Origin of the sequence: Kitasatospora sp. NPDC005856, assembly GCF_040629945.1 — a bacterium.
Classification (GTDB): Bacteria; Actinomycetota; Actinomycetes; order Streptomycetales; family Streptomycetaceae; genus Kitasatospora.
Genome location: NZ_JBEXWT010000073.1, coordinates 1 through 46,604, shown reverse-complemented (window position 1 = coordinate 46,604; position 46,604 = coordinate 1). Strand labels below are relative to the sequence as shown.

Here is a 46,604-nt window from a genome sequence, read left to right as displayed (position 1 = left end):
TCGGGTGTGGGGGGGCGTGTACCACCCCCGGCCCGCCCCCGCAGCACCTCCACACCCGGGGGGGCCGGGCCCGGCCGCTGCCGTTTCCGGGGGCGTCCGGTCGCCGGCCGGCCCGTGCCCGGGCGGGTTCGGCCGGCCCCGGAGTGTCGTTCGAGTGGTCGAACGCGGCGTCAACTCGGCTGCTCCGGCGGGTTCTCGCGCGCCGCACGGGGGCCGTCGGCGCGCCATGCTGTCGGACGGTCAGCGCCCCGGCCGGTCCGGCGGTCGGGCGCGTCCACGAGGCGAGGAGGCCGGATGGCGGTCCGGAGCGGGGGCGTGGCGGGGGAGACGGCCGGGCGGGAGCGGCCCGGGACGGGCGGCGTCGACCGACTGAAGGCGGACTCGGTCGGCCTGGTCGGTGTGGTGTTCATGGCGCTCGCCACCGCCGCCCCGATCACCGCGATGACCGGCAACCTGCCGATCATCGTCGGGCAGGGCAACGGCGCCGGCGCGCCCGCCGCGTACATCGTGGCGACGGTGGTGCTGACGGTGTTCTCGGTCGGGTACGTGGCGATGGCCCGGCACATCACCGCGGCCGGCGCGTTCTACGGCTACGTCTCGCACGGGCTGGGCCGGGTGGTCGGGATGGCCTCGGGGCTGCTCGCCGTGCTCGCGTACGTCGTCACGGAGGCCGCGGTGCTCGGCTTCTTCGCGTACTCGCTGCGCGGGCTGGTCCGTTCGCAGCTGGGCGTGGACCTGGGCTGGGGCTGGTACGCGCTGTTCGGGGCGGCGGTGATCGGCGTGATGGGCTGGTTCGACCTGCACCTGACGGCCAAGGTGCTCGGGGTCGCGCTGGTGCTGGAGATCGGGGTGCTGAGTGCGGTCTCACTGGCGGTGCTGTGCTCCGGCGGCGGGCCGGACGGGCTCCTGGCCGGGGCCCTGAACCCGCTGAACGCGCTGAAGGGGGTGGGGAGTTCGGGTGCTTCGGCGGCCGGGCTCGGACTGTTCTTCGCGTTCTGGTCCTGGGTGGGCTTCGAGTCCACCGCGATGTACGGCGAGGAGTCCCGCGACCCCAAGCGGGTGGTGCCACGGGCGACGATGGTGTCGGTGGTCGGTGTCGGGCTGCTCTACGTCTTCGTGTCCTGGATGATCGTGTCCGGCAACGGAGTCGAGCAGGCGGTCGCGGTGGCGAGCGGCGCGGTGCCGGGCAAGGACGGCAACAGCCTGTTCTTCGACCCGCTCGGTGTGCACCTGGGGGCCTGGGCGGTGACGGTCTTCCAATGGCTGGTCGTCACCGGGTCGTTCGCCTGCGCGATGGCCTTCCACCAGTGCGCGGCCCGGTACCTGTACGCGATCGGCCGGGAGGGGCTGCTGCACCCGGCGCTCGGCCGCACCCATGCGCGGCACGGCTCGCCGCACGTCGCCTCGGTGGTGCAGTCGGTGATCGCGGTGGGGCTGGTGGCGGGTTTCCTGGCGGCCGGGATGGACCCGTACGCGCACCTGTACACGCTGCTGGCGTTGCTCGGGACGATGGCGATCCTGGTCGTGCAGACGCTCTGCTCCTTCGCCGTGGTCGGGTACTTCCACGTGCGGGGGCGGCACCCGGAGACCGCGCACTGGTTCCGGACGCTGGTCGCACCGCTGGTGGGCGGGGTGGCGATGGCAGGGGTGGTGGTGCTGCTGGTGCTCAACAAGGACGCCGTGGCCGGGGCGGCGGCGCACACGCTGCTGTTCCGGCTGATCCCGTTCCTGGTGGCCGGGGTGTTCGCGGGCGGGATCGGGCTGGCACTCGCGGTGCGCCGGTGGCGGCCGGAGCTGTACGCGCGGATCGGGCGCGTGGTGCTGGAGGACGCGGTCGAGCGGTGACCGGGCGGCGCGACGGTCGCGACGGTGCGGTGCGGCGGTGGTGGGGCGTGGCGCGCCGGGTTCAGCGCCGGTGGACCGGCAGGCCGTACTGGGCGGCGGCCAGCAGATCGTGCATCCGGTGGCCGAAGTCGTCGGTGTCCCGGGCCGGTTCGGGGAAGACCAGGCGGACGTCGCGGTGGCCGTGCGGGTGGTCCAGGCGCAGGACCAGACCGTGGCGGTCCAGGGCGAGCGGGCGGACCTCGGGGGCGTGGACGAGCACGGCCGGGTCGAGCAGCCGGGTGAGGACGTCGAGCGCCTCGGCGTGGTCGTCGGCGAAGTGGGTGAGCAGCGCGGCCTCGTGCCGGGCCAGTGGGTCGGGCTCGGCGAGCGCGAGGTCGGCGCCGGTGATCGCGCCGGTGCCGTACGGGGTGGCGAGGACGGCGTGGGCGACGTCCACCCGCAGGTGCACGCTGAGGCCGTCGTCGGCGAGGTGGGCCAGCCGCAGTCGCCCGGCCATGGTGAGGCGGGCGCGGACCCGGTCGCGGACGGCGACGGGGGCGACGTCGGTGACGTCCAGGACGACGGCGAGGCCGTCGGTGGCGCCGGCGACGGCCGTGGTGAGCGGGTCGTCCAGGGCGGTGCGCAGCCGCAGCCGGGAGCCGTGCACGGAGACCGGGGTGTCCAGGTGGTGGTGCTCGCCGAGGGCGCGGACGGTGAGCGAGGAGGTCGCGCTGAGCAGGCTGTGGATCCGTTCGGCGGTGGTGGGCTCGGGGACCTCGGTGTCGCCGGTGGGCAGGCTCATGGACGGACCTCCAGTAAATTAGGTGAGCCTAACCTAATGTGCGGATGGGGGTGTGGCAAGCGGACCTCCGGACGGGCGAGGGGCCCGGACGCGCCCTGCGGCGTCCGGGCCCCTCGGTGCGGCGGTGCGTCAGCCGACGACGGCCTGGGCGTCGATCTCGACCAGCATCGGCTCCTGCGGCAGCTCGACGAAGACGGTGGTGCGGCACGGCTTCACGCCGCCGGGCTTGATGTTCTCGTCGATGAACTCGGCGTAGACCTCGTTCATCAGCGGGAAGTCGGCACGCTTGGTCAGGTAGACGCGGAACATCACCACGTCCTCGATGGTGGCGCCGCCGGCCTCGACGATGGCCTTGACGTTCTCCAGGGTGCGGCGGGTCTGCGCCTTCACGTCGCCGCGGTGCAGGTACTCGCCGGTGGCCGGGTCCTGCGGGCCCTGGCCGGAGACCTGGAGGATCGGGCCCTTGCGGACACCCTGGGAGAACATCCAGGCGGGGGCGGGGGCGCCGTCGGTGCGGATCTCGGCCTTCTCGGAAGGCCGGGGGTGCTCGGAGGTCATCGGGTTCCTTGTCGATTGACGATGCGTCAGTTGTGGTCGGGGCGGCCGCAGTCGGCCGATACGGCGCGGGTGGTGGCGAGCAGCTGTGGGAGCAGGTCCAGCACCTGCTCGTACGGCAGGAGCACGTCCGGGACGGAGATCGAGGCGGCGGCGACCACCCGGCCGCTGGCGTCCCGGACGGGCGCGGCAACGCAGTTGATGAAGGCCTCGTGCTCGGCGTGGTCCTGCGCCCAGCCCTGGGCGGCGACCTTCTCGAGCTCGGCGAGCAGGGCCTCGGGGGTGGTCAGGGTGCGCTCGGTGTGCGGGGTGAAGTCGATCCCGGCCACCACCCGGCGCCGCTCGGGCAGCGGCAGGTCGGCCAGCAGCACCTTGGAGACGGCGGCGCTGTGCAGGGCGGCGCGCAGGCCGATCCGGGAGTACATCCGCACCGGGTGGCGGGAGTCGAACTTGTCGATGTAGACCACCTCGCCGCCCTCGTAGGCGGCCAGGTGCACGGTCTGGCCGGTGGCGGCGTTCAGTTCGGCCAGGTGCGGAGCGGCGATCCGGCGCACGCCGCGCTGCTCCAGGGCCAGACCGGAGAGTGCGAAGAGGCCGGCGCCCAGGTGGTAGCGATAGCTCGCGTCGCGATAGACGAATCGTTCCTCTTCGAGGCTCTGGAGCAGTCGGAGCACGGTCGTCTTGTGGACGCCGAGCACCTCGGCGAGCTGGTCGAGGGAGCGCTCGCCCTCACCGAGCTCGGCGAGGATGCGCAGGGCGCGGGTGACGGTCTGGCTCATCGTGCTCCGCTTCGAGGGCTTGGGGTCCTGCTCATTGTGCCCGGGCCGGTGATGCCCGCCGCGGTGACCCGGGTGGCAGCCCACTGGGCAGGGGTGGCGTCGAGCAGCGCGGCCACGACGGCGGCGTCCGGGAGCTCGGCCTGGTCCCCGTGGGCGGTCAGCGCGCAGGCGGCGCTGAGGTGCCCGAGTCGCAGCCGGCGCCGCTGGTCCAGGCCCCGGAGGGTGCCGGCCAGGTAGCCGGCCGCGAAGGCGTCACCCGCGCCGGTCGCCTCGACCACCTCGACCGCGAGGGCCGGCTCGGTGACCGCCGTACCGTCCCGTTCCAGGGCGGTCACCTGGCGGGCGGCGTCCTTGACCACGAGGGTGGCCGGTGCGGGGAAGCGGCGGCGAAGGGCGGCCGGGTCGCCGGTGCCGAAGGCGGCCTCGGCCTCGTCGGAGCCGAGCAGCAGCAGGTCGGCGGCGTCCAGCAGCGGCGGCAGCACGGCCGGGTCGCGCTCGCGCCAGAGCGAGGGGCGCCAGTTGAGGTCGAAGCTGACCAGGCGGTGGGGGCGGCGGTCGGCGAGCAGGGTGCGCAGCAGGGCCAGGCAGTCGTCGGAGAGTGCGGCGGTGATGCCGGAGAGGTGCAGCAGCCGGGCGCCGGTCAGCAGTGCGCCGGCGGTCGGGTCGGCGAGCAGGTCGGGGGAGAGCGCGGCGGCCGCGGAGCCGCGCCGGTGGTAGTGCAGCCGGCTGCGGCCGGGCCCGAGGTCGTGGCGGTCGCCGGTGCTTCCGCCGACCTCCTTGAGGTAGAGGCCGGTCGGGCGGTGCGGGTCGACCGCGACCGCCGAGACGTCCACGCCGCGGGCGGCGACCTCGGCGAGCAGCCGGCGGCCGAAGCCGTCGTCGCCGACCCGGCTGATCCAGGCGGTCGGCACGCCGTGGGCGGTCAGCGCGCCCGCCACGTTGGACTCGGCGCCGCCGACCGAGAGTCGGAAGCTCTCCACCGACTCCAGCGGGCCCGGGCGGTCCGGCAGCAGGACGGCCATCGACTCGCCCACGCACACGGCCGTCGGGGGAGTGCCGGGGCGGGTCGGGCCCTGGGTGTCCTGTCGCGGCATGTGCGGGGCTCCTCGTCTGCGGCCGTTCCGTCGAGAGCGGGCCCACCGGGTCGGCTCCGCCGCCTGTGAGCGGGTGAGTGCCGCGCCGTCCGAGGGCGCCGCACGTGAGCCGACCCCGTTGACCGGGAGTCAGGTCCGTTGACCGTGATCCGGCGCCGATGCTAGAACCGTGCTGCCAGCATGTGCAACCCTCGTTGCACATGTTGCAACCTGTGCGGATGGAGGAAGACGGTGGAGCAGACTTTCGCAAGCAGCGTCAGCGGACCGGGGATCGCGCGCGGCGCGGTGGCCGCCCTGGCCGACGAACCGCTCGACTGGCGGTTCAAAGCCGCTCCGCCGCAGTCGTGGGGCCGCAGTACGCGGGAGTGGCTCGCCACCGGCCCCATCCTCTCCTCGCTCGGCACCCCGCTGCTCACCCTCGACGGTGCCGCCCTCGACCACAACGTCCGCACCATGGCCGACTGGTGCGCCAAGGCGGGCGTCGCGCTCGCTCCGCACGGCAAGACCACCATGGCGCCCGCCCTCTGGCAGGCGCAGCTCGACGCCGGCAGCCACGGCATCACCCTCGCCAACCTGCCCCAGGTGCGGATCGCCCGGGCCTTCGGGGTGCAGCGCATCCTGCTCGCCAACACCCTGCTCGAACCGGCCGGACTGGCCTGGCTCGCCGACGAACTCGCCGCCGACCCGGACTTCGCCTTCCTGTCCTGGGTCGACTCCACCGAGAGCGTCCGTCTGATGGACGAGGCGCTGCGGGCCGCCGGGGCGGAGCGGCCGGTCGAGGTGCTGGTCGAGCTCGGCGGCCCCGGCGGGCGGACCGGCGCCCGCGGTGTGGACGCCGCCGTCGAGGTCGCCGCCGCCGTGCTGCGCGCCCCCACCCTGCGCCTGGCGGGCGTCGGCGGCTACGAGGGCGCGCTCGCGCACGACGCCTCGGCCGAGGGACTGGCCACCGTCCGCCGCTACCTTCGGGAACTCGGCGACCTGCACGGCCGGTTGGCGAGCGCCTACCCGGACGGCAGCCGGCCGGTGGTCTCGGCCGGCGGCAGCGCCTACTTCGACCTGGTGGTCGAGGAGCTGGCGGACCTGCCGGAGGCGTTCGTGGTGCTGCGCTCGGGCGCGTACATCGCCCACGACGACGGCTTCTACCGGGGCATCTCGCCGCTCGCCCGGGACGGCGGGCGGACGCCGTTCCGCGGCGCGCTGCACGGCTGGGCCCGGGTGGTCTCCCGGCCCGAGCCGCAGCTCGCGCTGCTGGACGCCGGCAAGCGTGACCTGCCCTTCGACGAGGGTCTGCCCGAGCCGCAACGGGTACGCGGCGGAGCCGAGTTGACCGGTACGGCGGCCCGGATCACCGCGCTCAACGACCAGCACGCCTTCCTGCGCGACGCGGGCGACCTCGCGCCGATCGGCGCGGTGCTGCGGCTGGGCGTCTCGCACCCGTGCACGGCCTTCGACAAGTGGACGGCCGTCCCGGTGCTGGACTCCGCGGACGCGGCCGAGCCGAAGGTCACCGGCCTGGTCAGGACGTTCTTCTGATGCCCGGGGAGAGAGCGGCCGTCGAGGACCGGCCTCGCGGTAGGGGCGCGACGGTCTTCCGGGGCGCCACCGTGGTGGACGGCACCGGCGCGGAGCGCTACCGGGCCGACGTCCGGATCGCCGACGGCCTGATCACCGAGATCGGCGAGGGCCTCGACGCACCCGACGCGGTGGACGCCGACGGACTGGTCCTGGCGCCCGGCTTCATCGACATGCACGCCCACTCCGACCTCGCCCTGCTGTGCGAGCCCGAGCACCCGGCCAAGGTCACCCAGGGCGTCACCTGCGAGGTCCTCGGCCAGGACGGGCTGTCCTACGCCCCGGTGGACGACGTCACGCTTCCCGCGCTGCGCCGCCAACTCGTGGGCTGGAACGGCGATCCGGACGGCTTCGACTGGGACTGGCGGGACGTCGCGGGCTACCTGGACCGGATCGACCGCACCGGGGTCGCCGTCAACGCCTGCTACCTCGTCCCGCACGGAACGCTGCGGATGCTCGCCATGGGTTGGGCCAACCGTCCGCCCACCCCGGGCGAACTCGACCGGATGCGCCAGGCGCTGGCGAAGAGCCTGCTGGACGGCGCGGTCGGCATGTCCAGCGGCCTCAGTTACACCCCCGGGATGTATGCGGACACCGCCGAACTGATCGAGCTGTGCACCGTCGTCGCGGCCTACGGCGGCTTCCACGCCCCTCACCAACGCTCGTACGGTGCGGGGGCGTTGGAGGGCTACGCGGAGATGGTGGAGATCGCCCGGCGGAGCGGCTGCGCACTGCACCTGACCCACGCCACGATGAACTTCGGGCCCAACCGGGGACGGGCCGGCGAGCTGCTGGAACTCCTCGATCGGGCGCTCGCCGAGGGAGTCGACCTCACCTTGGACAGCTACCCCTACCTGCCCGGATCCACCACCCTGGCCGCTCTGCTGCCGAGTTGGGCCACCGAGGGCGGCCCGGCCGCGACGCTGGCGCGACTCGTCGACCCCGCGCAGTGCGCGAAGATCCGCTACGAGGTGGAGGAGAAGGGCAGCGACGGCTGCCACGGCGTGGTCACCGACTGGGCGACGATCCAGATATCCGGCGTCCGCTCGGCCTCGCTCGCCGGCACGGTCGGCCGGACCGTCGCCGAACTGGCCGCCGAGGAGGAACGTACCGGCACCGAGGTGTTCCTGGACCTGCTGCGCCGGGACGAGCTGGCCACGACGATCCTCCAGCACGTCGGGCACGAGGAGAACGTCCGGGCGATCATGCGCCACCGCTTCCACACCGTCGGCAGCGACGGGCTGCTGGTCGGGGCCCGGCCGCACCCGCGGGCCTGGGGCACCTTCCCCCGCTACCTCGGCCACTACAGCCGTGAGTTGGGCGTGCTGACGCTGGAGGAGACGATCGCCCGGATGACCGGCCGCCCGGCCGCCCGGCTGGGGCTGGACCGGCGCGGCCGGATCGCCCCCGGCCACCACGCCGACCTGGTGCTCCTCGACCCCGAGAAGGTCAGGGACGCCGCCACCTTCGAGGACCCCCGGCTGCCCGCCGAGGGCATCGAGTACGTGTACGTCAACGGCACCGCCGTCGTCCGGCAGGGACGCACCACCGGCGCCCGTCCCGGGCGCGCCCTGCGCCGCACCGATCGAGGAACCCTGGCCATATGAGCGAGCTCGCCGCCCCCACCGATCCTTCCGGGCCGACCGGCCCCTCCGCCTCGGCCGAGTTCTCGGTGCTGCGCGACGAAGCGGTGATCGCGGTGGTCCGCGCACCGCTGATCCCGGACGCCGCCGCGCTCTGCGCCGCCCTCGCCGAGGGCGGCATCAACCTCACCGAATTCACCTACACCACACCGGATGTGACGGAACATCTACGGAAGGCCTCGAAGGCCGGCTGGCGGGTCGGCGTCGGGACGGTGCTGACCGCCGAGCAGGCCCGGCGCGGGGTCGAGGCGGGGGCGAGCTTCCTGGTCACCCCCGGCTGCCGGCCCGAGGTCGCCGAGGCGGCGGCCGTCGCGCGGGTGCCGGTGGTGCTCGGGGCGCTCACCCCGACCGAGGTCGCGCACGCGGTGGACCTCGGTGCCGTCGCCGTCAAGATCTTCCCGGCCCGGGCGTTCGGTCCGGGCTACTTCAAGGACCTGCGCGGCCCCTACCCCGATGTGCCGCTGGTGGCCTCCGGCGGGGTGAACGCGGGCAACGCCGCCGAGTTCCTGGCGCACGGCGCGCTGGCGGTCTGCGCGGGGACGGACGTGGTGCCGCCGGACGCGGTCGCGGCAGGGGACTGGGCGGAGATCACCCGGCGGGCCCGGGCGTTCACGGCGGCCTGTGCGGGGGCGGGCGGGTAGGGCGGACCCGTGGAACGGGCTCGTACGACGGACTCGTCAGGCGGGCTCGTAGGGGCGGGGGTGGCTTCGTGGCGGTGCCGGTGCGGGTGCAGGCCTCGTGAAGGAGGCGGTGTCGGGGCGAGGCGGGCTGTCGGGACGGCCGGGATTGGACGAGAATCGGGGGCACCCGGCTCGGCCCCGGCCGAGCCCGTCCCGGCTCAGCCCCGCCCGGCCGCGCCCGGGGCTCCGGACCCCGGCAGGAGGAACCGCCCATGACCTCGACCCGCCCCGGCCCCGACTGGCTCGCCGACGCCGTCCTGTACCAGATCTACCCGCAGAGTTTCGCCGACTCCGACGGCGACGGCATCGGCGACTTCGCCGGCATCGCCGGGCACCTGGACCACCTCGCCTGGCTCGGCGTCGACACCGTCTGGCTCAACCCCTGCTTCGCCTCACCGTTCCGCGACGCCGGGTACGACGTGACCGACTACCTCACCCCCGCCCCGCGCTACGGCAGCACCGATGACCTGGCGGCCCTGGTCGAGGCCGCCCGCGGCAAGGGCATCCGGGTCCTGTTGGACCTGGTGGCCGGGCACACCTCCGACCGCCACCCCTGGTTCCTGGCCTCCGTCGAGGACCCGTCCGACCACCGCTACATCTGGTCCGACCGCCCGGTGGACGGCTTCGTCGCCTCGCCCGGAAGCCGGCCCGGCTGGTACCGGCCGAACTTCTTCGACTGTCAGCCCGCCATCAACTTCGGTTACGCCCGCAGCAGTTCGGACGAGCCCTGGCGGCAGGCGGTGGACGCGGACGGCCCGCGCGCCAACCGGGCGGCGCTGCGCGAGATCATGGCGCACTGGCTGGGCGTCGGGGTGTCCGGCTTCCGGGTGGACATGGCGTACTCACTGGTCAAGGACGACCCGGGCAAGGTGGAGACCGCCAAGCTCTGGACCGAACTGCGCGACTGGCTGGACCGAAACCACCCCGATGCCGCCCTGCTCGCCGAGTGGGGCGACCCGGCCGCCGCCGTCGCGGCCGGCTTCCACGCGGACTTCTTCCTGCACTTCGGCGGGGAGGACGACGGCCTGCCCCTGCGGTCGCTCTGGAACAACAACGGCGGAACGGTCGAGGAGTTCTGGCACCAGGAGGTCTGCTACTTCGAGGCCGACGGCCGCGGGACCCCGCAACCCTTCCTGGACGCCTGGCGCTCCGCGGCCGAACTCACCGAGGGCAACGGGCACATCGTGCTGCCCACCGCCAACCACGACTTCTCCCGCCTGGCCGCCGGCCCGCGCACCGTGGAGCAACTCGCGCCCGCCTTCGCCTTCCTGTTCACCTGGCCCACCCTCCCGGCCGTCTACTACGGCGACGAGATCGGCATGCGCTACCTGCCGGGCCTGCCCGACACCGAGGGCAGCGTGCTCGGCCCGCGGTACAACCGGGCCGGCTCGCGCACCCCGATGCAGTGGACGCCCGGCCCCACCGCCGGCTTCTCCAGCGCTCCGCCCGAGCGGCTGTACCTGCCGGTGGACCCGGACCCGCGCCGCCCGGACGCGCTCTCCCAGCGCGCCGACCCGACCTCGCTGCTGCACACCGTGCGGCGGCTGATCACCCTGCGCCGGGCGCACCCGGGGCTGGGCACGGCCGGCGGGCTGGAGGTCCGCCACGCCGGCTACCCGCTGGTGTACACCCGGGCCGGGCGGTACCTGGTGGCGGTCAACCCGGGCCGGGAGCCGGCGTCCGTACCGCTGGCGGGCCTGCCGGAGGGCGGCGCCCGATGGGCGCGGGGCGTCCGGCCGCTGGACGTGCAGGGCGTGCGGCTGGTGGACGGGGAACTGCGGGCGGACGGGTTCTCGTACGGGGTGTTCGAGCTGGGCTGACGGCCGCCGCGGTCGGAGCCGGGATCCCCGCCGGTCGGGGGCCCGGCTTTCGATCCATGTCAGATAGTTGTAAGCTACATCCATAGATGGTTGCATTTACCACCCTCATTGGTTGCATTTGCCACCTTCTTGCCATCGAGAGACACCACCGGAGGACGGTACGAACACCATGAGCACACCCCGGAACCCCGCCGCGGCGCCCACCCTGGGGCACTCGCTCAAGCACCTGGCCACCCACCTGATCACCCCGCTGCTGATGTGCCTGGGCATGGCGCTGGCCTACCAGGGCGCCTTCCACCAGCCCGAGCCGCACCACCTCGAGGTGGCCGTGGTCGGCACCACGCCGCAGGCGCACGGCCTGGCGCAGGCGATCCAGAGCAGGGCCGGGGACGCGCTCGACGTCCGCATCGTGGACGACCGGGCCGCCGCCGAGCAGCAGCTGCGCGACCGGGATCTGGTGGGCGCCTTCGTCCCCGACCCCAGGAGCCCCGAACTGATCGTCGCCAAGGGCAACTCGGACACCTCGGTGGTGGCCGCCACGGCGGTGTTCACCAACGTCACCGACCAGCAGGGCGTGCCGCTGCACGTGACCGACCTGACCACCCCGGCCGAGGGCGACCCGACCGGGCAGGGCCTGTTCTTCCTGCTGGTCGCGCTGAGCATCGGCTCCTACGCCAGCGTCGCGGCGATCGGCGCGGCCGGCGCGGGGCTGAGCCTGAAGGTCCGGGCGCTGGTCGGAGTGGCCGTCTCGCTGGTGGTCAGCGTGATCGGGATCGTCACCGCGGGGCCGGTCTTCCACGTGGTCGACCACGACTACGCGGCGATCTGGGCGCTCGGCTGGCTCTACTCGGCGGGCATCGTGCTGATCGGCATAGGCCTGCACGGCTTCCTGAAGAAGTGGACCACGCTGGCCCTGATGGTGCTGTTCGTGATGCTGAACTTCACCTCCTCCGGCGGTATCTACCGGCCCGAACTGCAGAACGGGTTCTTCGGTGGCCTGCACGGGTTCTGGACGGGCGCGGGCTTCCTGGAGGGCGCGCGCAGCATCCTGTACTTCGACGGCGGCGCGGGCCTCGGCGGACACGTCGTGACCCTGCTGGTCTGGCTGCTGCTCGGCGGGGCCGCCCTGGTGGCCGCGGCGGTGTACGAGGGCCGTGGGCGTCGTCCGGTGGAGACGCCGCAGGAGGCGCAGGAGGAGGTGGAGGAGGCGGTCGCGGTCTGATCGCCCCCGGAAACTCCACCCGGCGCCAAGGGCATCGGCACCGGGTGGGAACGGGGCGGCCCGCGTCCGGCTCCGGACAAGCCGGACGCGGGCCTCGGCATGTCCCGAGGGCGTTCCCGAGGGTGGTCCCGGGGTCGTTCCCGGGTTCCCGGGGCGTGCCTACCAGTAGGCGGCCTGCCCGGTGAGCGCCTGGCCGACCACCAGGGTGTGGATCTCGCTGGTGCCCTCGTAGGTCAGCACCGACTCCAGGTTGCCGGCGTGCCGGATCGGCGAGTACTCCAGCGAGATGCCGTTGGCCCCGAGGACCGTGCGGCACTCGCGGGCGATCGCCAGCGCCTCCCGCACGTTGTTGAGCTTGCCGACGCTGACCCGCTCGGGCCGCAGCCGCCCGCCGTCCTTGAGCCGGCCGAGGTGAACGGCCAGCAGCGCGGAGTTGCCGAGCGCGAGCGCCATGTCGGCGAACTTGCGCTGGGTCAGCTGGAATCCGCTGATCGGCCGGTCGAACTGGACCCGGGAGTCCGCGTACCGCAGCGCCGCCTGGAGCGAGTCCCGGCCCGCGCCGACCGCGCCGAACAGGATGCCGAACCGCGCCTCGTTCAGGCAGGACAGTGGACCGCGCAGCCCCTTCGCGCCCGGCAGCTGCGCCTCGGCGGGCAGCCGGACGCCGTCCAGGTGCAGTTCGGAGGTGACCGAGGCGCGCAGCGACAGCTTCTGCTTGATGTCGCGGGTGGTGAAGCCGGGCGTGCCGCGCGGCACCAGGAAACCGCGTACGCCGTCCTCGGTGTTCGCCCAGACGGTGGCGACGTCCGCGATGCCGCCGTTGGTGATCCACATCTTGGTGCCGTCGAGGATCCAGTCCGAGCCGTCGCGCACCGCGCGGGTGCGCATCCCGGCCGGGTTGCTGCCGAAGTCCGGCTCGGTGAGCCCGAAGCAGCCGATCGCGGTGCCGGCGGCGAGCCCGGGCAGCCACTGCTGCTTCTGCTCCTCCGAACCCCACTGGTGGATCGAGTACATCGAGAGCGAGCCCTGGACCGAGACGAAGCTGCGGAAGCCGGAGTCGGCGGCCTCGAGTTCGAGGCAGGCCAGGCCGTAGGAGACGGCGTTGGCGCCGGCGCAGCCGTAGCCTTCCAGGTGCATCCCGAGCAGGCCCAACGCGCCCAGCTCGGGGGCGAGTTCGCGGGCGAAGTGGGCGTTGTCGAACCACTCCGGCAGGTGCGGGCGGACCCGGTCGGCGAGGAACCGGGCGACGGTGGCCTGGATCTCGCGTTCCTCGTCGGTGAGGAGGGTGGCGAAGTCGATCAGGTCGAGCGGGTCGGACATGGCGGTGCGGGTGCGGGTGCGGGTGCGGGTGCCGTTGCCGGTGCGGGTGCCGGTGCCGGTGCCGGTGTTGGCGTCGGTGCTGGCGTCGGTGTCGTGCGGGGTGCTCATGGGCGGTCCTCGAAGTCCTCGTCGTGCAGGGGCTTTTCGTGCGGCGCTCCGTCGTGCGGGGCTTCGGCGTGCGGAGGCTTGTGGTGCGCGGGCCCGTCGTACGGGGTGTCCAGCCAGGCGGTCAGTTCGGCGGTGTGCTCGCCGAGCCGGGGCGGGGGCAGCTGGTAGCGGGGCGGGGTGCGGGAGAGGCCGATCGGGTTGGCGACCAGGTCCAGTGGGCGGCCGTCCGGTCCGGGCACCGGCGCCCGGGGCCGCAGGCCGAGCGAGTCGGCGAGGTCGAAGGCCCCGGCCAGGTCGTTGACCGGTCCGCAGGGCACGCCGAGCGGGGTGAGCACCGCGAACCACTCGGCGGCGGTGTGGCGTTCGATCCTGGCGGAGAGCTCGCGGGCCAGCGCGGCCACGTGCGCGACCCGGTCGGAGTTGGTGGCGAAGCGCGGGTCGCCGGCCAGCTCCGGGGCGCCCACACCCCGGCAGAGCGCCGCGAACTGCCGGTCGTTGCCGGCCGCGACGACGAGCGGGCGGTCGGCGGCGGTGAACACCTCGTACGGGGCGATGGACGGGTGGCGGTTGCCGAGGATGCCCGGCACCGCGCCGGCCAGGGTGTAGCCGGCGGACTGGTTGACCAGGCCGGAGAGCAGCGTGGAGAGCAGGTTCAGCTCCACCAGCTGGCCCCGGCCGGTGGTCTCGCGTTCGCGCAGCGCGGCCAGCACGCCGACCGCCGCGTGCAGTCCGGTCAGCACGTCCACCAGGGCGACGCCGGTCTTCACCGGCTCGCCGGGGGCCGGGCCGGTCACCGACATCAGTCCGCCGACGGCCTGCACCAGCAGGTCGTAGCCGGGCAGTTCGGCGCCCTTGCCGGGGCCGAAGCCGGTGATGGAGCAGTAGACGAGCCGCGGGTTGAGGGCCTGGGCGCGGTCCGGGCCGAGGCCGTGGCGGGCCATCGTGCCGGGGCGGAAGTTCTCCACCAGCACGTCGGCGCGGCGGACGAGTTCGACGGCGCGGGCGTGGTCGGCGGGGTCGCGCAGGTCGAGGGTGAGGGAGCGCTTGTTGCGGTTGACGGAGAGGAAGTAGGTGGCCTCGCCCTGGGCGTGCGGCGGGCCCCAGGCGCGGGTGTCGTCACCGGTGCCGGGCTGCTCGACCTTGATCACGTCGGCGCCGAGGTCGGCCAGCAGCATGGTCAGGTACGGCGCGGCGAGGACCCGGCCGAAGTCGGCCACCAGGACGCCGTCCAGCGGGAGCCCGGTCATGCCCGCACCCCGGCCGGTTCGGCCGCGGCCGCGGCGTCGCCCGAGGGGGCGTCGCCGCGCAGGTGCGGACGGGCCAGCAGGAGGTAGAGGCCGCCGGCCGCCAGCACGACCACCGCCGAGAGCAGTACCAGGTAGTTGTCGTACCAGGCGGCGTCCGGGGTGCGGCCCCAGCAGATGTTGACGATCGCCGCGACGCCGTAGACCAGTGCGCCGATGTTCACCGCCAGGCCCCAGCGCCCGAGCCGGAAGTCCCCGCCCGGGCGCCAGCCGCGCAGCCGGGCCCGCAGGGCGGCCAGCACCACCATCTGGAAGGCCAGGTAGATGCCGATGCTGGAGAAGGAGATGATCTCCGTGAGGGCGCCCTCGGAGAGCGCCGAGGCGGCCACGATGATCACACCGGGCAGCACCGCGGCGAGCAGCAGCGCGTACGGCGGCACCCGCAGCCGGTCCGAGACGGTGGCCAGCAGCCGGCTGCCCACGATCATCCGGTCCCGGGCGAAGGAGTAGGCGAGCCGGCTCGCCGCCGCCTGGAGGCTCAGCACGCAGGACAGGAAGGAGATCAGCACCACGCCGATCACCACCCGGGCGCCGGCCGAACCGAAGGCGTCGTGCAGCACCTTGGCCACCGGGTCCTTGTCGTCGCCGGAGGCCACCGCGCCGATGTCCTGGATCGACATCACCAGCGCCAGGCTGACCCCGATCGCCGCCGCGCCGCCGACGTAGATGGTGCGCCGCATCGATTTGGGATCTGTCGACCCGGGTCGGGCACCTCCTCGGCGACGTCGCCGCAGGCCTCGAAGCCGAAGAACAGGAAGACCGCGATCAGTCCGGCGGCCAGGAAGGCGTCGGTGTAGTCGCCGTCGCCGCCCGCGCCGAAGCGGTCGAAGACCACACCGAGGCCGTGGTAGCGGTGTGTCAGCAGCAGCCAGGCGCCGACCGCCAGGGCGCCGAGCAGCTCGGCGGCGAAGCCGAACACGGCCGCCGCCGACAGCACCCGGGTGCCGCCGAGGTTGATCACGGTGGCGAGCGCCAGCAGGCCGAGCGCGCACCAGACGGTCGTCGCGGTGCTCGGCTCGACGCCCAGCAGGGCGGCCACGTACGGGCCGGCGCCGTAGGAGACGGCCGCGATGGTGGACATCAGCGCCAGCAGGTAGACCCAGCCGGTCAGCCAGCCCCAGGTGCGGCCCCAGAGCCGGCGCGCCCACGGGTACACCCCGCCGGCCACCGGGAACTGGGCGACCACCTCGCTGAACACCAGAGCCACCAGCAGCTGGCCGAGGCCCGCGATCAGGAAGCTCCAGACCATCGGCGGCCCGGCGGTCTGGAGCGAGGAGGCGAAGAGCGTGTACACGCCGACGACGGGGGAGAGATAGGTGAAGCCGAGCGAGAAGTTCGCCCAGAGGCTCATGTCGCGCTTGAACTCGGAGGTGTAGCCGAGGGCGGCCAGCCGTTCGGCGTCCGGGTCGGGGGAGTGGACGGTGGCACGTGCACTGGCATCGGTCATGACCTGCTCCTGGGAACGTGTCGTGATGCGTGGGGGAGCGCTGCGGGATGCTGCGGGGTGCTGTGGGGCGCTGCTCGGGCCGAGGTTGCGGGAAAACATACGAGATTGAGTTTCTAGCGGCAAGAGTGCGCGCCAGACCGGGGGTACCCTGCGGGAGACATCCGGTCCGGGGTGATCCGGCGACGGCCCGGTGCGGACCCGGCGACGACCCGGCGACGGGCTACCGAGGAGGGGAACGGTGTGACGACCATCGGCAGTGCGACCCCGCTGCTCAGCGCCGTCCTCGCGCCGCTCGCCGACCTCGGGCGCGCCGACGCGGTGGCCCGCCGGATCACCGAGGCGATCGCCCTCGGGCTGGTCGCCGACGGGAACCAACTGCCCAGCGAGAACGACCTGGCCGACCAGCTCGGCGTCGCCAACGGCACCGTCCGCGAGGCCCTCGCCCTGCTCCGCGAGGCCGGGCTGATCGAGACCCGGCGCGGACGCAACGGCGGCAGCTTCGTCCGCACCCCCGCCGAGGGCTCCGAACACCTCCAGCTCGCCCGGCTGCGCGACCTCGCCACCGTCGACCTGCGCGACCTCGGCGACGAGGAACTGGCCGTCTTCGGCACCGCCGCCCGGCTCGCCGCCGAGCGGGCCCCGGCCGACCTCGGCCCCCGGCTCACCCGGCTGGTGCACGACCTGCGCGACGCCGCCGGGCCCGCCGAACAGCGCCGCGCCGACGCCCGCTTCCACATCGAACTCGCCGTCGCCGCCCAGTCGGTGCGGCTCACCCAGCTCGCCGTCCGGCTCCAGGCCGAACTCGGCCCGCTGCTCTGGCTGCCCGCCCCGCACGGGCCGGACCAGGAACGCTTCGCCGAGCAGCACCGGGAGATCCTGGTCGCCGTGCTGGCCGGCGACGCGGCCGGCGCCCGGGCCGCCGCCGAGGCGCACGCGGTGGCCTGCGTGCACCATCTGGTCCGGCGGCACCTGGAGTTGGCGGACGACGGCTGAGCCGGGGGCCCTGCCGTCGTTCCCGGATCCCTCCCTCGCTGCCGGAGCCGTCATGACCAGCGCGTTCAGCACCAGCCTGCCCGTGGGCCGAGCCGTCGGCGGGGCCGTCCCGGGTGAGTCCGTCGCCCCGGGGCCCGTCCTGGGCGGGTCCGCCGCCGTCGAGCGGTGCGCCCGGCAGGTCGCCGTCGCCGTCGACGCGGTGCTCGCCGAACTGGACGGCCTGCGGGCGGCCGCGGCCGACTGCTGGACCCGGGCGGCCACCGAGGGGCGGCGGCCCGCCGCGGCCGAACTCGCCGCGGTGCACGGGGTGGTGAGTGAGCTGCTGGCGCGGCCGGGCTCGCGCTGGTTCGGCTGCGGAGCGGTCGTGGCGCCCGGCGCGCTCGCCGACGCCGACCTGCACGTGGAGTGGTGGTACCGCGGCGCGCGCGGGACGGGGGAGCGACGGCTGCGGCTCGCACTCGACCCGGCGGACGCCGAGTTCTACGACTACCGGGTGCTGCCCTGGTTCGCCCGGCCCCGGGACGAGGGGCGGTCCGCGGTGGCCGGGCCGCAGGTCGACCTGCTCTGTGCCGACCGGTACGTGCTGTGCTGCGCCCGGCCGGTGGTCGTCCCGGGCGCGGGATTCGTCGGGGTGGCGGCCGGGGACGTGCCGCTGGCCGCGCTGGAGCGGCTGCTGGTGCCGCCGCTGCGGGCGCTGCCCGGCGACGCTGCGCTGCTCGACGGGGAGGGGAGGGTACTGGCCGCCACCACCCCGGTCCTGCCGGTGGGTTCGCTGGCACGCGGGCTGCTCGCGGATCCGGCGGCCGAGCGGGCCGGGGTGCCGTCGGCGGCGGTGGACTGGGCCGTGGTGCGCGGCTGACGTCGACGGAAGGGCATATGACCTTCATTTGTGAAGGTATTACTCGTTCCGCTTCCCGCGGCCGGGCGGCGTGCTGAAGCAGCAGTCCCCGCAGAGCCCGGCACCCGGACCGACCCGGTAGTAGAGGCAGCAGCTGTTCCGCCGGAACGCCGTGCCGCGCGGCCCGGTGCACAGGGTGCCCGATCCGGCCAGCGGCGGACGCTCCAGCAGCTCCGCTGCCAAGGTCCGTGCGGCGTCCGGTGCATGGGCGTCCAGAACCCGCAGCGTCCCGGCCAGCGCGGAGGCGGCATTGCCGAGCAGCAGGCGGGGGGAGAGCGGGGCGGCGGCCCGGACGGCCTCCGCGAGCGGCGCCAACTGGCCCAGCAGGACGGCCTCGTGGAGCTGGTCGGCCAGCGTGCCGGCGGCCTTCGGGGCGGGCTCGGGTGGCGTCCACAGGTCGAGCGGGCCCTGGTCCGGGATCCGTACCCAGGCGTGCTCCAGGGTCGGGACCGTCCCCAGCAGGACGGCCGAGCCCAGCCCCACCGACCAGAAGCGGGCGGCCAGCCCCAGATGCAGGATCGAGGCGGCGACCCGGAGCTCGCCGGTGCCGAGTCGCCGCGCCACCACCCGCAGCCGCGCCGCCAGCGGCGCGTCCGGTCCGGTGCCGTACAGCTCGGCCAGCGGCAGGAAGCCCTCGGGCGGCCGCCCGGTCGGCGAGGTGTCCAGCGCGAAGTACGGCCCGACGGCGGCGAGCCGGGCGTAGTCGGGCGGCCGCCGGTCGGGAACGGGGTTCAACGGCCCTCCCCTGTAAGGTCGTTGAACCCCGCGCCCGCCGCCGGCGGGGTGCTCGGATGGTCGAGGGACAACGGGGCCTCCAGGTCTGCGGGTGCTCGGACGGCGTGCGCAGCCCCCGGTCGGACCCGAGCGGCCCAGGTGGGCCCGGTCGGCCGGGTGTCAGCTGCGCACGGAGAAGTCACCACTGGTCGTGCGGATGAACGCTACCGTGCCCTGGCAGTCCGACACCGGCTGGCCGAACGCGCCCCAGACCCAGCCCATCCGGTCCCCGTGCCGCCCGTTGTCCTCCACCGAGAGCGCGACCTTCTGGCCGACCAGCTCCAGGCCCGGGAACCACGGCGCCTCGCCCTTGGTGACCACCCCGGTGGCGATGGCCCCCCGGCCGCCGACGGCCAGGCAGGTGACGTCGCCCTCGAAGTCGGCGACCAGCCGGCCGTCGGTGTGCACGTGACGGACGTGGAAGTGGCCCGCGGTGCTGCGCGGATCGGTGTTGGTGGCGGCGCGGGCGTCCACCGAGATCCGCACCGGGTCGCCCTCGAAGCCCTGGAAGGCGGCGGTGAGGACGGTGTCGCCGGTGCCGCGCACCGCGACCGGCCCGAAGTCGCCTGCCGCGGCGGCCGGTTCCCCGGCGCGGACCGACGCGCTGACCGGTACCGTGGCCGACTCGGCCGGGACCGGTTCCGCGACGGCGGCCGGTGCGGCGGTGGCGGCGGTCACGGCGAGCAGGAGGAGTGAGACTGCTGCGGTGGCGAAGCGGCGGTTCATGGCGGTTCGGGTCTCCTTCGGCGGGGGTGTTCCGCGTGACTGGTCCGACGCGGGTGTCCGGTGCGAGCGTGTGGTGCGGATGTCCGACGTGGGTGTTTCGACGCGGGTGCTTCCGACGTGTGTGTCTCCGACGTGGGTGTTCCGACGCCACCGATCATGCTCGCGCCCGGTCGTGCAGACCTCCCGCTGCGGAGGGGAGTTGGCGCCGGACCGGTCCCTCCTGAGGAGGACTCCGCCTCCCCCGGGGGAGCTGCCCGTAGGCTCGGCCGGGTGCGCACCGACTCTGCCCTCGCTCACCCCGATCCCGCGCGGTCGCGGTCGGCCCGGATCCGTCGGCCGCTCGCCGCCGTCTCCGCGCTCGCCCTGTCGGCGCCCGTCCTGCTGGCGCAACCGGAGGCCCGGGGAGCGGCCGCGCTGCTCGCGTTGACGGCGGTGCTCGCCGCGGTGGCGGCGCTGCTGCCCTGGCCCGCCGGGCGGATCACGCTCGGTTCGGCCGCCGGGGTGGCGGCCGGGGCCTCGCTGCTGGTCGACGTGGTCTACGCGGGTCCGTACCGGCTGCCCGCGTTCTGGCTGCCGTTCGAGTGGCTCGCCCTGCTCGGGCTGCTCTTCCGGGCCGTCCGCCGGCTGCCCGACCGCTGGGCCGGCCCGGTCGGCGGGCTGGTCGGGTCGGCGGCCGTGCTGTTGCCGCTGCGGTTCGCCCTGCGGACGCCGCAGGGCGGTGTGGCCGGGCCGGTGGTCGGGGTTCTGCTCTCGCTGCTGCCGCTGCTCGGTGTCGCGGGGGCGGCCCTCTACCTGCGGGTCCTGGACACCCGCCGGGAGCGGGCGGTGGCCAGGGCCCGGCGTGAACAGCGGTTGGAGGTGGCCCGGGGGCTGCACGACTTCGTCGCCCACGAGATCACCGGCATCGTGCTGGAGGCCCAGGCCGGCCAACTCCCGGACCAGGAGCCGGAGGAGACGGCCGCCTTGCTGCGCCGCCTGGAGGAGGCCGGGCTGCGGGCGCTGGACTCGATGGACGAGATGGTCGGCGCCCTGCGCGAGCCGAGCGGCCACGGCGGCCGGGGCGACCGCTCCTTCCGGTCCGACGGCTCCTCCTGCTCCTCCCGGTCCGGGGGCTCCGACAGCCCCGACAGCCCCGACCCGTCGGACCGGGAGGGGCAGGCGGGCGGAGCGACCACGCGTCGGCTGGGCCTGGCCGACCTTCCCGAGCTGGTCGCCCGGTTCGGCTCCACCGGCGCCCTGCGCGCCACCGCCGAGCTGGCGCCCGGCACCGCCGGCCGGCTCTCCGCCGAGGCCGAGGCGACCGCGTACGCCGTGGTCCTGGAGGCGCTCACCAACATCCGCCGGCACGCCCCGCAGGCCACCGAGCTCACCGTCCGGGTGGCCCCCGGCGAGCACGGCGCCGTCGAGCTGACCGTCACCGACGGCGGTGGCCCCGCCCGCAAGCCACTGCTGCGCCGCCGTCCCGGCGCCGGCGGCACCGGTCTGGCCGGACTCACCGCCCGCGCCGCCGCCCACGGGGGCTCGCTGACCGCCGGTCCGGGCACCCCCACGGGCTGGCGGGTCAGCTGCTCCCTGCCGGGGTGTTGAGACGAGCGCACCCGGGGGCGGCACCGCTCGGTGCCATCCCCGGGTGCGCTCGGAGGCTCAGAGGACCCGGCCGCCGCCGCGGCTGCCGCGCGGGCGGGTCAGGGTGAAGCGGTCGACCGGGACGAGGTCCCCGTACGGGCCGCTGACGGAGTAGTAGGTGACGCCGATGGTGGTCCGCCCGTCGCGGCCGCCCGGGTCGACGTCGAAGGAGGCGAAGCCGTACGGGTTGTCGGCGTCCCGGAAGGCGGACCAGGGGGCGTCCTCGATCACGTACACCGGCGGGCGCTTGCCGGTGGCCGGGTCGACGGCGCCGACGCCGGTGATCACCCGGGCCTTGGCGGGGTTGAAGAACAGCTGGTTGGACGGGACGGACGTGCCGCCGCCGCCGATGACCATGTGGACGGTGCCCTTGGTGGTGTCGATGGTCCCGGTCCGGGTGGAGACCGGGATCGGCGTGCGGGTGTCGGTCGGCTGCTGGCCGCGGATCGGGTGCGAGCGCTCGTAGTGGTGCTCGTGGCCGCAGACCACCAGGTCCACGCCGTACCTGTCGAACAGCGGCACCCAGGCCTCGCGGACGCCGAGGTCGGCGCCGTTGAACTTGTCGGCGGTGGAGATCACCACCTGGTGCATGCAGACCACGATCCAGTCGATCCCCGGGTCCGCGTTGGCCGCGATCAACTCCCGCTCCAGCCAGCGCTGCTGGGCGCCGCCGGAGTAGCCGTGGACGTAGCTGTTGCCGCCGTCCTGGTAGGCCACGTCGTCGTTGTTGAGGCTGATCACGCGTACCGAGCCGGCCGTGAACGAGTACCACAGGCCGTGCGTCTCGGCGTCGGAGCGGGCGTCCGGGAGTTCGAAGTACGCCTGGTAGGCGCCGTAGCCGATCGGCCCGTTGCCCTTCTCGTTCTCGTGGTTGCCGGCCGCGGGCATCCAGGGGCGGTGGCGGGCCGAGCGGCTGTTGTTCTCGAACCAGTCGGACCAGGTGCGGACCCGGTCGGTGGCGATGTTCGCGTAGCAGAGGTCGCCGTTGAGCAGGTGGAACAGCGGGGCGATCCGCTCGACCCCGGCGGTGGTGTCGCCGGCGGCCGGGCTGCCGAGGTTGTCGTTCACGTAGCCGGTGGCGGTCTTCCTGCCGAGGGTGGGGGTTCCCTGGTCGCCGAAGCTGGTGAAGGTGAAGGCGGACCGGCCGCGCGGGGCGGTGCGGACGGTGCCGAGTTCGGGGGTGGTGCCGTCGTGGACGGCGGCGTAGACGTAATCCGTGTCGGCGTGCAGGCCGGTCAGCCGGGCGTGGTGCACCTGGACCTCGGTGCCGGAGGCCGCGTCCCGGTAGGTGCGGGTCGAGGCCTGGACCGTCCGGCCGAAGCCGTTGTTCGAAGTCCCGTACGTCACACGCGGGTTGCCGACGGACCGGGTGGTGTGCCAGGAGACCACCACCTCGCGCGAGGCGTCCGAGCCGAACTGGAGGTGCAGGCCGGCCACGCGGGGCGCGCCGGAGCGGTCCGGCCGCTGCCAGAGCAGCGGGGAGGCGGCGGCGGGGGTGGCCGAGACGCCGGAGAGGGAGACGGCACCACCGAGGCCGACACCGGTCGCACCGGCCAGGAGCCCGCGCCTGCTGACGGAGGGACGTCCACTGGAATCAGTCATGGCGGCCAGCCCATCCGACGAAGGTGAACCGGGCCGGTTCCGCCGCGTGAACTTTCCCGTCCGTCACCCGTGCGCCACACTGCTGGTCGTGACGAGTACGAACGGCGAGGGCCCGCGGGTGATCCGCACCCTGATCGCTGACGACCAGGAGGCCGTCCGGCGCAGTGTCCGGAGGATCCTGACGGCCCAGCCGGACATCGAGGTGGTGGGCGAGGCGGCGGACGGGCTGGCCGCGCTGGAGCTGGCGGCCGAACTGCGGCCGGACGTCGCGCTGGTGGACGTCCGGATGCCGCGGATGGACGGACTGGAACTGACCCGGCGGCTGGCCGGGCCGGGCGTGGCCGAGCCGGTGCGGGTGGTGGTGCTGACCACCTTCGACCTGGACGAGTACGTGTACCCGGCCCTACAGCACGGGGCGTCCGGCTTCCTGCTGAAGCGTTCCGGCCCGTCCCTGCTGGCCGAGGCGGTGCGGGCGGCGGCGGACGGGGAGAGCCTGATCAGCCCGTCGGTCACCGTCCGGCTGTTGCGGCACGTGACGGCGCCGCGCCGTCCGGAGCGCGGCCGGTCGGCGCCGGTGGTGCCGCTGACCGAGCGGGAGGTGGAGATCGCCGGGCACGTCGCCGCGGGCCGCACCAACGCGGACATCGCCGCGGAGCTGTTCATCTCGCCGGGAACGGTGAAGACCCACGTCGCCAGCATCCAGCGCAAGCTCGGGGTGGCGAACCGGGTCGGGATCGCGGTGCACGCCTGGGAGATGGGCTGGGCGGCGGGGGCGCGGTAGCGGGCGGCCGAGGCGGGGGAGTCGTCCATGGGAGCACCACGCAGCGCGTCCACGGGGCCGAGGGGATGCTCCGTGGACGCGCGGAACCCACGAGGTGGGGGTGGCCTCCGGACGTGACGTCCTCCGGCCGGTAGTTCGATCGTCGACCGAGGTAGTTATCCAGCGGCAGACCCTGATCCGTCTCGATCCGTCGCCACTGCCTCCTGCGGTCGAACTTCCTTCAGCTACCTCGCAGGTCCACCTCCCATCATGCGCCTCCTACGGGCCGTGCACCAGGGGTGAACAGCATGAATCCGACAATTTTCGCAACTCGGGCGGCGGGGGGTGAACCCGGGGCGCACTGAGGGGCGGGCGAGGGGCGGCCAGGGCGCGGTGAGGGGACGGCGGCCGGGGCGCGGCGCTCAGGAGCGCGGCCAGCCGTCCACGAAGTTCAGCGTCCGGCGGTACGGCCCCTCCGGCCCGGTGCTGCGGTACTCCTCGGCGCTGCTGCCGGTCCGGACGGTGCGGTCGCCGTCGTGCCGCCGGGCGGTGGGGCGCAGGGTGTGGTCGACGGTCGAGCGCTCGGTGACGTGGCCGCCGGTCGCCGCGGTGGTCTCGCGGTGGTAGCCGAGGTCCATGGCGGTGGTCTGGTCGGTGTTGCCGGCCGCGTCGCGGCTCACCCGGTAGTCGACGTCCAGCGGTTCGCCCTCGTGCACGGTGGTGGTGCGGTGCGGGCCGCCGCCCCAGGTGGCGGTGGTGCGGGTGAGGTCGGTGCCGTTGCGCAGCGAGATGTCATTGCCCGAGTCGCGCAGCCGCTGCGTGGAGCGGAAGGCGAGTTCGTCGCGGACCTCGGTGGTGATCCGGCCGTGCGAGGTCTGTACCCAGCCCCGGGCGAGGTCGTTGCGGGCCGCGGTGACCGTCCAGTCGCCGCTGCCGGCGCCGTGGTCGGCGAGGTCGGTCGCGACGGTGGCCTCCGGGGCGACCCGGTGGTCGGTGAGCTGTCCGGTGGTGCGGGCGGCGCCGTGGTCGGTCTCGGCGAAGAGGTTGACCTGGCCGGTCCAGAGGTCGTTGCTCTGAGCCTCGGCGGTGTTCAGGGTGACGCCCACGGTGTGCGGCCGACCGTCCAGCAGCAGCCCGACGTACGGGGTGAGGTCGAGCCGGTAGGCGGGCAGGTCGAAGGCGAAGACACCGGGTACGGGCCGCCAGAGCAGCGGGTCCCAGCCGCCGGTGTAGATCACCGGGTACGGCCAGACCGCGCCGGCCACCCGGCCGTCGACGGTCAGCCGCAGCTCGCGGAACGGGCCCTTGCCGCAGATGCCGGTGCCCGGGTTGGCGGCGGCGAAGGCGTCCGGCGCGGAGGCGTACGCGAACTCCTCGCAGGCGCCGCCGCCCCGGGCGTACACCTCGGCGGTGAGGCGTTCGAGGTTCTGCGGGAACGTGAGTTCGCGTCCGGCGGTGGGCGCGGCCTGGGTGAGCCCGAACGGTCCGGTGGTGAGCAGTCGGTCGGCGGTGGGGGCGGCGGGCCGGCGGTCGTCGGCGGTGTAGAAGGTCAGGCTCGCGGTGATCGTGAAGACACCGGTGTAGGTGGCGTCGGTGACGTTGGCGAGGTCGAAGGAGAACTCCTGCGGGCCGCCCGTGAAGAGCGGGGCGTAGCGGGTGACGTCGTGCTCGAGGTTCCAGGCGATGCCGTCCTTGGACGGCTCGGGAGTGGAGGAGAGCAGCACCTGGACGCCGCCGACGCGGACGCTGAAGATCCGGTCGAACTGCCGCCCGGCGACCTGTCCGTGGAGGTCCAGGACCACCGCCGACCAGGGGCCGGCGCAGTCGGCGGGCGGGGTGAGGGTGGTGCGGTACGGGGTGTCCGGCGGGTTGCCGTACCCGTTGCGGAACTCGCGCTCGTGCATCGCCTCGACGGTGCAGGAGCGGGTGTCGGGGCGGGTGAGCGGCTTGGTGGCGGTGACCGGGTCGTGGTAGTCGGTGCCGAAGTCGGCGTGGGCCGGGCCGGCGGCGGTGAGGGTGCCGGCCAGGGTGAGGACGGCGGCGCCGATCAGACCGGCGGCGCGGCGGAGCAACGGGCGCAGGGCCAAGGCGGGTTCCCGGGGTCGGGCGGCCCGCGGGCGGGTGCCGCGGGCCGGTCGGATGATCCGGGAATCCTTCCGGTGATGGCATGTCGGCGTCAAGGATTGGCGCCGTCAGTGCTGTTGATGTCGCGGGTGCCCCGGGTGCCCCGGGTGCCCCGGGTGCCCCGGGTGCCCCGGGTGCCCCGGGCGCTCCGGGCGCTCTCGGTGCTCTCGGTGTCGCGGGTGGCCTCCCGGTCGGACGCACTCTGGATTCCGGTGCGAACCGTCCCTACGCTGAACGACGCGTCGCCCACCGCAGTGGAATCCTCACAGAGAGTTCGCCTCATGACCGGACTTCCGCCCACCGCTCCCGCCGTCCAGGTCTCCGAGGAGGTCGCCCGGGCCCTCGCCGAAGGCCGGCCCGTGGTGGCCCTGGAGTCGACCATCTTCACCCACGGCCTGCCCCGGCCGCGCAACCTGGCCGTCGCGCTGGAGGCGGAGCGGCAGCTGCGCGCGGCGGGCGTCGTCCCGGCCACGATCGGGGTCCACGGCGGGGTGCCCACGGTCGGGCTGAGCACCGAGCAGATCACCGAACTGTCCGCCGTCGACGGCCTGGACAAGGTGAGCCTGCGCGACCTCCCGGTGGTCGCCGCACTCGGCCGGCACGGCGGCACCACCGTCGCCGCCACCTCCTTCCTCGCCCACCGCGCGGGCATCCGGGTGTTCTCCACCGGCGGTCTCGGCGGCGTGCACTACGGCGCTTCGGAGAGCTTCGACGAGTCGGCCGACCTCACCACCCTGGCCGCCACCCCGATCACCGTGATCAGCGCCGGAGTGAAGTCCATCCTCGACATCCGGGCCACCCTGGAGCGCTTCGAGACCTACAGCATCCCGGTCATCGGCTACCGCACCCGCAGGTTCCCCGGCTTCTACGTCACCGACTCCGGCCACGAGGTCAACTTCAGCGTGGAATCGCCCGAGCAGGCCGCCAGGATCATCGAGTCCCGCGACCGTCTCGAACTGCCGCAGGCCGTCCTGGTCGCCAATCCGGTCGATCCGGCCAAGCAGCTGCCGCCCGAGGAGCTGGACGGCATCCTCGCCCGTGCCTGGGCGGAGGCCGAGCGCCGGGGCGTCACCGGCAACGCCTCCACACCGTTCCTGCTCGACTTCATCCGGCGGGACACCGGCGGGCGCAGCCTGGAGGTCAACGTCGAGGTGTACCGGGGCAACGTCCGGCTCGGCGGGGAGATCGCGACCGCGCTGGCCGCGGGTGCTGTGGCCGGGGCTGGTTCGGCCGGTGGTGATGCTGTGGCCGGTGGTGATGCCGTGGCCGGTGATGATGCCGTGGCCGGTGGTGGTGCGGCCGGTCGGGCTTCGGCCGGTGGCGCCGCTTCGGCCGTCGTCGCCGAGACCGGGGCCTGAACCGTGCTGGGGGTGCTGGGCGACCTCGTCGAGGACATCGTGGTCTGGGCCGACGGCCCGCTGCGGCACGGCACCGACTCCGGCGCCCGGGTCTTCCGGCGGCGCGGCGGCAGCGCGGCCAACGTCGCCCGCTTCGCCGCCGCGCACCACCCGGCCCGCTTCCTCGGCTGCGTCGGCGAGGACGCGGTCGGTGACGGCGTCGTCGCCGAACTGGCCGGCCACGGCGTCGACGTGCGGGTCTCCCGACGCGGCCGGACCGGCAGCGTCGTGGTGCTGATCGACCAGGACGGCGAACGGACGATGCTGCCCGACCGGGGTGCCGCCACACTGCTGGAGCGGGTCCCGGAGGAGTGGCTGGCCGGACTGACGCACCTGCACGTGCCGGCCTACTCCTTCGACGGCGAGCCGGTCGGCGGCACGGCGGTGGACGCGCTCGTCCGGGTCCGGCGGGCGGGCGGCACCACCTCGGTGGACGCCTCCTCGACCGGCATGCTGGAGAGGTTCGGACGGGAGCGATTCCTCGATCTGCTGGCCGGGTTGGCGCCGACCTTCGTGTTCGCCGACCGCTCCGAGTCGGAGTTCCTCGGGCTGCTGGTCGGCGGCCTGCCCGGGCCGGGCCGCGCCCGGTTGGCGGCCACCACGGTGGTCACCAAGGCGGGGGCCGAGGCGACCGCCGTCGACGTGCCCGGTGAGCCGCTGGTCATGGTGCCGGTGCCGCCGGTGGCCGAGGTGCGCGACCTCACCGGGGCCGGGGATGCCTTCGCGGCGGGGTTCCTGGCCGGGTTCCTGGACACCGGGGGCCTCGCGCACGCGGCCGTGCTCGGGCACCGCTGCGCGGCCCGGGTGCTGGCCTCGCCCGGAGCCTCCTGCGGCGGGGAGTGACGTTCCGGGTGGGCGCCCGTCGACCGCGGCACCCGGTCGGGGCTACCGGGGCACCGCGTCCTTGCGGAGGAAGTGCTTCAGCTTCTGCCAGGTCCAGGTGTTGACCACGTCCTCGGCGGTGAGCCAGCCGCGCTGCGCCGTGCCGATGCCGTAGCGCGGGTAGGCGAGGTGGCCGGTGGCGTGGGCGTCGCTGTCGATCGCGAAGCGCACGCCGTGCCGCTTCGCCCGCAGGACGTCCTCGTCGCGCAGGTCGAGCCGCTGCGGGGAGCTGTTGATCTCGATCGCGGTGCCGGTGCGCGCGGCGGCCTCGAACACCGCGTCCAGGTCGACGTCGATCGGCCCGCGCCGGCCGATCCGGCGGGTGGTGAGGTGCCCGATGACGTGCACGTACGGGTTCTCGCAGGCACGGATCAGCCGGCGGGTCTGGGCGGCCCGGTCCAGGGCGAAGTGCGAGTGCACGGAGGCCACGCAGACGTCGAAGCCGGCCAGGAACTCGGGCGGCCAGTCCACCCCGCCGTCCGGGCCGATGTTCAGCTCGGTGCCGTGCAGCAGGCGCAACTTCTTGTGCCGGTCGGCGAGTCGGCGCAGTTGCTCGCGCTGGGCGAGCATCTTCTCGTCCGTCATCCGCTGCATCACCAGGTCCGGGGCGTGGTCGGTGACGGCGAAGTAGGAGTAGCCGCGGGCGGCGGCGTTGTCGATCATCTCCTCCAGGGTGGCCAGCCCGTCGGTCAGGTCGGTGTGGGTGTGCAGGTCGCCGCGCAGGTCGGACTCCTGGACCAGGTCGGGGAGTCCGCCGTCCAGCGCGGCCTCGATCTCGCCCCGGTCCTCGCGCAGCGGCGGCGGGATCCACGGCAGTCCGAGTGCCGCGTACACCTCGTCCTCGGTCTCCGAGACCACCTTGGCGCCGCCGTCCACCTCGAACAGCCCGTACTCGGAGAGCTTCAGCCCGGCCCGGACGGCCATCGTGCGCAGCTTGATGTTGTGGGCCTTCGATCCGGTGAAGTAGACCAGGGCCGCTCCCCAGTCCTCCTCCGGAACGACCCGCAGATCCACCTGTACGCCCTGGGTGGTACGGACGGAGGTCTTGGTACTCCCGCTGCCGATCACCTCGGCGACGTAGGGGAGTTGGGTGAGCGCGGCCATCAGCGGGGCGGAGTCCTCGGCGGTCGCGAGCACGTCGATGTCGCCCACCGTCTCACGCATCCGGCGCAGCGAGCCGGCGTACGCGCAGCGGGTGCAGCCGGGGACGGCGGAGAGCGCGTCGACCAGCTGCTCGGCCAGCTCGGAGGCGGTGTCCAGCAGGGTGCGGCCGCCGGAGCGCCGCATCAGCTCGATGCCGTGCAGGATCTTCTCGCCGCTGCGCTCACCGAAGCCGGGCAGGTCGGCGAGCTTCTCCGCGCGGGCGACCGCGGCGAGTTCGTCCACCGAGGAGATCCCGAGGTCGCGGTGGAGGGCCAGGGCGCGCTTGGGCCCGACACTGGGGACGGCCATCATCTCCCGTACGCCGGACGGGATCTCGGCACGCAGCGCCTCCAGGGCGGGGAAGGTCCCGGTGGCGAGGTACTCGGCGATCTTCTCGGCGGTGGACTTCCCGACGCCGGGGATCTGCTGCAGGCCCTTGACGTCCAGGCCGGCCAGGTCCTCGGGGTGGCCGCCGACCGCACGGGCGGCCTTCTCGTAGGCGCGGGCCCGGAAGGCGTCCCCGCCGGTGATGTTGATCAGGTCGGCGTACTCCTGGAGCAGTTCCCTGACCTGGTCGTTGAGCCGGGGCATGCGGCAAGTCTAGGTGGGGCGGGGCGGGCCCGCCGGGTGTGCGTCCGGTCGGTCGGAGTCGACCGGGCAGAGTCGATCGGGCGGAGTCGATCGGGCGGTACTCCGTCAGTCGTACGCGACGGTCAGCAGCAGGACGACGGTCAGCCCACCGCCGGGGGTGGGTTCCACGGCGAGCCGGCCGCCCGCGGCCTCCACCAGGCTGTACAGGGCGGGCCCCACCGGGTCGTCGGCCCGTGCACCGGCGATCCGCCGTTCGCGTTCCCCGGGCGGCTCGTAGGAACCCCGGTCGCAGACCCGGATCTCCACCCGGCCGCCGGTCACCGCGGTCCGTCCGGGCGACCGCAGCGGGGGCGCGCCGCCCGCCACGTCGGCCCGGAGCAGCACCTGGCCGCCCGGTGGGCTGCGCCGGATCGCCTGGTCGACCAGTCCTGCGACGGCGGCCTCCAGCCGGCGGGCGTCCCCGGCCACCACGGGGAGCCCGGGCGCCACCAGGACCGTGACGGCCGCCGCCCGGCCGCCGCCGCGCACCACCCGGCGGACCACGTCGGCCACTTGGACGTGCCGGGCCATCGGCTCGCAGCCGGCCCGCCGGCCGGTCCAGCGCAGCCGCTCCAGCTCCGTGCGGGAGAGCGACCTGGGCGCGGCCATCGCGCCCGGCGGGAGCGGGCCGCGGGCCTCCTCGGCCTCGGTGGTCGTCGGCGCGCCCGGGCGCCCCGACCCGCCGCCCAGGCGGCCGGCGCCGCCCGCGCCGCCGAACGCGCCGACGGTACCGCCCAACGCGCCGAGCGCCCGGGCCCCCGACGCGACGTAGCCCCAGAGCCTCCCGCGTGCCATCGCCCTGCCCCTCGTGCTCCCCGGCGGCCGTCATCGAATCCGCGCCCGACCGGGGTGGGCCGACTTCCGGGCCCTTCCTGCCAGCCTGCGCCTCGACCGCCCGGGTGACAATCCCGCTCCGGGCCGCGCTCCGCCCCGGGGCCCCGCCGAGCGGCCGGACGGGCACCCGCCGACCGGCGGGGGCCGGGAGCTGGGGCCTGCTGCGGATCGAGCAGCCGCCGATGCCTCCGTCGTCAAGGCCTTCCAGCGTCAAGGCCTTCCAGCGTCAAGGCCCTCCAGCGTCAAGGCCCTCCAGCGTCAAGGCCCTCCACCGCAAAGGGTTCTTCGCAAAAAACTCTTTGCAAAGAACCCTTTGCGGTCCTAGTCTCTTGCCATGACCGAAGAGCGCGGCTGGAAGCACAGCGACGATCCGCACATCGCCATCACCGCCAAGAACATGCGGGCGATGGCGCACCCCGTGCGCATGCAGCTGGTCGGGCTGCTGCGCAAGCACGGCCCGTCCACCGCCACGAGGCTCGCCGCGCAGCTGGGGCTCAACTCCGGAGCCACCAGCTACCACCTGCGCCAGCTCGCCGCCGCGGGCTTCGTCGAGGAGGACGAGGAGCGCGGCAACGCCCGTGAGCGGTGGTGGCGGTCGGCCCACCGGCTGACGGTCTGGACGGGGGACGACATGGCGGACGAGGAACTCGACACGGCCGTCGGCTTCCTGCGGTCCGTCCTGGCCGCGCACACCCTCACCGCCCAGCGCACGCTGGACGCCTTCGAGACCATGCCGCGCGAGTGGCGCCGGGTGACGGACCTCAGCGATCGCGTCCTGCAGCTCACGCCCGCCGAGGCCGAGCGGCTGAGCGGCGAGCTGTCCGAGGTGATCCGGCGTTACCGGCAGATCGACCACGACGGGCCCGCGCCGGAGGGCACCGAGCAGGTCTCCGTGATCGTCCACGTCCTGCCGGACTCGACCACCACCGCCACCGAGGGGGACACCGCATGACCACCACTGCCGCCGCCGTCGACGCGCCAGGGCGCAGCTTCCGCCCGCTGGCCGGGGTGCTCACCGCCACGGCCGTCTCCGTGACGGGCACGCGGGTCTCGGCCATCGCCCTGCCCTGGTTCGTCCTGGCCACCACCGGCAGCGCCACCATGACGGGCCTGGTCGCCTTCGCCGAGATGGCGCCCTACGTGGCGGTCAAGGCGCTGACCGGGCCGTTGGTGGACCGGCTCGGGCCGCGCGTGGTGTCCTGGACGACGGACGCGGTCAGCGCCGTCGCGGCCGGGCTGGTTCCGCTGCTGCACGCACAGGGGCTGCTCCCGTTATGGGGGCTGCTGGTGATGGTCGCGGTGATCGGGGCGATGCGGGGCCCCGGGGACTTGGCCAAGTCCGTCATGGTCCCGGAGGCGGCCGACCACGCCCGGGTGCCGATGGAGCGCGCCACCGGGCTGTCGGGGGTGACCGAGCGGCTGGCCTCCACCATCGGTCCGGCGGTCGGCGGCGGGTTGGTCGCCCTGATCGGGCCGCTGGCCGGGCTGGCGGTCAACGCGATCACCTTCGCGCTCGGGTCGCTGATCATCGCGGTCGCGCTGCCGCGCGGCATGGGGCGCTCCCCGGTGCCCGCCACGGCCACCGACGATCCGTCCGGGGCCTCGGGCGGGGCCTCGGGCGAGGGCGAGCGGCCCGCCGGCTACTGGCAGATGTTCCGCGAGGGCTTCACCTTCCTGCGATCCGAGCCGCTGCTGCTCACCGTGATCGTGATGATCGGCATCACCAACCTGATCGACGCCGGGTTCACCACCGTCCTCGTCCCGGTCTGGGCGCGGGAGTCGGGCAACGGTCCGGCCGCCATCGGCCTGGCCTCCGCCGTGATGGGCGCCACCGCGGTCGTCGGCAGCCTGATAGCGGCCGCCGTCGCCTCCCGGCTGCCCCGCCGGACGGTCTTCTTCACCGGCTTCCTGCTCTGCGGCGCGCCGCGCTTCCTGGTGCTCGCCCTCGACGCGCCGATGTGGCTGGTGCTCACGGTCTTCGCGATCGGCGGCTTCGGCGCCGGCTTCCTCAACCCGATCCTCGGTGCGGTGCTCTTCGAGCGGGTGCCCCGCCACCTGCTGGGCCGCGTCCACGCCCTCGGGGACTCCCTCTCCTGGGCCGGCATCCCGCTCGGTGGGCTGGTCGCCGGTGCGGCGGTCGCGATGGTCGGGCTGATACCCAGCCTGATCGTGGGCGGAGCCCTGTACTTCGCGACCACGACGCTCGCCGGGCTGCGCCCCGAGTGGCGCGAGATGGACCGCCTCCGGGGGCTCGCGGGCCTCGCGGGCCGAACGGGCAGTGCAGCCGGGGTGGCCGGTGCGGGCAGTTCGGCGGATGCGGCCGGGGTGGCCGGTGCGGCCGGTGCGGCCGTCGAGCCGGAACCGGTGCGCTCTGCGTAAGCCGTGCCCCGGGCGCGGCTAACGGGCCCGACCAGCCTCCGGGACAGGCCCGCCCGCCTGCCTCCGGCCCGCCCAGCGGAGCAGCAGCAGGCTGGTCAGCGCGGCGAGGGCACACCACGTGGAGACGAAGGCGAGGCGCCAGAGCAGGGCGGACGCGATGGCGCCCGCGCCGATGAGGAGACCGAGAAGGCGGAGCAGCCGGTCGCCGCTCGCCAGAAGGGAACCGACGGTGACGAGGACATAACCGGCCAGCAGGAAAGCCGGGTACGGAACGCCAACCGCATAGCCGAGGGTGTGGCCGTGCACGGTTGCCGCCACCGGGTGGGAGCCGACGGCCACGGCGAGCGGGACGGCGACCGCCGCACCGAGCAGGGTGATCGCGGCGAGTGTCCGTCGGCGCGGGCCGCTGGTCGCGCACCACACGGCGGCAGGGACCAGGACGGGCAGCAGCACCAGGGCGACCACCGCCCAGGCGGTTCGGGCCGCTCCGGCGAGCCCGTCCGGCAGCCCGCCGTCCGCGCCGAGCCAGACCACCGCCTCGATCAGCTGGTGCACGCCCAGGACCAGGGGGAGCGCGGCGAGCGGCAAGCGCTCGGGCCGGCCGGCCCGATGGGCGCGGACCAGGCACGCCACCCCCGCGACCGCGACCAGTCCACCGGCCACGGCGTCCGCCTGCGCACTCCAGCACATCGGGGCCTAACCAGTGCTCCCGGGGCGGTCGTGCTCCGCGGACCCGCCCGTCGCCTTGTCGTCCGGGGTGGCTTCCGGCTTCTCGGGCGGCTGGCCGTCCGGTCGGTCCTCCGGCCCGTCCTCGGACTTCTCCTCCGCGCCGTCCCTCGACGGCTCCGCCCCGTCCCCCGGCGATGCCCCGATGCTCTCCAGGGTGTCGCGGACGGTCCCGGGCATGGCCGGATGGCGGCCGATCACGACCACCCCGATCACGATCGCCAGCAGCCCGGCCGTCTGCCAGGCCAGTGCCGCCGGGGTCACCCGCAGCCGGTCGCCGAGGAACCCGACCGCGCAGGCGATCCCGGCCACCGGCTGGGCGGCGGTCAGCGCCGGCAGGGACATCCGCAGCGGCGCCGCCTCGAAGGCGCTCTGCACCAGCAGCAGCCCGACCACACCCGCCACCACCACCGCGTACGGCTGCCAACTGCCCAGCACCGCGGACAGACCCTCGCGGTCGAGGCGTTGGGTGGTGGTCCGGGTCAGCGCGTCCTGGAGGCCGTAGAGCAGCCCGGCGGCCAGCGCCAGCAGGGTCGCCTCCTCGAACAGTGGCAGCCGCCGGGCCAGCGAGATCAGCAGCACGACCAGCCCGACCACGGTGCCGACCACCAGCCAGTGCCGCAGCTCCCCGGCGGGTGGTCCGCCGCCGGTCGGTTGCCCGGCCACGATGAAGGCCGTCACCCCGAGGGCCAGCAGCAGCACCCCGGCCCAGCCGGAACGGCCCAGGGTCTGACGGGTCAACACCCGGGCCAGTGCCATGGCGAAGATCAGATTCGTGGCCAGCAGCGGTTCTACCAGCGACACCTCGCCCTGGTTGAGGGCGAGCGCCGAGAGGATCAGCCCGCTGACCATGAAGCCGGTGCCGAGCAGCCACTGCGGCATCCGCATCAGGTCCAGCAGCAGCCGCCAGCGCAGCAGATCGGAGCGCGGGGCTTGCTGCGCCGCGTGCTGCTGGAGCACGAAGCCGAGCCCCAGACAGCAGGCCGCACTGAGAGCGAGGAGGAAGACCGCCACGGAGGGACCACCAGGTTGTCGCTGCCCGCGCCGCGCCGACGGCTCCGAGAGGTGCGTCGGACGTCGCGGCCGCTCCCGTCAGCCTACCGCCGGGCCGGCGCCCGGGCCGGTCGCACGACACGCGCGCGGCGCGGCGGACACCGGGCCCTGCGGCAGCGCTTGCCGCCACCGGCGAGGCAGGCGCACGCTGGTGTGAGCGGCCGCCACGGGTCACCGTCCGTGCCGGTCCGGACAGGCGCGACGGGGGCCGGCGCCAGGAGGTGTGGCATGCACAACCAGTGGGACGTGGAGCTCAGCTTCGAGGAAGACGGCGTGCACACGGCGTGTGAGGCCAGGCTCACCGGCGCCAGGGCGCCCGGCCTGAGCGCGCACGGCGAATCCGTGAAGAGCGCGGACGACCGTCCGCTCGCCAGGATCGGCGAGGAGGTCGCGGCCTCCCGGGCACTGGAGGAACTGTCCCGCAAGCTGCGGGCCCAGGCCACCGGGGAGATCGACGACGAAGGGCACCGCCCTGGCTACCTGATCTACTGAGTCCGCCGGCTGCCCGGCGGCAGCCCGCAGGCGGTGACCAGACCGGGGACGCCGTGCCGCAGAGCCGTCGGGCGGCCCGGCGGAGCCGTTCCTCCCGGGCTGCGAAGGCTACGGGCAGTCACGCGGCGATGTGCTCGACGCGGTACCCGTGGCCGGCCGCGTCCGCGAAGCCGCGTTCCGCCTCGGTCCGGCGCGGGTGGAGGCGCCGCCAGACCACGTCCGCCGCCCCCCGCAGTGTCGCGGTCCCGGCCGTCAGTCGCTCCGCCAGGTGGTGGAGTACGCGGCGCTCCGCCGGCCCCTCGTCGGACGAGGCGAGGCCGAACTCGCCCAGCAGCGACGAGAACAGCTCCGCACTGCCGTCCCGCCGGGACAGCCCCGCGAGTTCGCGCCGGGCCGGAGGGTCCAGCCCCGCGGCGAGCAGGTCTGCGGCGGCCATCGGCAGTCCCTCGTCGGGGACCGGCCCGGCGGTGCACTGTCCGGCCAGGTGCGAGGTTGTTCCACATCCGGCGTTCTGCGGCATGCGGGACGGCCGCCACGCGGGCGTAGCCGGGCGGAGGCTCTACCGGCGCCACCAGGGGGCGCGCAGGACGTCGTCCGGGTCGGCGGCGCAGTTGATGCCGCTGACCACCTCGTGGGCGGGGACGTCCCAGCCGACGACGCCCGCGGCCTGCCGGTCCAGCTCGACCAGCCGGGCACGCTGCGGACCGGAGCCGGTGTCGACGTCGCACATCAACACGCTCGTCCAGGAGCGGCCGTCGAGGGCGGCGACGACCGAGAACGCCGGAAGCACCACCAGGGAGAGCAGCAGCGCCCCCACCCGGACGGCGTCCACGGCCCGGGCCCCGAGGGACGTGGTCGGCCGCCCGGTGCGGCGGCCGGTGGCGGCCGAACGCGCGCCGGTCCGGTACTCGGCCACCACGCCGAGGCGCAGCAGATAACCCAGCGCGCCGGCCGCCACCCCCCACCACAGTCCGTTGAACGCCCCGACCACCACCCCGAGCGCCCCCGGCACGATCGCCGCCTTGGCCGCCGTCTCCAGCAGCGCCCGCTCCTGGTGCCGGGCGGCACCACCGTGAGCGGCCCGATAGGCGTAGCTGATGTAGGAGAGCACCGCCGCCAGTACGACCGCCAGCACCGGCTCGGCGAAGAACATCCCGATGACGACGTCCAGCCAGTTCGCCGGCCCCATCGCCAGCAGCGCGTCCCGAGCCGCGTCCCCGCCCCCGAGCGTCCACGCGAGCTTCAACACCGGAACGGCGAACACCACCGCGGGCGCCATCACATGAGCCGCGCCACCGCCCCGCGGGATTTCGCTCATCCGCCAACGCTAAGCAATCCGCCCATCCCTTGCCCGTCCGACACCCAGCGCTGTACCTCGTGGCGTGACCCGTTCCGCTCCGGGGGCGGCCCGTCCGACACCCACGGTGCATGTCGGGGCGCGACCCCTTCCGCCCCGGGGACGGCCGGTGCTCCCGCCCGTCCGATACCCATCGCTGCACCGCGTGGCTTGACCCCTTCCGCCCCCGGATACCGCCGCCGCGCCTCGGGGAGCCGCCCTGTCCTCATGTCCCGGACGTTCGCTGCAGCGACCTGCGCCCGCCAAGAAGCCCGCCCGCCGCCAGTGCTGTGCCCGGCCTCGCTGGCGATCCGTACTGGTCGCCCCCGAGGCCCGCCAACCCCGCCAAGCCCTGGCAGTGCGACCGTGATCCTGTCGGCTCGAGCCACCCCCTCCAGTACGCCCTATGCCCTGGCACCCAGGCGCCCTGGCGCCTGGTTGGCCTCGCCCGCCGGAGGTCCGACCTGGCCGACTTTCGGCGTGGTCGGGCTCCGGGGCGTGAGGAGTTGGATGGGCTGGCCATGTGTGGGGGGGCGAGAAGTCGGGTGGGCCGGCCAACTTTTGGCGTGGGGCAAGCCCTGGTGCGTGAGGACTCGGGTGGGGCGGTGGGGAGTGGTGTGAGGGGGTGGGGCGTCAGGCTTGGGGGGTGGGGGTGAGGAAGGTGGTGAGGCGGGGGTTGAGGGATCGGGCGGCGGCCATGGGGAGGTTGTGGTGGGCGGCGCCCGGGAGGATGGCGACTTCTGCTGCGGTGAGGGTGCGGCGGGCGTTCTGGGCGCTGTGGTGGGGGTTGTGGGCGCGGCTCTGGGCGGCGAGGAGGGTGAGGACGGGGGTGGTGAGGGTGCGGAGGCGTTCGGGGGAGGGGCGGGGGCCGGTCACGACGGGGGAGGCGGGGAAGTCGGCGTAGCCGAGGGCGTAGAGCTCGCGCCAGGCGGGGTCGAGGCGCGGGGTGTCGCCGGTTTCCCAGTCGAGGTAGGAGTGGGCGCGGGCCGGGGTGCGGTGGGGCAGGAAGAGGGGGAGGGCGCGCAGCAGGTAGCCGGGGCGGTAGCCCGTGAAGCACAGGCTGGGGTCGAGCAGGGCGAGCCGGCCGACCCGGGCGGGGGCGTGCAGGGCGTACTCCAGCGCGATCCAGCCGCCGTACGAGTGGCCGCAGAAGTCGGCTTGCCGGACGTCGAGTCCGTCGAGGACGGCGTCCAGCCAGCCGAGCAGGCCGGGGACGCCGTCGAGGGGGGCGCCGTCGTGGACGCTGCGGCCGGGGTCGCCGACGAGGTCGACGGCGAGGACGCGGTGTCCGGCCTCGGCCCAGGCACCGGCGTTGGCGAACCACATGGTGGAGGTGGCGCCGCCGCCGTGGAGCAGGACGAGCGGGCGGCCGTCGGCGGGGCCGCAGGCGTTGATCCGGGTGGTGCCGTGGACGGTGCGGACGGTGAGCGCCTCGACCGGGACGGGCCAACGGGCGAGCAGGGCGTCGTAGGCGGCGAGGAAGGAGGCGGTGCGGGCGGACATGAGGGACTCCGCAGGTGTGGTGTGATGGCGGCCGGGTCGACTGAGAAGCTCGCTGAACAAGTATCGTGTTGAGCAAGTATCTCGCTGAACGAGAGAATAGTGGGCATGAGCCCTGCCAGGGAAGGAGGACGGGTGTCCGAGGTTGCCGAGCCGATGCGGCTGGTCCACCTGTTGCGTGGTCTGACGGTCGAACTCGACCTGTTCGGGGCCGAGTTCGCGGCCCGCAACGGTCTGCATCCGACGGATCTGCGGGCGCTGATCCACCTGCTGGACGCGGCCAGGGCCGGGGAGGTGGTCACGCCCGGCCGGCTCGGCGAGGCACTGGGGCTGAACTCGGCGGGCACCACCGGCCTGGTGGACCGGCTGGAGCGGCTCGGGTTGATCCGGCGCGAGCGCGACCCGCAGGACCGGCGCCGGGTGCGGCTGCTGGTGGAGGAGCGGGCGGTGGAGCTGGGGGAGGGCTTCTTCGGCGGGCTGATCGGCGATCTGGTCGCGGCGATGGGGGAGTTCGAGCCGGGGGAGCTGGAGACGGCCCGGCGCTTCCTGGCGGCCATGACCGAGGTGGTGGCGGCCGCCAGGGAGCGGTGAACGGGCTGGAACTACGCGGGGCCGAGGGTCCAGCTGATCACCGACAGCGTCGCCATCGACAGCAGCGTCGACCAGAGCACCGCGTCCCGGGCGAGGGCGGTGCCCTGCTGGTACTCGCGGGCGTAGGTGTACACGTTCTGTGCGGTGGGCAGCGCGGAGAACAGCACCACGGTGAGGAGCTGGTGCGCGGGCAGGTGGAGGATCGGGCCCGCCACGGCGAGGGCGACCAGCGGCTGGACCAGGGTCTTGAGCACGACGCTCAGTCCGACCTCGGTGCGGCGCGGACGGCCGTCCGCCGGCGGGCGGTTGTGCAGCGAGATGCCGAGGGTGATCAGCGCGGTCGGGACGCCGGCGCCGCCGAGCAGTTCGCAGGAACGATTCAGCTCGGCGGGCAGGTGCACGCCGGTCGCCGAGGCGACGGCGCCCAGGGCGGTGGCCAGCAGGATCGGGTTGCGGACGGGCAGGGTGAGCAGCGCCCGGCGGCCGGCTGCGCCGCCGTCCAGGGCTACCAGGACGGCGGGGGTGACCACCAGGATCTGGAACAGCACCACGGGTGCCACGAAGGAGGCGTCGCCGAGGACCTGCATGGTCACCGGGATGCCGAGGTTGGCCGAGTTGACGTAGCCGGAGGCCATCGCGCCGATGGCCAGTTCGCCCGGCTTGCGGTGGAACAGCAGCCGCCCGGCGAGCAGCCCGAGGCCGATCGCGACCGCGGTGCCCGCCGTGAAGGCGAGCATCGAGGCGTTGGCGAAGCGGTCCAGCGGGGTGCGGGCGATCATCAGGAACAGCGCGGCCGGCATCGCCACGTGGAAGACGAACCGGTTGAGCACCGTCTCGGCGTGCGGCCCGAGCAGTCCGGCACGGCCGACGACGTAGCCGACGCCGGTGAGCGCCCAGATCGGCGCGAACGCGGACAGCAGGGGATGCAGGGCTGGCATGGTTCCTCGGATCGCTCGGACGGGTCTGCCGGTGCGACGGGGGGCTCCCGCCGGGGGCGCCGATCTCCGAGCGCGGTGACCCCCCGAAGCCCATGAACCCCCGGGGCAGTAAACCAGTGGCCGCCGGCGTGGTGATCAGCGGGCCTGTCGCGGGCACGCCAGCCGGACCGGCCGTCCGGGGTGAGGTCGGTGGGGGTGGGGTCGGTCCGGGGCGGGGTCGGTCGGGGTGAGGCCGGTCGGGGTGAGGCCGGTTGCATGGAGCCGGCCCGAACCGCCGGGCCTACGATGGGCCGATGGAGAATCAGTACCTGAGCCTGTCCGAGGTAGAGGCGATCGCGCGCCGCGCGCACCAGGGGCAGGTGGACAAGAACGGCCACCCGTACGGCGAGCACATCGCGGCGGTCGCCCTGGGGGCCGCGGCGCGCGGCGGCAGTGCGGCGCAGGTCGCGGCCGGGTGGCTGCACGACACCGTCGAGGACGACCGGCTGAGCCGGGAGTGGCTGGCGGGGGCCGCCCTGCCGGAGGAGACCAAGGCGATCGTGGACGCGCTCACCCGGCGCCCGGACGAGCCGGTCGAGGAGTACGCCGCGCGGATCCTGGCCACGCCGGGCGCGCTGCTGGTCAAGCGCGCGGACCTGGCGCACAACTCCGATCCGGCCCGCCTCGCCACCCTGGACCCGGCGACCGCCGAGCGCCTGGTCGCCAAGTACGCGCGGATGCGCGAGCTGCTCGGACTCGTCGGCGAGCTGTGACCGGCGGCCGTGACCGGCGAGCTGTGACCGGCGAGCTGTGACCGGCCGGCCGTAACCAGCAGGCCGTGACCCCCGCGAGCGGCACATCCGTCCGCGGTGGCCGTCGCGCTGCGGCCCACGGGCCGGGGCGGCCGCCGGGGGAACCAGGAGAGGGCCCGGACCACGCGGGTCGCGCGGGTCCGGGCCCTCTCGGGCACCCCGGTGGTCCCTGTCCGACCCCCGGGGTGAGGGGGAGTGGTCAGGTGACGGACGGTGGTCGGCGAGCCGATGGGGCCGGCTTAGTACCAGTGGTGGGTCTGCCAGAAGGCCCAGGCGGCGTTCGGGCTGCCGTAGCGGGTGTTCATGTAGTCCAGGGCCCACTTGATCTGGGTGGTCGGGTTGGTCTTCCAGTCCGCACCCGCCGAGGCCATCTTGGAGCCCGGCAGCGCCTGGGCCAGGCCGTACGCACCCGAGCTCGGGTTGGTCGCGGTCACGTTCCAGCTGGACTCGTGGGAGATGATCTGGCTGAACGAGGCCAGCTGGTTGGCCGGGACGATCTGGGCGGCGATGGCCTGCGGGGAGGCGGTGGCGGCGTTCGCGGTGGCGGGCAGGACACCCGCGCCCAGGGCGGTCAGACCGGCGGCGCCGGCGAGAATCGCGGCGGAAGTACGCATGCGGAGCTTGAAAGCGGGCATGAAGAACAGGACCTCAATCGGGTTGGGCCGGTCACGCCCCGCCCAGGACCACGGTCGGACAGGGGCCGGAACGGTCGCGGGGCGTGACTCGGCAGCAAGCCGTTCACCGGCGGGACAGGAAGCCGGTGCGGCTGACGACGGAAGCCATTGTTGCCAGACCGGATCGGCCGTCGACAAGACGCCTCGCGTACGACTCGCCGTCGTACGGAACGGGCCGCCGTGGATTCGAAGGGTCGGCTGCGCGAAGCGCGCCGACCGGCGTTGAGCTGCGCGGACGCGGGTGTCGCCGGGGCGGCGCGGGGGCTGCGGGGGTGCCTACTACCGTCCGTCGTGGTCGTTGATCACGTGTGAGCGCACTCACCGTCCGGGGCACGGAGGGCGTCACGTTGCGGCCCGGGCGCAGCACGGTGGGTGCAGACGATCAACCCCGCGTTGAGAGCGGCGCCACACCGCCGTGCTGGGACCGGCGCCACATCGCCGTGCTGGGACCGGCGGACCACCGCCGGGGAGGACGGTCAGCGCAGGTCGCCCAGCCGCCGGTGCCGGACGGCCCGGGCCGCGAGCCGGTCCGCTTCGGCGGCCGCCGCCAGGGCGCCGAGCGCCGTGCCGACCGCCTGCCCGAGCCGGGTGCAGAAGGCCTCCGGCTCCTCGGCGGCGTCCGGCAGCTCCGGGACCACCTCGTCGACCAGCCCGACCTCGGCCAGGTGCCGCGCCCCGATCCCCTGGGAGCGGGCCAGCTCGGCCGCGTGGGCGCCGTCCCGGTGGACGATCGCCGAGGCGCCCTCCGGCGGCAGCGGCGCCAGCCAGGCGTGCTCGGCGGCGATCACCCGGTCCGCCGGGAGCAGCGCGAGCGCCCCGCCGCCCGAGCCCTGGCCGAGCAGCACCGCCAGGACGGGCGTGCGCAGCGCGAGCAGGGTGGTGAGGCAATGGGCGATCTCCACCGCGATGCCGTCCAGCTCGGCCTGGGCCGACAGCTCGGCGCCGGCCGTGTCCACCACGGTGACCAACGGCAGTCCGAGCTGCTCGGCCAGGCGCGCGGTGCGCCGTACGGCCCGTAGGTCGGCGGCGGTGAAGGGACGGTCGTGCTCGGGGGTCTGCCGCTGCTGGCCGACGACCACCACGGGCCGCCCGCCGAGTACGGCCAGCGCCCGGACCAGCGCGCCGCCGCGCCCGCCGGGGGCGTCCAGCAGCACCAGCTCCTCGGCGGCGTGCCGCAGCAGCTCGCGGGTGCCCGGGCGGTCGGGGCGGCGGGTGCGCCGGACGGAGTCCCAGGCGTCGGGGCGTCCGGTGTCCGGGTGTCCGGCGGCGGCCGTGGCGGGCGCGGGCGCCGGGCCCGTGGACGTGAGCTCGGTGGAGGCGGGGCCCGGAGACCCTGGAGAAGGGGACGGCGGCGTGGTGGCGAGGACGGCCAGCGCGCGGCGGAGCAGTTCGCGCAGCTCCTGCGGCGGCACGACGGTGTCCACCAGTCCCTGACCGGCGAGCGTCTCGGCCCGCTGGACGTCCGGCGGCAGCTCCACTCCGCGCAGTTCCTCGTACACGCGCGGGCCGAGGAAGCCGAGCCGGGCGCCCGGCTCGGCGAGGACCAGCTGCCCGAGCGTGCCCCAGGAGGCGAAGACCCCGCCCATGGTGGGGTTGCGCAGATAGGTGACATAGGGGAGGCCCGCGGCGCGGTGCGCCTGGACGGCGGCGGTGATCCGCAGCATGCACAGGAAGGCCGCCGACCCCTCCTGCATCCGCGTCCCGCCGGAGACCGGCAGAGCGAGCAGCGGCAGCCGTTCGGCGGTGGCGCGCTCGACGGCGCGGGTGATCCGCTCGGCGGTGGCGACGCCGATCGAGCCGCCGAGGAAGCCGAACTCGGAGGCGACGAGGGCGACCGGCCGGCCGCCGATCAGGCCGAGGCCGGTGAGGACGGCCTCGTCCAGGCCGGTGCGCTCGCGGGCGCGGTCGAGCGAGGCACGGTAGTCGGGGTCGGGGTCGGGGTCGGGGTCGGTCCGGTCGGCGGCCGACGGCTCGTCCCAGCTGTGGAAGCCACCGGGGTCGACCAGCAGGCCGATCAGCTGGTGGGCCGTCAGTGCCGTGCCCGAGCCCGTACCCATGCCCACCCCGTCAGAGATCGTTCCGGTCCGGCCGTGATCCGCCACGCTACGGGGCACTCTATGCGGCGAGGTCCGGGCGGGACAGCTCCGACTTGAGTTCGACGACGGTCGACCCTTGTGTCGGCCGGGCGGTTCGTGGGCGTCTCGCGGGTGGATCCGGGGAGGGGGTCAGGAGTTCGGCGTACGGCTCAAGTCGCCGCAGATAAAGGGGAGTTACTCACCGGTTAATAGTTTCCCGCAAGGCTTCCGGAGTTGACGGTGTCCCGCCACACTGATGGGCATGACCCGCACTCTACGCGCGTGGAAGTCCCGCGCCGCCGCCGTCACCGCCGTCGCTCTGCTGACCCTCGCCCCGATCGCCGTCGCCACCGACGCGCACGCCGACGTGAGCGGCTCGGTCTGCCTCTCCGCCCTCCCGCCGCAGGCCGCCGACACCCTCGACCTGATCGCCTCCGACGGGCCCTTCCCCTACTCCCAGGACGGCGTGGTCTTCCAGAACCGGGAAGGCGTCCTGCCCGGTGAGTCCTACGGCTACTACCACGAGTACACCGTCATCACCCCGGGCTCCCCGACCCGTGGCGCCCGTCGGATCGTGACCGGCCAGGACTACCGGGAGGACTACTACACCGGAGACCACTACGCCACCTTCTCCCTGATCGACCAGACCTGCTGAGCGTCCGCTGACCGACCCGGGACGGAACGCCCGGGAGCCCTTCCGGCACGACGGTGGCCCCGGTTCACTTCCCCGCCGAGGTCACCGCCGTGCGTCACCGCCGGCACCAGGAGCGGCACCGGCACCGGCTACCGCCGCCGACGGCCGCGCCCGGCTCAGAGCTCGGACGGCCCCCAGGCGCCCACCGTCAGCTCGTCCCCCACCCGCAGCGTGCCGGGCCGCAGCACCGCGAACTTGCTGCCGAACGCCACCCCGCCGGCCGCCGCCCGGCGGTAGCGGGCCAGTGTGCGCAGCGGCTCCGGCCCCGCCTTGGCGCCGGTGGACTGGTCCAGCGTCGTCACCGCGCAGCGGATCGCCAGCTTGGCGTAGCCCAGTTCGGCCCCGCCCACCTCGATCCTTCGGGCCAGGTCCTCGGTGTGCGGTTCGGTCCAGCCGTCCACCACCACGTTCGCGCGGAACCGGTCCATCGGTACCGGCAGGGCGTCGGAGAGCTCGTTGAGGTGCTCCAGCGAGGAGCGCGACACCAGGAGCACGGCGCAGCTGTCCGCGTAGCCCGAGGTCCCCGGGGTCAGTCCGCTGGTCACCCGGTCGTGCTCCGGCGGCACCCGGACCAGTCGGCCGCGCGCGCCCAGCACCTCGGACAGCCAGTCGGCGGCCTCCTGGCCCTGATCGATGCCGAGGAACGGCAGATCGAACATCCGCACCTCGCGGCGCGGGCCCTCGGTGTCCACCGACACCGATACCGGTTCCATGCCGTCGGCGGTCAGCGTCAGCGACCGGCCGTCCTCCGCCACCACCGGGCGGACGGTGGCCAGCACCCGGTCCCGGCGCTGGGAGCGGAACACGCCCTCCTCGTCCACCACCATGAACGCCCGGTCCTGGGCCAGCCCGGCCCGGGTGAGCTCCGCCCGCGCGGCCGTCACCCCGGCGCAGCCCTTCACCGGGTAGTACCGCAGCTCCGTCACCGTGGCCATCGTTCCGCCGCCCCCTTCGTTCCCGTGCGCCGTCCTGCGCCCGGTCGCCGTTCCACGCCCGCGCACCGTTCTGCGCCTGGGTGCCGTCCATCTCTCCGACCCCACAGGGTAGTTGACCGGTGCGACAGGGGCCGGTGGGCGGTGCCCGGTGGACGGGCCCGGCGCTTGCTAGGGTCGGGGCATGGCACCACCGAGCAGCGCGAACCCCCCGGGGCGGCTCCGGCGGGACGCGCAGCGCAACCGTGACCAGTTGCTCGCCGCCGCCCGCGACATGTTCTCCCGGCACGGCCTCGACGTGCCGCTGGACCAGATCGCCAAGGAGGCCGGGGTCGGCAACGCCACCCTCTACCGCCACTTCCCGACCCGCGAGGCGCTGATCGGCGAGGTGTTCGCGGACGCCGGGGACGGTCTGGCCACGGCGGGTGAGGAGGCGCTCGCCGCCGAGGACGCCTGGAGCGGCCTCGAACGGTACTTCGAGCGGATCTTCGAACTGGTCGCCGCCGACCGGGGCATCAACGACCTCGTCACCCAGGCCATACCGGCCATCCCCGGAATGATCGAGATCAGCCGACGGCACGCCGCCACCGTCGGCGCCCTGATCGCCCGCGCCCAGGAACAGGGCACCATGCGCCGCGACGTGGTCACCATGGACCTGCTCTTCCTCCTCGGCCCGCTCTGCCGCGCCCTGCCCGCCGCCACCGAGCTGCGCCCCGACCTCTGGCGCCGCTACCTCGCCCTCCTGCTCGACGGCTTCCGCGCCCGGGCCGCCCACCCGCTGCCGGTCCCGCCGATCGGGGAGGAGCACCTGGACCGGATGTTCGCGGACCTCTGGGAGGCGGAGCACCCGGAGCAGGCGGAGCGCCCGCAGTAGTCGGAGCCCCCGCGGTAGTCGGCGCCGCAGGAGCCGCCGCAGGAGCCGCCGCAGGCCTGAGCGCCTCGTCCGCACGGCATCAGGGACGTGTACGGAACGGCGGGCTCCGCGTCAGAGCCGCGTCAACGGGCCGGTGCCGCACGGGCGCGGACCGCTTTGCTGGGGTGGAATCGGCGCGATCCGGTGCGGCGCGCGCCTGCGCACCAGCGCACCAGCGCACCAGCGCACCAACGCACCGGCGCACAAGCGGCGGGCGGAGAGGCAGGAGCGGGGCCATGACGGACAGTGGTGCGGACGAGGGCCGGATCGTGGTCGGCGTCAGCGGCTCGCTCGGCAGCCTCGCCGCGCTGCACCACGCGGTGGCCGAGGCCCGCCGGACGGACGTCGAGGTCCTCGCGGTGCTCTGCTGGACGCCGCCCGGTGACGAACTCGGCTACCGCCGAACCCCCTGCCCGCCGGTGATCGACGCAGGCCGCGACGCCGCCGTGGCCCGGCTGCGGCAGGCCCTCGACGAGGCCTTCGCCGGACGCTACGCGGGCGTCCGCCTGCGCTGCCAGACCGTTCGCGGCGACACCGGCCACACGCTGGTGCGGTGCGCCGACCGCCCCGGGGACCTGCTCGTCCTCGGCGCCGGACGGGACCGCGGCCGCCTGGCCCGACTGGTGCACCCCTCGGTCACCGCCTACTGCGTCCGGCACGCCACCTGCCCGGTCCTGGCCGTCCCGCGGCCGCCGCTGCAGCGCGACCTGGAGGCGCTGGAACGCGGCCACGGACTGTGGGAGCCGGCGACGGGAGTCGGCGGCTAGATGAATGAGTCCGATGTCTTCAGTGGTCATAGGCGATGAGTGATCGCTTGATCGGGGCGTCGATGGTCCAGTTGTGCCAGATGGCGGCAGCGAGGGCGAGCAGGCGCTGACCGGTGCGGGCGAAGACGCCCGCTTCGGTCCGGGCGCCGTGCTGTTCCAGGCCGAGCTGGCCCTTGAGGGTGTC

40 protein-coding genes and 3 pseudogenes are annotated in these 46,604 nt (G+C 74.4%); 20 read left to right on the top strand and 23 right to left on the bottom strand.

The window, feature by feature from the left end; translation table 11 throughout:
- The first annotated feature begins 294 nt into the window (after window positions 1–294).
- Window positions 295–1,845, top strand: coding sequence for an APC family permease (locus ABZ449_RS31985; RefSeq protein ID WP_360353145.1), 1,551 nt, complete (start codon window positions 295–297; stop codon window positions 1,843–1,845).
- A gap of 61 nt (window positions 1,846–1,906) precedes the next feature.
- Here the strand turns inward: ABZ449_RS31985 and ABZ449_RS31980 are convergent, their stop codons facing one another.
- The 4 genes from ABZ449_RS31980 to ABZ449_RS31965 all read right to left on the bottom strand — a co-directional run bounded on the left by ABZ449_RS31980 (window position 1,907) and on the right by ABZ449_RS31965 (window position 5,054).
- Window positions 1,907–2,626, bottom strand: coding sequence for a DUF2470 domain-containing protein (locus ABZ449_RS31980; protein WP_360353143.1), 720 nt, complete (start codon window positions 2,624–2,626; stop codon window positions 1,907–1,909).
- Between the two features lie 129 nt (window positions 2,627–2,755).
- Window positions 2,756–3,184 carry a RidA family protein gene (locus tag ABZ449_RS31975; RefSeq protein ID WP_360353141.1) on the bottom strand — a complete coding sequence of 143 codons (429 nt, stop codon included), beginning with the start codon at window positions 3,182–3,184 and terminating at the stop codon, window positions 2,756–2,758.
- A 26-nt stretch (window positions 3,185–3,210) separates the two neighbouring features.
- On the bottom strand, window positions 3,211–3,960 hold the full coding sequence (locus ABZ449_RS31970; RefSeq protein WP_360353139.1) for an IclR family transcriptional regulator: 750 nt from the start codon (window positions 3,958–3,960) through the stop codon (window positions 3,211–3,213).
- Window positions 3,957–5,054: a sugar kinase gene (locus tag ABZ449_RS31965; RefSeq protein WP_360353137.1), complete on the bottom strand. Its 1,098-nt coding sequence runs from the start codon at window positions 5,052–5,054 to the stop codon at window positions 3,957–3,959. The genes ABZ449_RS31970 and ABZ449_RS31965 overlap by 4 nt, the downstream gene beginning before the upstream one ends.
- A 231-nt stretch (window positions 5,055–5,285) precedes the next feature.
- Here ABZ449_RS31965 and ABZ449_RS31960 point away from each other — a divergent pair, with 231 nt between their 5' ends.
- From ABZ449_RS31960 to ABZ449_RS31940, 5 genes are all read left to right on the top strand, one after another.
- Window positions 5,286–6,587: an alanine racemase gene (locus ABZ449_RS31960; RefSeq protein ID WP_360353135.1), complete on the top strand. Its 1,302-nt coding sequence runs from the start codon at window positions 5,286–5,288 to the stop codon at window positions 6,585–6,587.
- Window positions 6,587–8,233, top strand: a complete 1,647-nt coding sequence (locus ABZ449_RS31955) for a D-aminoacylase (protein ID WP_360353133.1) — start codon at window positions 6,587–6,589, stop codon at window positions 8,231–8,233. Before ABZ449_RS31960 ends, ABZ449_RS31955 begins: the two co-directional genes overlap by 1 nt.
- Complete coding sequence (gene eda, locus ABZ449_RS31950; RefSeq protein ID WP_360353131.1) at window positions 8,230–8,910, top strand: bifunctional 4-hydroxy-2-oxoglutarate aldolase/2-dehydro-3-deoxy-phosphogluconate aldolase; 681 nt, start codon at window positions 8,230–8,232, stop codon at window positions 8,908–8,910. The genes ABZ449_RS31955 and eda overlap by 4 nt, the downstream gene beginning before the upstream one ends.
- A 251-nt stretch (window positions 8,911–9,161) precedes the next feature.
- On the top strand, window positions 9,162–10,769 hold the full coding sequence (locus ABZ449_RS31945; RefSeq protein WP_360353129.1) for an alpha-amylase family glycosyl hydrolase: 1,608 nt from the start codon (window positions 9,162–9,164) through the stop codon (window positions 10,767–10,769).
- Window positions 10,770–10,938: 169 nt separating this feature from the next.
- The gene (locus tag ABZ449_RS31940) at window positions 10,939–11,991 is read left to right on the top strand and encodes a hypothetical protein (RefSeq protein WP_360353127.1); all 1,053 of its coding nucleotides are present in this window, start codon (window positions 10,939–10,941) and stop codon (window positions 11,989–11,991) included.
- A 159-nt stretch (window positions 11,992–12,150) separates the two neighbouring features.
- Here ABZ449_RS31940 and ABZ449_RS31935 read toward each other — a convergent pair whose 3' ends face one another.
- From ABZ449_RS31935 to ABZ449_RS31925, 3 genes and pseudogenes are all read right to left on the bottom strand, one after another.
- Window positions 12,151–13,311 (bottom strand): acyl-CoA dehydrogenase family protein, encoded by a 1,161-nt coding sequence (locus ABZ449_RS31935; RefSeq protein ID WP_360353148.1) that lies wholly within the window; start codon window positions 13,309–13,311, stop codon window positions 12,151–12,153.
- A gap of 104 nt (window positions 13,312–13,415) precedes the next feature.
- Window positions 13,416–14,666 carry a CoA transferase gene (locus ABZ449_RS31930; protein ID WP_360353125.1) on the bottom strand — a complete coding sequence of 417 codons (1,251 nt, stop codon included), beginning with the start codon at window positions 14,664–14,666 and terminating at the stop codon, window positions 13,416–13,418.
- Window positions 14,663–16,074, bottom strand: a pseudogene (locus ABZ449_RS31925) (APC family permease). Before ABZ449_RS31925 ends, ABZ449_RS31930 begins: the two are co-directional and overlap by 4 nt.
- 336 nt (window positions 16,075–16,410) lie before the next feature.
- On the opposite strand from ABZ449_RS31925, the gene ABZ449_RS31920 reads away from it, so the two are divergent.
- Together ABZ449_RS31920 and ABZ449_RS31915 are read left to right on the top strand one after the other, a co-directional pair.
- Complete coding sequence (locus tag ABZ449_RS31920; protein WP_360353123.1) at window positions 16,411–17,163, top strand: FCD domain-containing protein; 753 nt, start codon at window positions 16,411–16,413, stop codon at window positions 17,161–17,163.
- A gap of 52 nt (window positions 17,164–17,215) precedes the next feature.
- Window positions 17,216–18,022, top strand: coding sequence for a hypothetical protein (locus ABZ449_RS31915; RefSeq protein ID WP_360353121.1), 807 nt, complete (start codon window positions 17,216–17,218; stop codon window positions 18,020–18,022).
- Between the two features lie 39 nt (window positions 18,023–18,061).
- Here ABZ449_RS31915 and ABZ449_RS31910 read toward each other — a convergent pair whose 3' ends face one another.
- Together ABZ449_RS31910 and ABZ449_RS31905 are read right to left on the bottom strand one after the other, a co-directional pair.
- Window positions 18,062–18,796 carry a (2Fe-2S)-binding protein gene (locus ABZ449_RS31910; RefSeq protein ID WP_360353119.1) on the bottom strand — a complete coding sequence of 245 codons (735 nt, stop codon included), beginning with the start codon at window positions 18,794–18,796 and terminating at the stop codon, window positions 18,062–18,064.
- A 159-nt stretch (window positions 18,797–18,955) separates the two neighbouring features.
- Window positions 18,956–19,561, bottom strand: a complete 606-nt coding sequence (locus tag ABZ449_RS31905; RefSeq protein ID WP_360353118.1) for a hypothetical protein — start codon at window positions 19,559–19,561, stop codon at window positions 18,956–18,958.
- A gap of 270 nt (window positions 19,562–19,831) precedes the next feature.
- Between ABZ449_RS31905 and ABZ449_RS31900 the strand changes: the two genes are divergently transcribed.
- Window positions 19,832–21,148, top strand: a complete 1,317-nt coding sequence (locus tag ABZ449_RS31900; protein WP_360353117.1) for a histidine kinase — start codon at window positions 19,832–19,834, stop codon at window positions 21,146–21,148.
- 57 nt (window positions 21,149–21,205) lie between these two features.
- Here the strand turns inward: ABZ449_RS31900 and ABZ449_RS31895 are convergent, their stop codons facing one another.
- Window positions 21,206–22,789 (bottom strand): metallophosphoesterase family protein, encoded by a 1,584-nt coding sequence (locus ABZ449_RS31895; protein WP_360353115.1) that lies wholly within the window; start codon window positions 22,787–22,789, stop codon window positions 21,206–21,208.
- An 88-nt stretch (window positions 22,790–22,877) separates the two neighbouring features.
- Between ABZ449_RS31895 and ABZ449_RS31890 the strand changes: the two genes are divergently transcribed.
- Window positions 22,878–23,570, top strand: coding sequence for a response regulator transcription factor (locus ABZ449_RS31890; protein ID WP_360353113.1), 693 nt, complete (start codon window positions 22,878–22,880; stop codon window positions 23,568–23,570).
- A 401-nt stretch (window positions 23,571–23,971) separates the two neighbouring features.
- Here ABZ449_RS31890 and ABZ449_RS31885 read toward each other — a convergent pair whose 3' ends face one another.
- Complete coding sequence (locus ABZ449_RS31885; protein ID WP_360353111.1) at window positions 23,972–25,636, bottom strand: peptide-N4-asparagine amidase; 1,665 nt, start codon at window positions 25,634–25,636, stop codon at window positions 23,972–23,974.
- A 318-nt stretch (window positions 25,637–25,954) separates the two neighbouring features.
- Here ABZ449_RS31885 and ABZ449_RS31880 point away from each other — a divergent pair, with 318 nt between their 5' ends.
- Together ABZ449_RS31880 and ABZ449_RS31875 are read left to right on the top strand one after the other, a co-directional pair.
- Window positions 25,955–27,031, top strand: coding sequence for a pseudouridine-5'-phosphate glycosidase (locus ABZ449_RS31880; protein WP_360353110.1), 1,077 nt, complete (start codon window positions 25,955–25,957; stop codon window positions 27,029–27,031).
- A 12-nt stretch (window positions 27,032–27,043) separates the two neighbouring features.
- On the top strand, window positions 27,044–27,913 hold the full coding sequence (locus ABZ449_RS31875) for a carbohydrate kinase family protein (protein WP_360353108.1): 870 nt from the start codon (window positions 27,044–27,046) through the stop codon (window positions 27,911–27,913).
- A 42-nt stretch (window positions 27,914–27,955) separates the two neighbouring features.
- Here the strand turns inward: ABZ449_RS31875 and polX are convergent, their stop codons facing one another.
- The gene (gene polX / locus ABZ449_RS31870) at window positions 27,956–29,686 is read right to left on the bottom strand and encodes a DNA polymerase/3'-5' exonuclease PolX (RefSeq protein ID WP_360353106.1); all 1,731 of its coding nucleotides are present in this window, start codon (window positions 29,684–29,686) and stop codon (window positions 27,956–27,958) included.
- A gap of 105 nt (window positions 29,687–29,791) precedes the next feature.
- A complete protein-coding gene (locus ABZ449_RS31865; protein WP_360353105.1) occupies window positions 29,792–30,520 on the bottom strand; it encodes a hypothetical protein in 729 nt (242 codons plus the stop codon).
- A 373-nt stretch (window positions 30,521–30,893) separates the two neighbouring features.
- Here ABZ449_RS31865 and ABZ449_RS31860 point away from each other — a divergent pair, with 373 nt between their 5' ends.
- Window positions 30,894–31,511 carry a helix-turn-helix domain-containing protein gene (locus ABZ449_RS31860; protein WP_360353103.1) on the top strand — a complete coding sequence of 206 codons (618 nt, stop codon included), beginning with the start codon at window positions 30,894–30,896 and terminating at the stop codon, window positions 31,509–31,511.
- Window positions 31,508–32,938 (top strand): MFS transporter, encoded by a 1,431-nt coding sequence (locus ABZ449_RS31855; RefSeq protein ID WP_360353101.1) that lies wholly within the window; start codon window positions 31,508–31,510, stop codon window positions 32,936–32,938. The genes ABZ449_RS31860 and ABZ449_RS31855 overlap by 4 nt, the downstream gene beginning before the upstream one ends.
- Before the next feature lie 18 nt (window positions 32,939–32,956).
- Here the strand turns inward: ABZ449_RS31855 and ABZ449_RS31850 are convergent, their stop codons facing one another.
- Both ABZ449_RS31850 and ABZ449_RS31845 read right to left on the bottom strand, forming a co-directional pair.
- Window positions 32,957–33,628: a DUF6629 family protein gene (locus ABZ449_RS31850; RefSeq protein ID WP_360353099.1), complete on the bottom strand. Its 672-nt coding sequence runs from the start codon at window positions 33,626–33,628 to the stop codon at window positions 32,957–32,959.
- Between the two features lie 210 nt (window positions 33,629–33,838).
- Window positions 33,839–34,678: pseudogene (locus ABZ449_RS31845) on the bottom strand (DMT family transporter); the annotation flags it as partial.
- A gap of 267 nt (window positions 34,679–34,945) precedes the next feature.
- Here ABZ449_RS31845 and ABZ449_RS31840 point away from each other — a divergent pair.
- Window positions 34,946–35,209 carry a dsRBD fold-containing protein gene (locus tag ABZ449_RS31840; protein WP_360353097.1) on the top strand — a complete coding sequence of 88 codons (264 nt, stop codon included), beginning with the start codon at window positions 34,946–34,948 and terminating at the stop codon, window positions 35,207–35,209.
- A gap of 118 nt (window positions 35,210–35,327) precedes the next feature.
- On the opposite strand, the gene ABZ449_RS31835 is transcribed toward ABZ449_RS31840, so the two are convergent.
- The 3 genes from ABZ449_RS31835 to ABZ449_RS31825 all read right to left on the bottom strand — a co-directional run bounded on the left by ABZ449_RS31835 (window position 35,328) and on the right by ABZ449_RS31825 (window position 38,048).
- Window positions 35,328–35,645, bottom strand: coding sequence for a hypothetical protein (locus tag ABZ449_RS31835; protein ID WP_360353095.1), 318 nt, complete (start codon window positions 35,643–35,645; stop codon window positions 35,328–35,330).
- Between the two features lie 123 nt (window positions 35,646–35,768).
- A complete protein-coding gene (locus tag ABZ449_RS31830) occupies window positions 35,769–36,527 on the bottom strand; it encodes a hypothetical protein (RefSeq protein ID WP_360353093.1) in 759 nt (252 codons plus the stop codon).
- Between the two features lie 651 nt (window positions 36,528–37,178).
- Window positions 37,179–38,048, bottom strand: coding sequence for an alpha/beta fold hydrolase (locus tag ABZ449_RS31825; RefSeq protein WP_360353092.1), 870 nt, complete (start codon window positions 38,046–38,048; stop codon window positions 37,179–37,181).
- 153 nt (window positions 38,049–38,201) lie between these two features.
- Between ABZ449_RS31825 and ABZ449_RS31820 the strand changes: the two genes are divergently transcribed.
- Window positions 38,202–38,636 carry a MarR family transcriptional regulator gene (locus ABZ449_RS31820; protein ID WP_360353147.1) on the top strand — a complete coding sequence of 145 codons (435 nt, stop codon included), beginning with the start codon at window positions 38,202–38,204 and terminating at the stop codon, window positions 38,634–38,636.
- A gap of 11 nt (window positions 38,637–38,647) precedes the next feature.
- On the opposite strand, the gene ABZ449_RS31815 is transcribed toward ABZ449_RS31820, so the two are convergent.
- A complete protein-coding gene (locus tag ABZ449_RS31815; RefSeq protein WP_360353090.1) occupies window positions 38,648–39,574 on the bottom strand; it encodes an AEC family transporter in 927 nt (308 codons plus the stop codon).
- Window positions 39,575–39,867: 293 nt separating this feature from the next.
- Between ABZ449_RS31815 and ABZ449_RS31810 the strand changes: the two genes are divergently transcribed.
- Window positions 39,868–40,326, top strand: coding sequence for an HD domain-containing protein (locus ABZ449_RS31810; RefSeq protein ID WP_360353088.1), 459 nt, complete (start codon window positions 39,868–39,870; stop codon window positions 40,324–40,326).
- Window positions 40,327–40,604: 278 nt separating this feature from the next.
- On the opposite strand, the gene ABZ449_RS31805 is transcribed toward ABZ449_RS31810, so the two are convergent.
- Window positions 40,605–40,979: a transglycosylase SLT domain-containing protein gene (locus tag ABZ449_RS31805; protein ID WP_360353086.1), complete on the bottom strand. Its 375-nt coding sequence runs from the start codon at window positions 40,977–40,979 to the stop codon at window positions 40,605–40,607.
- Between the two features lie 536 nt (window positions 40,980–41,515).
- Window positions 41,516–43,096: a carboxyl transferase domain-containing protein gene (locus ABZ449_RS31800; RefSeq protein WP_360353084.1), complete on the bottom strand. Its 1,581-nt coding sequence runs from the start codon at window positions 43,094–43,096 to the stop codon at window positions 41,516–41,518.
- A 280-nt stretch (window positions 43,097–43,376) separates the two neighbouring features.
- On the opposite strand from ABZ449_RS31800, the gene ABZ449_RS31795 reads away from it, so the two are divergent.
- A complete protein-coding gene (locus ABZ449_RS31795) occupies window positions 43,377–43,769 on the top strand; it encodes a ribonuclease (protein WP_360353083.1) in 393 nt (130 codons plus the stop codon).
- A gap of 155 nt (window positions 43,770–43,924) precedes the next feature.
- Here ABZ449_RS31795 and ABZ449_RS31790 read toward each other — a convergent pair whose 3' ends face one another.
- On the bottom strand, window positions 43,925–44,743 hold the full coding sequence (locus ABZ449_RS31790) for an MOSC N-terminal beta barrel domain-containing protein (RefSeq protein WP_360353081.1): 819 nt from the start codon (window positions 44,741–44,743) through the stop codon (window positions 43,925–43,927).
- A 181-nt stretch (window positions 44,744–44,924) separates the two neighbouring features.
- On the opposite strand from ABZ449_RS31790, the gene ABZ449_RS31785 reads away from it, so the two are divergent.
- On the top strand, window positions 44,925–45,614 hold the full coding sequence (locus tag ABZ449_RS31785; RefSeq protein ID WP_360353079.1) for a helix-turn-helix domain-containing protein: 690 nt from the start codon (window positions 44,925–44,927) through the stop codon (window positions 45,612–45,614).
- 275 nt (window positions 45,615–45,889) lie between these two features.
- Window positions 45,890–46,420, top strand: a complete 531-nt coding sequence (locus tag ABZ449_RS31780; protein ID WP_360353077.1) for a universal stress protein — start codon at window positions 45,890–45,892, stop codon at window positions 46,418–46,420.
- A gap of 19 nt (window positions 46,421–46,439) precedes the next feature.
- On the opposite strand, the pseudogene ABZ449_RS31775 reads toward ABZ449_RS31780, so the two are convergent.
- Window positions 46,440–46,604, bottom strand: a pseudogene (locus tag ABZ449_RS31775) (IS982 family transposase); the annotation flags it as partial.

What these genes read in the sequence shown, in the direction of transcription:
- ABZ449_RS31790 (WP_360353081.1), bottom strand. Translation starts at nt 44,743, where the DNA reads ATGGCCACGGTGACGGAGCTGCGGTACTACCCGGTGAAGGGCTGCGCC.
- ABZ449_RS31940 (WP_360353127.1), top strand. Translation starts at nt 10,939, where the DNA reads ATGAGCACACCCCGGAACCCCGCCGCGGCGCCCACCCTGGGGCACTCG.
- ABZ449_RS31935 (WP_360353148.1), bottom strand. Translation starts at nt 13,311, where the DNA reads ATGTCCGACCCGCTCGACCTGATCGACTTCGCCACCCTCCTCACCGAC.
- ABZ449_RS31955 (WP_360353133.1), top strand. Translation starts at nt 6,587, where the DNA reads ATGCCCGGGGAGAGAGCGGCCGTCGAGGACCGGCCTCGCGGTAGGGGC.
- ABZ449_RS31930 (WP_360353125.1), bottom strand. Translation starts at nt 14,666, where the DNA reads ATGACCGGGCTCCCGCTGGACGGCGTCCTGGTGGCCGACTTCGGCCGG.
- ABZ449_RS31970 (WP_360353139.1), bottom strand. Translation starts at nt 3,960, where the DNA reads ATGAGCCAGACCGTCACCCGCGCCCTGCGCATCCTCGCCGAGCTCGGT.
- ABZ449_RS31905 (WP_360353118.1), bottom strand. Translation starts at nt 19,561, where the DNA reads ATGAACCGCCGCTTCGCCACCGCAGCAGTCTCACTCCTCCTGCTCGCC.
- ABZ449_RS31835 (WP_360353095.1), bottom strand. Translation starts at nt 35,645, where the DNA reads ATGGCCGCCGCAGACCTGCTCGCCGCGGGGCTGGACCCTCCGGCCCGG.
- ABZ449_RS31985 (WP_360353145.1), top strand. Translation starts at nt 295, where the DNA reads ATGGCGGTCCGGAGCGGGGGCGTGGCGGGGGAGACGGCCGGGCGGGAG.
- polX (WP_360353106.1), bottom strand. Translation starts at nt 29,686, where the DNA reads ATGCCCCGGCTCAACGACCAGGTCAGGGAACTGCTCCAGGAGTACGCC.
- ABZ449_RS31815 (WP_360353090.1), bottom strand. Translation starts at nt 39,574, where the DNA reads ATGCCAGCCCTGCATCCCCTGCTGTCCGCGTTCGCGCCGATCTGGGCG.
- ABZ449_RS31810 (WP_360353088.1), top strand. Translation starts at nt 39,868, where the DNA reads ATGGAGAATCAGTACCTGAGCCTGTCCGAGGTAGAGGCGATCGCGCGC.
- ABZ449_RS31855 (WP_360353101.1), top strand. Translation starts at nt 31,508, where the DNA reads ATGACCACCACTGCCGCCGCCGTCGACGCGCCAGGGCGCAGCTTCCGC.
- ABZ449_RS31865 (WP_360353105.1), bottom strand. Translation starts at nt 30,520, where the DNA reads ATGGCACGCGGGAGGCTCTGGGGCTACGTCGCGTCGGGGGCCCGGGCG.
- ABZ449_RS31895 (WP_360353115.1), bottom strand. Translation starts at nt 22,789, where the DNA reads ATGACTGATTCCAGTGGACGTCCCTCCGTCAGCAGGCGCGGGCTCCTG.
- ABZ449_RS31830 (WP_360353093.1), bottom strand. Translation starts at nt 36,527, where the DNA reads ATGAGCGAAATCCCGCGGGGCGGTGGCGCGGCTCATGTGATGGCGCCC.
- ABZ449_RS31780 (WP_360353077.1), top strand. Translation starts at nt 45,890, where the DNA reads ATGACGGACAGTGGTGCGGACGAGGGCCGGATCGTGGTCGGCGTCAGC.
- ABZ449_RS31805 (WP_360353086.1), bottom strand. Translation starts at nt 40,979, where the DNA reads ATGCGTACTTCCGCCGCGATTCTCGCCGGCGCCGCCGGTCTGACCGCC.
- ABZ449_RS31795 (WP_360353083.1), top strand. Translation starts at nt 43,377, where the DNA reads ATGACCCGCACTCTACGCGCGTGGAAGTCCCGCGCCGCCGCCGTCACC.
- ABZ449_RS31860 (WP_360353103.1), top strand. Translation starts at nt 30,894, where the DNA reads ATGACCGAAGAGCGCGGCTGGAAGCACAGCGACGATCCGCACATCGCC.
- ABZ449_RS31825 (WP_360353092.1), bottom strand. Translation starts at nt 38,048, where the DNA reads ATGTCCGCCCGCACCGCCTCCTTCCTCGCCGCCTACGACGCCCTGCTC.
- ABZ449_RS31980 (WP_360353143.1), bottom strand. Translation starts at nt 2,626, where the DNA reads ATGAGCCTGCCCACCGGCGACACCGAGGTCCCCGAGCCCACCACCGCC.
- ABZ449_RS31785 (WP_360353079.1), top strand. Translation starts at nt 44,925, where the DNA reads ATGGCACCACCGAGCAGCGCGAACCCCCCGGGGCGGCTCCGGCGGGAC.
- ABZ449_RS31820 (WP_360353147.1), top strand. Translation starts at nt 38,202, where the DNA reads ATGCGGCTGGTCCACCTGTTGCGTGGTCTGACGGTCGAACTCGACCTG.
- ABZ449_RS31850 (WP_360353099.1), bottom strand. Translation starts at nt 33,628, where the DNA reads ATGTGCTGGAGTGCGCAGGCGGACGCCGTGGCCGGTGGACTGGTCGCG.
- ABZ449_RS31915 (WP_360353121.1), top strand. Translation starts at nt 17,216, where the DNA reads ATGACCAGCGCGTTCAGCACCAGCCTGCCCGTGGGCCGAGCCGTCGGC.
- ABZ449_RS31880 (WP_360353110.1), top strand. Translation starts at nt 25,955, where the DNA reads ATGACCGGACTTCCGCCCACCGCTCCCGCCGTCCAGGTCTCCGAGGAG.
- ABZ449_RS31945 (WP_360353129.1), top strand. Translation starts at nt 9,162, where the DNA reads ATGACCTCGACCCGCCCCGGCCCCGACTGGCTCGCCGACGCCGTCCTG.
- ABZ449_RS31800 (WP_360353084.1), bottom strand. Translation starts at nt 43,096, where the DNA reads ATGGGTACGGGCTCGGGCACGGCACTGACGGCCCACCAGCTGATCGGC.
- ABZ449_RS31965 (WP_360353137.1), bottom strand. Translation starts at nt 5,054, where the DNA reads ATGCCGCGACAGGACACCCAGGGCCCGACCCGCCCCGGCACTCCCCCG.
- ABZ449_RS31975 (WP_360353141.1), bottom strand. Translation starts at nt 3,184, where the DNA reads ATGACCTCCGAGCACCCCCGGCCTTCCGAGAAGGCCGAGATCCGCACC.
- eda (WP_360353131.1), top strand. Translation starts at nt 8,230, where the DNA reads ATGAGCGAGCTCGCCGCCCCCACCGATCCTTCCGGGCCGACCGGCCCC.
- ABZ449_RS31840 (WP_360353097.1), top strand. Translation starts at nt 34,946, where the DNA reads ATGCACAACCAGTGGGACGTGGAGCTCAGCTTCGAGGAAGACGGCGTG.